The sequence below is a fragment of the Sphingomonas sp. TZW2008 genome, from assembly GCF_002117915.1.
GTDB lineage: Bacteria > Pseudomonadota > Alphaproteobacteria > Sphingomonadales > Sphingomonadaceae > Sphingomonas.
The window spans coordinates 57,039-114,709 of the sequence record NZ_BDJB01000003.1 but is presented as its reverse complement, the minus strand read 5'-3'; the positions used below and the strand labels follow the sequence as shown (position 1 = coordinate 114,709).

The 57,671-nt window shown below is 67.0% G+C and carries 43 protein-coding genes (2 of these 43 cut by a window edge); 20 read left to right on the top strand and 23 right to left on the bottom strand.

What is annotated here, in order from left to right:
• Both B7L05_RS02210 and B7L05_RS02205 read left to right on the top strand, forming a co-directional pair.
• On the top strand, positions 1 to 131 hold the final stretch of the coding sequence (locus B7L05_RS02210) for a GNAT family N-acetyltransferase (protein WP_256926569.1). It extends 403 nt beyond the left edge of the window; only the last 131 of its 534 coding nucleotides appear in the window; the start codon falls outside the window, past its left edge; the stop codon is at positions 129 to 131.
• Positions 132 to 154: 23 nt separating this feature from the next.
• Entirely contained in the window at positions 155 to 1,456 is a 1,302-nt protein-coding gene (locus tag B7L05_RS02205) for a chloride channel protein (protein WP_144037088.1), read from the top strand.
• A 76-nt stretch (positions 1,457 to 1,532) separates the two neighbouring features.
• Here B7L05_RS02205 and rpoC read toward each other — a convergent pair whose 3' ends face one another.
• The 3 genes from rpoC to B7L05_RS02190 all read right to left on the bottom strand — a co-directional run bounded on the left by rpoC (position 1,533) and on the right by B7L05_RS02190 (position 11,754).
• Positions 1,533 to 5,813, bottom strand: coding sequence for a DNA-directed RNA polymerase subunit beta' (gene rpoC / locus B7L05_RS02200; protein ID WP_085808592.1), 4,281 nt, complete (start codon positions 5,811 to 5,813; stop codon positions 1,533 to 1,535).
• Between the two features lie 71 nt (positions 5,814 to 5,884).
• Complete coding sequence (gene rpoB / locus B7L05_RS02195; RefSeq protein WP_085808591.1) at positions 5,885 to 10,036, bottom strand: DNA-directed RNA polymerase subunit beta; 4,152 nt, start codon at positions 10,034 to 10,036, stop codon at positions 5,885 to 5,887.
• Between the two features lie 203 nt (positions 10,037 to 10,239).
• Positions 10,240 to 11,754, bottom strand: coding sequence for a hypothetical protein (locus B7L05_RS02190; RefSeq protein WP_085808590.1), 1,515 nt, complete (start codon positions 11,752 to 11,754; stop codon positions 10,240 to 10,242).
• Positions 11,755 to 11,895: 141 nt separating this feature from the next.
• Between B7L05_RS02190 and B7L05_RS02185 the strand changes: the two genes are divergently transcribed.
• The 3 genes from B7L05_RS02185 (at position 11,896) to B7L05_RS02175 (ending at position 16,019) form a co-directional block, all read left to right on the top strand.
• On the top strand, positions 11,896 to 13,812 hold the full coding sequence (locus tag B7L05_RS02185; protein WP_375601242.1) for a CocE/NonD family hydrolase: 1,917 nt from the start codon (positions 11,896 to 11,898) through the stop codon (positions 13,810 to 13,812).
• Between the two features lie 73 nt (positions 13,813 to 13,885).
• Positions 13,886 to 15,100: a hypothetical protein gene (locus B7L05_RS02180; protein WP_085808589.1), complete on the top strand. Its 1,215-nt coding sequence runs from the start codon at positions 13,886 to 13,888 to the stop codon at positions 15,098 to 15,100.
• Between the two features lie 76 nt (positions 15,101 to 15,176).
• Positions 15,177 to 16,019: a sterol desaturase family protein gene (locus B7L05_RS02175; protein ID WP_085808588.1), complete on the top strand. Its 843-nt coding sequence runs from the start codon at positions 15,177 to 15,179 to the stop codon at positions 16,017 to 16,019.
• A 208-nt stretch (positions 16,020 to 16,227) separates the two neighbouring features.
• Here the strand turns inward: B7L05_RS02175 and rplL are convergent, their stop codons facing one another.
• Positions 16,228 to 16,605, bottom strand: coding sequence for a 50S ribosomal protein L7/L12 (gene rplL / locus B7L05_RS02170; protein ID WP_076743888.1), 378 nt, complete (start codon positions 16,603 to 16,605; stop codon positions 16,228 to 16,230).
• Between the two features lie 48 nt (positions 16,606 to 16,653).
• Complete coding sequence (rplJ, locus tag B7L05_RS02165; protein WP_085808587.1) at positions 16,654 to 17,169, bottom strand: 50S ribosomal protein L10; 516 nt, start codon at positions 17,167 to 17,169, stop codon at positions 16,654 to 16,656.
• Between the two features lie 388 nt (positions 17,170 to 17,557).
• Here rplJ and B7L05_RS02160 point away from each other — a divergent pair, with 388 nt between their 5' ends.
• Both B7L05_RS02160 and B7L05_RS17825 read left to right on the top strand, forming a co-directional pair.
• Complete coding sequence (locus tag B7L05_RS02160; protein ID WP_307718243.1) at positions 17,558 to 19,675, top strand: PhoX family phosphatase; 2,118 nt, start codon at positions 17,558 to 17,560, stop codon at positions 19,673 to 19,675.
• Positions 19,675 to 20,088, top strand: a complete 414-nt coding sequence (locus B7L05_RS17825; protein ID WP_307718247.1) for an alkaline phosphatase PhoX — start codon at positions 19,675 to 19,677, stop codon at positions 20,086 to 20,088. Before B7L05_RS02160 ends, B7L05_RS17825 begins: the two co-directional genes overlap by 1 nt.
• A gap of 172 nt (positions 20,089 to 20,260) precedes the next feature.
• Here B7L05_RS17825 and B7L05_RS02155 read toward each other — a convergent pair whose 3' ends face one another.
• From B7L05_RS02155 to putA, 6 genes are all read right to left on the bottom strand, one after another.
• On the bottom strand, positions 20,261 to 21,433 hold the full coding sequence (locus B7L05_RS02155; protein ID WP_085808586.1) for an alpha-hydroxy-acid oxidizing protein: 1,173 nt from the start codon (positions 21,431 to 21,433) through the stop codon (positions 20,261 to 20,263).
• A 237-nt stretch (positions 21,434 to 21,670) separates the two neighbouring features.
• Positions 21,671 to 22,678, bottom strand: a complete 1,008-nt coding sequence (locus B7L05_RS02150) for a glycosyltransferase family 4 protein (protein ID WP_085808585.1) — start codon at positions 22,676 to 22,678, stop codon at positions 21,671 to 21,673.
• On the bottom strand, positions 22,678 to 24,267 hold the full coding sequence (locus B7L05_RS02145; RefSeq protein ID WP_085808584.1) for an alpha-amylase family glycosyl hydrolase: 1,590 nt from the start codon (positions 24,265 to 24,267) through the stop codon (positions 22,678 to 22,680). The genes B7L05_RS02150 and B7L05_RS02145 overlap by 1 nt, the downstream gene beginning before the upstream one ends.
• A 121-nt stretch (positions 24,268 to 24,388) precedes the next feature.
• Positions 24,389 to 25,081, bottom strand: a complete 693-nt coding sequence (rplA, locus tag B7L05_RS02140) for a 50S ribosomal protein L1 (RefSeq protein ID WP_085808583.1) — start codon at positions 25,079 to 25,081, stop codon at positions 24,389 to 24,391.
• Between the two features lie 4 nt (positions 25,082 to 25,085).
• A complete protein-coding gene (rplK, locus tag B7L05_RS02135) occupies positions 25,086 to 25,517 on the bottom strand; it encodes a 50S ribosomal protein L11 (protein WP_085808582.1) in 432 nt (143 codons plus the stop codon).
• A 137-nt stretch (positions 25,518 to 25,654) separates the two neighbouring features.
• Positions 25,655 to 29,266, bottom strand: coding sequence for a trifunctional transcriptional regulator/proline dehydrogenase/L-glutamate gamma-semialdehyde dehydrogenase (gene putA / locus B7L05_RS02130; protein WP_085808581.1), 3,612 nt, complete (start codon positions 29,264 to 29,266; stop codon positions 25,655 to 25,657).
• 109 nt (positions 29,267 to 29,375) lie between these two features.
• On the opposite strand from putA, the gene B7L05_RS02125 reads away from it, so the two are divergent.
• A complete protein-coding gene (locus tag B7L05_RS02125) occupies positions 29,376 to 29,846 on the top strand; it encodes an Lrp/AsnC family transcriptional regulator (protein ID WP_085808580.1) in 471 nt (156 codons plus the stop codon).
• 34 nt (positions 29,847 to 29,880) lie between these two features.
• Here B7L05_RS02125 and B7L05_RS02120 read toward each other — a convergent pair whose 3' ends face one another.
• Entirely contained in the window at positions 29,881 to 30,093 is a 213-nt protein-coding gene (locus B7L05_RS02120; RefSeq protein ID WP_085808579.1) for a hypothetical protein, read from the bottom strand.
• Positions 30,094 to 30,249: 156 nt separating this feature from the next.
• Here B7L05_RS02120 and B7L05_RS02115 point away from each other — a divergent pair, with 156 nt between their 5' ends.
• Positions 30,250 to 30,441, top strand: coding sequence for a BrnA antitoxin family protein (locus B7L05_RS02115; RefSeq protein ID WP_179187096.1), 192 nt, complete (start codon positions 30,250 to 30,252; stop codon positions 30,439 to 30,441).
• Between the two features lie 48 nt (positions 30,442 to 30,489).
• Here B7L05_RS02115 and B7L05_RS02110 read toward each other — a convergent pair whose 3' ends face one another.
• A complete protein-coding gene (locus B7L05_RS02110) occupies positions 30,490 to 31,734 on the bottom strand; it encodes an AAA family ATPase (RefSeq protein WP_085808578.1) in 1,245 nt (414 codons plus the stop codon).
• Positions 31,735 to 31,773: 39 nt separating this feature from the next.
• Positions 31,774 to 34,689 (bottom strand): excinuclease ABC subunit UvrA, encoded by a 2,916-nt coding sequence (uvrA, locus tag B7L05_RS02105; RefSeq protein WP_085808577.1) that lies wholly within the window; start codon positions 34,687 to 34,689, stop codon positions 31,774 to 31,776.
• Positions 34,690 to 34,832: 143 nt separating this feature from the next.
• Between uvrA and B7L05_RS02100 the strand changes: the two genes are divergently transcribed.
• A complete protein-coding gene (locus tag B7L05_RS02100) occupies positions 34,833 to 35,234 on the top strand; it encodes a hypothetical protein (protein WP_085808576.1) in 402 nt (133 codons plus the stop codon).
• A gap of 182 nt (positions 35,235 to 35,416) precedes the next feature.
• Here B7L05_RS02100 and B7L05_RS02095 read toward each other — a convergent pair whose 3' ends face one another.
• The 7 genes from B7L05_RS02095 to B7L05_RS02065 form a co-directional block, all read right to left on the bottom strand.
• On the bottom strand, positions 35,417 to 35,863 hold the full coding sequence (locus B7L05_RS02095) for a PA2169 family four-helix-bundle protein (protein ID WP_085808575.1): 447 nt from the start codon (positions 35,861 to 35,863) through the stop codon (positions 35,417 to 35,419).
• Between the two features lie 152 nt (positions 35,864 to 36,015).
• Complete coding sequence (locus B7L05_RS02090) at positions 36,016 to 36,444, bottom strand: globin domain-containing protein (RefSeq protein WP_144037087.1); 429 nt, start codon at positions 36,442 to 36,444, stop codon at positions 36,016 to 36,018.
• A gap of 449 nt (positions 36,445 to 36,893) precedes the next feature.
• The gene (locus tag B7L05_RS02085) at positions 36,894 to 37,181 is read right to left on the bottom strand and encodes a hypothetical protein (RefSeq protein WP_085808573.1); all 288 of its coding nucleotides are present in this window, start codon (positions 37,179 to 37,181) and stop codon (positions 36,894 to 36,896) included.
• Positions 37,182 to 37,295: 114 nt separating this feature from the next.
• Positions 37,296 to 37,823: a molybdenum cofactor biosynthesis protein B gene (gene moaB / locus B7L05_RS02080; protein ID WP_085808572.1), complete on the bottom strand. Its 528-nt coding sequence runs from the start codon at positions 37,821 to 37,823 to the stop codon at positions 37,296 to 37,298.
• 31 nt (positions 37,824 to 37,854) lie between these two features.
• Positions 37,855 to 38,589, bottom strand: coding sequence for an enoyl-CoA hydratase/isomerase family protein (locus tag B7L05_RS02075; RefSeq protein WP_085808571.1), 735 nt, complete (start codon positions 38,587 to 38,589; stop codon positions 37,855 to 37,857).
• On the bottom strand, positions 38,586 to 39,455 hold the full coding sequence (locus B7L05_RS02070) for a 4-(cytidine 5'-diphospho)-2-C-methyl-D-erythritol kinase (protein ID WP_085809048.1): 870 nt from the start codon (positions 39,453 to 39,455) through the stop codon (positions 38,586 to 38,588). The genes B7L05_RS02075 and B7L05_RS02070 overlap by 4 nt, the downstream gene beginning before the upstream one ends.
• A gap of 310 nt (positions 39,456 to 39,765) precedes the next feature.
• Positions 39,766 to 41,427: an electron transfer flavoprotein-ubiquinone oxidoreductase gene (locus B7L05_RS02065; protein WP_085809047.1), complete on the bottom strand. Its 1,662-nt coding sequence runs from the start codon at positions 41,425 to 41,427 to the stop codon at positions 39,766 to 39,768.
• 128 nt (positions 41,428 to 41,555) lie between these two features.
• Here B7L05_RS02065 and B7L05_RS02060 point away from each other — a divergent pair, with 128 nt between their 5' ends.
• The 5 genes from B7L05_RS02060 to B7L05_RS02040 all read left to right on the top strand — a co-directional run bounded on the left by B7L05_RS02060 (position 41,556) and on the right by B7L05_RS02040 (position 48,506).
• Positions 41,556 to 42,299, top strand: coding sequence for a uracil-DNA glycosylase family protein (locus B7L05_RS02060; protein ID WP_085808570.1), 744 nt, complete (start codon positions 41,556 to 41,558; stop codon positions 42,297 to 42,299).
• Between the two features lie 5 nt (positions 42,300 to 42,304).
• The gene (locus tag B7L05_RS02055; RefSeq protein WP_085808569.1) at positions 42,305 to 44,095 is read left to right on the top strand and encodes a lytic transglycosylase domain-containing protein; all 1,791 of its coding nucleotides are present in this window, start codon (positions 42,305 to 42,307) and stop codon (positions 44,093 to 44,095) included.
• 605 nt (positions 44,096 to 44,700) lie between these two features.
• Positions 44,701 to 45,789 (top strand): recombinase RecA, encoded by a 1,089-nt coding sequence (recA, locus tag B7L05_RS02050; protein ID WP_085808568.1) that lies wholly within the window; start codon positions 44,701 to 44,703, stop codon positions 45,787 to 45,789.
• A gap of 928 nt (positions 45,790 to 46,717) precedes the next feature.
• Positions 46,718 to 47,548 (top strand): trans-aconitate 2-methyltransferase, encoded by an 831-nt coding sequence (locus tag B7L05_RS02045; RefSeq protein WP_085808567.1) that lies wholly within the window; start codon positions 46,718 to 46,720, stop codon positions 47,546 to 47,548.
• A gap of 313 nt (positions 47,549 to 47,861) precedes the next feature.
• Complete coding sequence (locus B7L05_RS02040; RefSeq protein ID WP_085808566.1) at positions 47,862 to 48,506, top strand: glutathione S-transferase family protein; 645 nt, start codon at positions 47,862 to 47,864, stop codon at positions 48,504 to 48,506.
• A gap of 534 nt (positions 48,507 to 49,040) precedes the next feature.
• Here the strand turns inward: B7L05_RS02040 and B7L05_RS02035 are convergent.
• Entirely contained in the window at positions 49,041 to 50,390 is a 1,350-nt protein-coding gene (locus tag B7L05_RS02035; RefSeq protein WP_085808565.1) for a dicarboxylate/amino acid:cation symporter, read from the bottom strand.
• A gap of 310 nt (positions 50,391 to 50,700) precedes the next feature.
• Here B7L05_RS02035 and B7L05_RS02030 point away from each other — a divergent pair, with 310 nt between their 5' ends.
• Both B7L05_RS02030 and B7L05_RS02025 read left to right on the top strand, forming a co-directional pair.
• Positions 50,701 to 51,957 (top strand): Xaa-Pro peptidase family protein, encoded by a 1,257-nt coding sequence (locus B7L05_RS02030; RefSeq protein ID WP_085808564.1) that lies wholly within the window; start codon positions 50,701 to 50,703, stop codon positions 51,955 to 51,957.
• Positions 51,958 to 52,182: 225 nt separating this feature from the next.
• Entirely contained in the window at positions 52,183 to 52,605 is a 423-nt protein-coding gene (locus B7L05_RS02025; RefSeq protein ID WP_144037085.1) for a hypothetical protein, read from the top strand.
• A 101-nt stretch (positions 52,606 to 52,706) separates the two neighbouring features.
• Here B7L05_RS02025 and B7L05_RS02020 read toward each other — a convergent pair whose 3' ends face one another.
• Positions 52,707 to 52,919 carry a hypothetical protein gene (locus B7L05_RS02020; RefSeq protein ID WP_144037084.1) on the bottom strand — a complete coding sequence of 71 codons (213 nt, stop codon included), beginning with the start codon at positions 52,917 to 52,919 and terminating at the stop codon, positions 52,707 to 52,709.
• Between the two features lie 38 nt (positions 52,920 to 52,957).
• Between B7L05_RS02020 and B7L05_RS02015 the strand changes: the two genes are divergently transcribed.
• The 3 genes from B7L05_RS02015 to alaS all read left to right on the top strand — a co-directional run.
• Positions 52,958 to 53,377 carry a hypothetical protein gene (locus B7L05_RS02015; RefSeq protein ID WP_085808561.1) on the top strand — a complete coding sequence of 140 codons (420 nt, stop codon included), beginning with the start codon at positions 52,958 to 52,960 and terminating at the stop codon, positions 53,375 to 53,377.
• A 475-nt stretch (positions 53,378 to 53,852) separates the two neighbouring features.
• On the top strand, positions 53,853 to 55,055 hold the full coding sequence (locus B7L05_RS02010) for a sulfotransferase (RefSeq protein ID WP_218775981.1): 1,203 nt from the start codon (positions 53,853 to 53,855) through the stop codon (positions 55,053 to 55,055).
• Between the two features lie 54 nt (positions 55,056 to 55,109).
• Positions 55,110 to 57,671: the 5' portion of an alanine--tRNA ligase gene (gene alaS, locus B7L05_RS02005; protein WP_085808559.1), read on the top strand. It continues 102 nt past the right edge of the window; 2,562 of the gene's 2,664 nt are visible here — the first part of the coding sequence; its start codon is at positions 55,110 to 55,112; its stop codon lies beyond the right edge, outside the window.

Below are 57,671 nucleotides of genomic sequence, written 5' to 3'. Positions count from 1 at the left end.
TGCTGCGCGCCGAGTGGGAGACGCACATCGGCGTGCGCGACAGCGTGATCTGGGGGCTGCTGCGCGATGAGTGGCCGGGCCCTAATAGCAATCGCACGACAGGGGTGATGCCGGCAGACGCATCGGCCTAGAAGGGCCTGTGCCAAACGAAACGATGCCATCGCGGTTGCCGCGCCGCTGGACCCCACGACGCGTGCGCGCGCTGCTACGATCACGCGGGCCGACCTCGATCCTGTTTCGGCGGCGGGTTGCGGTTATCACTGGCGCGATCGCAATCGGCATCGTGGCGGTGCTTTTCGCCAAAGCGTCTGACGCGGCGGGCGAAGCATTCGCGCGCTTCGCCCGTCAGTGGCGCTGGGCGCCGCTGGTTACGACGCCGCTCGGCTTCATGGCGCTGGTCTGGATCACGCGCCGCTGGGTGCCGCTGGCGCGAGGATCGGGGATACCGCAGGTGATGGCAGCGCGCGACGCGCCGATCGCGGCAACACGTGGGCTGATCGCGGTGCGCACGGTGGCAGGCAAGGCGCTGCTGACGATGGGGGCGGTATTGTGCGGCGCGAGTGTCGGACGCGAGGGGCCGACGGTGCAGCTTGCCGCAGCAGTGATGAACGTCAGCCACCGCGTGATGCGCGTGCGGTTGCGCAGCAGTGTCGTCATCGCTGGCGGCGCGGCTGGCGTCGCGGCGGCGTTCAATACGCCGCTTGCGGGGATCCTGTTCGCGATCGAGGAGCTGGCAGCGGCCTATGAGCAGCGCATGACGCTGATGGTGCTGTCGTCGATCGTCATCGCCGGCATGGTCGCGCAGAGCCTGGCGGGCGACTACGTCTATTTCGGCGCGATCGGCGCGCATCTGCCGCTGGCCAGTGCGCTGATCGTCGTTCCCGTCGCAGGGATCGGCGGCGGGCTGTCGGGCGGATTGTTCGCGAAGGGGATGCTCGCGCTGGCGACGGGCGGCGGCCGGCTCACGCGATGGAGCAAGGCGCGCCCGGTGCTGTTCGCAGGGCTGTGCGGCGCGATCGTCGCGGTGCTCGGCGTCACGACAGGGCTCACCTGGGGAACCGGCTATGGCGCGGCGCGGGCGATGATCACCGGGGCGGACGCGCCCTTGTGGTTCGGCCCCGCCAAGTTCGTCGCAACGCTCGCAACCGCCGTGGCGGGGCTGCCCGGCGGCATCTTCGCGCCGAGCCTCGCGGTCGGCGCGGGGGTCGGCAACCTGTTGCGCGCGGTTTTCCCCGGCGAGTCGGCGCGGGCGGTCGTGATTCTGGGGATGGTGGCCTATTTCACCGGCGTCGTGCGGGCACCGCTGACCGCCGTGATCATCCTCGCCGAGACGACGGCGAGCCGCGGACTGATGCTGCCGATGTTCGCCGCGGCGTTTCTCGCCGACGGCGCCAGTCGGGCTGTGTGTCGCGAGAAACTGTATCACGGCCTGTCGCGGACGTTCGCCGGCAACTGAGCCAGTTAAAGTAGACACGAAAAACCCCGCCGGATCGCTCCGGCGGGGTCGTTCGCGTTCGTCGTGATCGGCGCGATCAGTCGTTCAGATACTCGCCCGCGGCGGCATCGCTGCCGTCGCCCGAGGGAACGACCGATGCGAGCGGATCGTCGCCGGTGCCGGCGTCGTCGCGCACGCTGCGCTCGTTCTCCGCCTGGCGCAGCTCGGCCGCGCTGGTCGGCGCGACGATCATCGCATCTGCCAGCTTCTTCTGCTGCGCGCGCAGCGCGACGTCACGTGACGTCGCCGCGACCCGCAGGCGGTTCATGCCCGCGCCCGTACCAGCCGGGATGAGCCGGCCGACGATGACGTTCTCCTTCAGGCCCATCAGCGTGTCCTGCTTGCCCTGGACCGCCGCCTCGGTGAGGACGCGGGTGGTCTCCTGGAACGACGCGGCCGAGATGAACGACCGGGTCTGCAGCGACGCCTTGGTGATGCCGAGGAGGATCGGCTTGCCCTGCGCCGGCGTCTCGTTCTTGCCGAGCTTGGCGTTGACCTCGTCCATCTCGGCACGATCGACCTGCTCGCCTGGAAGCAGCGTGGTGTCACCCGCGACGGTGATCTCGACCTTCTGCAGCATCTGACGAACGATCGTCTCGATGTGCTTGTCGTTGATCTTCACGCCCTGGAGTCGATAGACTTCCTGGATTTCCGATACGAGATATTCCGCGAGCGGCTCGATGCCGAGCACCTCGAGAATGTCGTGCGGATCGGGCGAGCCGCCGATCAGGTTGTCGCCACGCTTGACGTAGTCGCCTTCCTGAACGTCGATCACCTTGGACTTCGGGATGAGGTATTCCACCACCTCGCCGCCGTCCTCGGGCTGAATGCCGATCTTCCGCTTCGCCTTATAGTCCTTGCCGAACACCACGCGGCCCGAGACCTTGGCGATGATCGCATTTTCCTTCGGCTTGCGCGCCTCGAACAGCTCGGCGACGCGCGGCAGACCGCCGGTGATGTCGCGCGTCTTGGCCGACTCGCGCGCCACGCGGGCGACGACGTCGCCGGCGTAGACGGTGGCGCCGTCCTCGACCGAGAGCACCGCACCCGGCGCCAGCATGTAGCGCGCGGCCTCACCCGAACCCTCGTCGAGCAGGGTGATGCGCGGACGCAGATCCTCCTTCGATCGGCCCGCGGCGCGATATTCGATCACGACGCGTTGGGCGATACCCGTCGCCTCGTCGACCTGCTCGGTGAGCGTCTTGCCCTCGATCAGGTCCTGGAACTTCGCGGTACCGCCCGTCTCGGTGATGAGCGGCATGGTGAACGGATCCCATTCCGCGAGGCGATCGCCGGCGCTGACGATGTGGCCATCGTCGCACAGCACGGTCGCGCCGTAGGGGATCTTGTGCACCGCGAGCTCACGGCCATCCATGTCGACGATCGCGATCTCGCCCGAGCGGCTGAGCACGATGCGCCGGCTGCGCTGATCGACGATGATACGCAGGTCGCGATACTCGACGGTGCCGTCAACCGGCGCCTCGAGGTTCGACTGCTCGTTGAGCTGCGCCGCGCCGCCGATGTGGAAGGTACGCATCGTCAGCTGCGTGCCCGGCTCACCGATCGACTGCGCCGCGATGACGCCGACCGCCTCGCCGATGTTGACCGGCGTACCGCGCGCGAGATCACGCCCGTAGCACTTGCCGCACACGCCGATCTTGCTCTCGCAGACCAGCGGCGAGCGGATCTTGACCGCCTGAACACCGGTCGCCTCGATCCGTGCCACCATCGGCTCGTCGAGCAGCGTGCCGATCGGGATCAGCACCTCGTTCGACTTGGCATCGACGATGTCCTCGGCCGTTGTGCGGCCCAAGATACGCTCGCCGAGCGACGCGATGGTCGAGCCGCCCTGCACGATCGCCTTCATCTCGAGCGCGCGCTCGGTACCGCAATCGTCCTCGACGATGACGCAATCCTGCGACACGTCGACGAGACGGCGGGTGAGATAGCCCGAGTTCGCGGTCTTCAACGCCGTGTCCGCGAGGCCCTTGCGCGCGCCGTGGGTGGAGTTGAAGTATTCAAGGACGGTCAGGCCCTCCTTGAAGTTCGAGATGATCGGCGTCTCGATGATCTCGCCCGACGGCTTGGCCATCAGGCCGCGCATGCCGGCGAGCTGCTTGATCTGCGCCTGCGAACCACGCGCACCGGAGTGGGCCATCATGTAGATCGAGTTGATCGGCTTCTCACGGCCGGTCTCTTCGTCGAGGCGAACGGCCTTGATCTCGTTCATCATCGAGTTCGCCACCTGATCGCCGCAGCGGCTCCAGGCGTCGATCACCTTGTTGTACTTCTCCTGCTGCGTGATCAGGCCGTCCTGATACTGCTGCTCGAAGTCCTTCACCTGATCGCGCGTCTCGTCGACAAGCTTGTCCTTGTCCGGCGCGACGAGCATGTCGTCCTTGCCGAACGAGATGCCGGCACGGAATGCGTGGCGGAAGCCCAGCGCCATGATCGCGTCGGCGAACAGCACGGTCTCCTTCTGGCCGGTGTGACGATAGACTTCGTCGATGACGTCGGTAACGTCCTTCTTGGTCAGCAGGCGATTGACCGTCTCGAACGGCACGCGGTGCGACTTGGGCAGCGTTTCGCCCAGCAGCATGCGGCCCGGCGTCGTCTCGTAGCGCTTGAGATACTGCTTGCCGTTCTCGTCGGTCTGCGGAACGCGGCTGACGATCTTGGTGTGCAGCGTCACCGCGCCGTTGAACAGCGCCTGGTGCACTTCCTCCATGTCGGCGAGCAGCATGCCTTCGCCCGGCTCGCTCTGCTTCTCCATCGAGAGATAGTAGAGCCCGAGAACCATGTCCTGCGACGGCACGATGATCGGCTTGCCGTTGGCGGGCGACAGGATGTTGTTGGTCGACATCATCAGGACGCGCGCTTCTAGCTGCGCCTCGAGGCTCAGCGGGACGTGCACGGCCATCTGGTCACCGTCGAAGTCGGCGTTGAACGCCGAGCAGACCAGCGGGTGAAGCTGGATCGCCTTACCCTCGATCAGAACGGGTTCGAACGCCTGGATGCCGAGACGGTGGAGCGTCGGCGCGCGGTTGAGCATCACCGGATGCTCGCGGATCACCTCGTCCAGGATATCCCAGACTTCCTTGCGCTCCTTCTCGACCCACTTCTTCGCCTGCTTGAGGGTCATGGACAGACCCTTAGCGTCGAGGCGGGCATAGATGAACGGCTTGAACAGCTCGAGCGCCATCTTCTTGGGCAGGCCGCACTGGTGCAGCTTGAGCTCCGGCCCGGTCACGATGACCGAACGGCCCGAATAGTCGACGCGCTTGCCGAGCAGGTTCTGACGGAAGCGGCCCTGCTTGCCCTTGAGCATGTCGGACAGCGACTTGAGCGGACGCTTGTTGGCGCCGGTGATCGTGCGGCCGCGACGGCCGTTGTCGAACAATGCGTCGACCGCTTCCTGCAGCATGCGCTTCTCGTTGCGGACGATGATGTCCGGCGCGCGCAGCTCCATCAGTCGCTTCAAGCGGTTGTTGCGGTTGATCACGCGGCGATACAGATCGTTGAGATCCGACGTCGCGAAGCGGCCACCGTCGAGCGGCACCAGCGGGCGGAGTTCCGGCGGGATGACCGGGACGACCTCGAGGATCATCCACTCGGGACGGTTGCCCGATTCGAGGAAGCTCTCGACGACCTTGAGCCGCTTAATGATCTTCTTGGGCTTCAGCTCCGACTTGGTCGTTGCCAGCTCTTCGAGCAGCGCGACCTTCTCGCCCTCGAGATCGAGGCTCTCGAGCATGATACGCACGGCCTCGGCGCCGATGCCGGCGGAGAAGGCGTCTTCACCGTACTCGTCCTGCGCCTCGAGGAGTTCATCCTCGGTCAGCAGCTGAAACTTCTCGAGCGGGGTGAGACCCGGCTCGATCACGATATACGCCTCGAAGTACAGCACGCGCTCCAGCTGCTTGAGCTGCATGTCGAGCAGCAGGCCGATGCGGCTCGGCAGCGACTTCAGGAACCAGATGTGCGCGACGGGCGCGGCAAGCTCGATATGGCCCATACGCTCGCGGCGAACCTTCGAGACGGTGACCTCGACGCCGCACTTCTCGCAAACGATGCCCTTGTACTTCATGCGCTTGTACTTGCCGCACAGGCACTCGTAGTCCTTGATCGGACCGAAGATGCGCGCGCAGAACAGGCCGTCACGCTCGGGCTTGAACGTGCGATAGTTGATCGTCTCGGGCTTCTTGATCTCGCCGAACGACCAGGAACGGATGCGGTCCGGGGACGCGATGCCGATCTGGATCTGGTCAAAGGTTTCCGGCTTGGCGACCGGGTTCGCGAAATTGGTAAGTTCGTTCATTTTTCTACCTCATCCCCCTCCCGCGAACGGGAGGGGCTAGGGGAGGGAAGGTCGGTCGAAACGAAGCGGCGTTACTCGGCCGCCTCGGCCAGGCCGTCCTCGCCTTCCTCGATGCTCTTGAGCTCGACGTTGAGCCCGAGCGAGCGCATTTCCTTGACGAGCACGTTGAAGCTCTCCGGAATGCCCGCCTCGAACGTGTCGTCGCCCTTGACGATCGCCTCGTAGACCTTGGTGCGCCCGACGACGTCGTCCGACTTCACCGTCAGCATTTCCTGGAGCGTGTACGCCGCGCCGTACGCCTGCAGCGCCCACACCTCCATCTCACCGAAGCGCTGGCCGCCGAACTGCGCCTTGCCGCCCAGCGGCTGCTGGGTGACGAGGCTGTACGGCCCGATCGAACGCGCGTGGATCTTGTCGTCCACCAGGTGGTGCAGCTTGAGCATGTAGATGATGCCCACCGTCACCTTGCGGTCGAACTGATCGCCGGTGCGCCCGTCGAACAGATCCGACTGGCCCGACGAGTCGAGCCCGGCGAGCTCGAGCATGTCGGCAACGTCCTGCTCCACCGCGCCGTCGAACACCGGGGTGCCCATCGGAATGCCGGGCTTCAGGTTGTTCGCCAGCTCGATGATCCCGGCCGCGTCACGCGCTTCGATCTCGTCGGCATAATGCTCGCCGTAGATCGTCTTGAGGCGATCCTTGACCGCTTCGGGCATCGCGCCCGCCGCGGCGTCAGGATTCGCTTCGCGCCAGTCCTCGAGCTGCTGCGCCACCTGCTGGCCGAGACCGCGCGCGGCCCAGCCAAGATGCGTCTCGAAGATCTGCCCGACGTTCATGCGCGACGGCACGCCCAGCGGGTTGAGCACGAGATCGACCGGCGTTCCGTCGGCGAGGAACGGCATGTCCTCGACCGGCAGGATGCGACTGATGACGCCCTTGTTGCCGTGACGGCCGGCCATCTTGTCGCCCGGCTGCAGCTTGCGCTTCACCGCGACGAACACCTTGACCATCTTGAGCACGCCCGGCGGCAGCTCGTCGCCACGCTCCAGCTTCTCGCGGCGATCCTCGAACTTCTCGCGGATCAGCTTGGCGGCGTCGTCATACTGGACCTTGACCGCTTCGAGATCGCTCTGCGTCTTGTCGTCGGCGACGGCGAACTTCCACCATTCGTGACGGTCGACGCTGTCAAGCATGTCCTGATCGATCACGGCACCCTTCTTGGGGCCGCCCTTCGGCACCGCCGTGGCGGTCTGGCCGATCAGCATCTCACGCAGCCGCGACCAGGTGGCGCGGTTGAGGATCGTGCGCTCGTCGTCCGAGTCCTTCTTCAGGCGTTCGATCTCCTCGCGCTCGATCGCCATCGCGCGCTCGTCCTTGTCGATGCCGTGACGATTGAAGACGCGCACGTCGACGATCGTGCCGGCAACGCCCGGCGGCAGGCGAAGCGACGTATCGCGCACGTCCGACGCCTTCTCGCCGAAGATCGCGCGAAGCAGCTTCTCCTCCGGCGTCATCGGGCTCTCGCCCTTCGGCGTGATCTTGCCGACGAGGATGTCGCCCGGCTCGACCTCGGCACCGACGTACACGATGCCCGCCTCGTCAAGGTTGCGCAGCGCTTCCTCGCCGACGTTCGGGATGTCGCGCGTGATGTCCTCCGGCCCGAGCTTCGTGTCGCGCGCCATGACTTCGAATTCCTCGATGTGGATCGAGGTGAAGACGTCGTCCTTGACGATACGCTCGCTGATGAGGATCGAATCCTCGTAGTTGTAGCCGTTCCACGGCATGAACGCGACGAGCGCATTGCGGCCGAGCGCGAGCTCACCGAATTCGGTCGACGGACCGTCGGCGATGATGTCGCCCGCGCGCACTACGTCGCCCACCTTCACCAGCGGACGCTGGTTGATGCAGGTCGACTGGTTCGAGCGCTGGAACTTCATCAGCGTGTAGATGTCGACGCCCGACTTGCCGGCGTCGATCTCACCCGTCGCGCGGATCACGATGCGGCTGGCGTCGACCTGGTCGATGATGCCCGCCCGCTTGGCCGAGATCGCCGCGCCCGAATCGCGCGCCACCGTCTCTTCCATGCCGGTGCCGACGAACGGCGCCTCGGCCTTGACCAGCGGCACCGCCTGGCGCTGCATGTTCGAGCCCATCAGCGCGCGGTTCGCGTCGTCGTTCTCGAGGAACGGGATCAGCGAGGCGGCGACCGAGACGAGCTGCTTCGGGCTGACGTCCATTAGCGTGATCGTCTCGGGGAGCGCCATGAGGAACTCGCCCGCCTGACGCGCCGAGATCAGCTCCTCGGTGAGGCGGCCATCGGCGTCGACTTCGGCGTTGGCCTGCGCGACGGTATGCTTTTGCTCCTCCATCGCGGAGAGGTACACGACCTCGCCCGTCACCTTGCCGTCGACGACGCGGCGGTACGGCGTCTCGATGAAGCCGTACTTGTTAACGCGCGCGAAGGTCGACAGCGAGTTGATCAGGCCGATGTTCGGGCCTTCCGGCGTCTCGATCGGGCAGATGCGGCCGTAGTGCGTCGGGTGGACGTCGCGGACTTCGAAGCCCGCGCGCTCACGCGTCAGACCGCCCGGCCCGAGCGCCGAAACGCGGCGCTTGTGCGTCACTTCCGACAGCGGGTTGGTCTGGTCCATGAACTGCGACAGCTGCGACGAGCCGAAGAATTCACGCACCGCGGCGACCGCCGGCTTCGCGTTGATCAGATCGTTCGGCATGACGGTCGACACGTCGACCGAGCTCATCCGCTCCTTCACCGCGCGCTCCATGCGCAGCAGGCCGACGCGATACTGGTTCTCGAGTAGTTCGCCGACCGACCGCACGCGGCGGTTGCCGAGGTTGTCGATGTCGTCGATCTCGCCCTTGCCGTCCTTGAGGTCGACCAGGGTCTTGACGACCGCGAGGATGTCCTCGGTGCGCAGCGTCGTCACCGTGTCCTCGGCGTCGAGGTCGAGGCGCATGTTGAGCTTCACGCGGCCGACCGCCGACAGATCGTAGCGATCGGGATCGAAGAACAGGCCGGCGAACAGCGACTCCGCCGTCTCGAGCGTCGGCGGCTCGCCAGGGCGCATCACGCGGTAGATGTCAGACAGCGCCTGCTCGCGCTCCTCGGCCTTGTCGGCCTTGAGCGTGTTGCGGATCCACGGACCCGTCGTGACGTGGTCGATATCGAGCAGCTCGATCCGGTCGATGCCCGCCTTGTCGAGCTTCTCAAGGTTGTCGGGGCCAATCTCGTCGCCGGCCTCGACGTAGATCTCGCCGGTCTGCTCGTTGATGAGATCATAGGCTGAGTAACGGCCGTAGATTTCCTCGGTCGGGATCAGAAGATCGGTGAGGCCGTCCTTCGCCGCCTTGTTGGCGGCGCGCGGGGTGACCTTGGTGCCGGTCGGGAAGACGACTTCGCCCGAGTTCGCGTCGACGAGATCGAACGTCGGCTTGACGCCGCGCCAGTTCTCCGCCGCGAACGGGATGCGCCAGCCGCCGGTGCCGCGCACATAGGTGACGCGGTTGTAGAACTGGTTGAGGATTTCCTCGCTGGTGAGGCCGAGCGCATAGAGCAGCGCCGTGACCGGCAGCTTGCGCTTGCGGTCGATCCGGACGTTGACGATGTCCTTGGCGTCGAATTCGAAATCGAGCCACGAGCCGCGATACGGGATCACGCGCGCGGCGAAGAGATACTTGCCCGATGCGTGCGTCTTGCCGCGATCATGATCAAACAGCACGCCCGGCGAGCGGTGCATCTGGCTGACGATCACGCGCTCGGTGCCGTTGATGAAGAACGTGCCGTTCCCCGTCATCAGCGGCATGTCGCCCATGTAGACGTCCTGCTCCTTGATATCGAGCACCGAGCGGGTCTCCGTCTCCGGATCCACCTCGAACACGATCAGGCGCAGCGTGACGCGCATCGGCGCGGCGTAGGTGATGCCGCGCTGGCGGCATTCCTCGACGTCGAACTTCGGCGGCTCGAGCTCGTAGTTGACGAAGTCGAGCTCCGCCGTGCCCGCGAAGTCGCGGATCGGGAACACGCTGCGCAGCGTCTTCTCGAGCCCCGAGACGTAACCGATCGAAGGATCGGACCGCAGGAACTGTTCGTAGCTTTCGCGCTGCACCTCGATGAGGTTCGGCATCTGCACCACTTCGTGGATGTTGCCGAACACCTTGCGGATGCGGCGCTTCGCGGTGCCGTATTCGATCGCCTTGGTCGCCATGTAGCTATACTGCCTTGGTCAAATTCGTCCGGGCGCAGGACAAGACGCGAAAAGGCCGCACGTCATGATCCTCAGCGGAACGACGGCAGCCTTGAAGCGTCTATGAAACCGGCAGCTCCTATCCGTTCGACACGGTGCGCGACGCCATGCCATTTCCCGAAGCTGTGGTAAGGATCGCGATATAGGCGCGAGGTGGGCGGGCGTCAACCGGCGGGTAGGCGGTACAGCGCGGAGTTGGCGTCGCGGAATACCGGCGTGTGCCCCGGCAATGGATCTATGCCGCGGGTGGCGAGTACCCATAGGAAATCCCATTCACCCGTTCGGAGCTGCGCCAGCCGGGCGGCCAGCGGTTGGCGAATTGGGCCGGTGCAGTCGAAGCCATCGACCATCTGCGAGGGATCGTGGGCGAGGGTGGGATCGCCGGTGGTGCGCACGGTGAGCAGCGCGGCGCCGGGCAGCAGCCACTGGCTATTTACCAGCGCGCCGCGCCGGCCGATCGCGAGGCTCGCGAAGTGCGTGTAGGCGGTCGATTGCCACGCGGTACGGCAGCGGTCTTGCAGGACGACGGCGTGGATGCGCGCGCCATGGGGCACGCGATCGAGCGCGCGCAGGTGCGACGCATAGGCCTGGTCAAGCCGGTGCCAGTCGCGCGCGATCATCGTGGTGCGTACGGCGAAAAGCGTGGCGGCGAGCGCGACGATGGCGACCGCACCGCGCCGGCTGCCGCGCCAGCGTAGCGACAATAGCGCGGCGGTCACCGCGGCGGGGGCAAGCCGCTCGTCCGCGCCCCAGCTGCCGAACAGCGTGGTGGGCATCGCGAGGCACGCGAGCGTGAGCAGCAGCGCGCCGATGCCCAGCCGCCAGTCGATCGCATGGCGGCGCCACGCGACGAGCATGGCCAACGCGAGCAGGGCGGGGGTCGCGAGATCGATCCACTTCGCCTCGCCGCGCAGCACGACAATCCAATTCATCGCCTTTCGCACGAGGAGATCGTCGCCCCAGGCGAAAAGTGCGCCGCCGTCGCCCTGCCACGCGAGCGTCAGGGCAATCGGCGGAACGAGGGCGAGGGTGCGCACCGCGGCTTCGATCAGCGCGGCGCGCGTCCGTTGTCGGACGAGGCGCTCCAGCTCGAACCCGCCGGCGAGCAGCGCGAGAACGCCCCAGCCCATCGCATGCGCGAGCCAGGTTCCGGTTGCGGCGAGCGTAAGCGGCGCGAGCGCAATCGTCGCGCGCACGTCGCGCAATCGTATCCACAGCGCAAACGACCACCAGGCGAGCGCCAGCGACAGGCAGTAATTGACGAAGCCGAACATCAGCGGGTTGGCCATCGCAAAACACGCCGCCGCGACCGCGCCGGGCTGAACGCGGCCGTGAAGCGCGCGACTGACGGCGGCGATGCCGCCGATCGTCAGCGGCGCAATCGCCGCGCTGACGAGCCAGGCGGCGCGCTCCGCACCCATCCAGCCGAACAGGAGCACGCCAAGATCGGCGCCGAGATTGCCCACGAGCCGCCAGTGAAAGTCGTAATACGTCTCGAGCGACGGCGTCGCGCCGCGATCGAGCATCACCGCGTAGCGCCCGATATGGCCGGGCAGATCGGTCATCGAGGGCAGGCGCGCGGCGCGGAACGGCAGTAGCGCGAGCAGCGCCATCGCCGCGAGCAGCCATTCGAGGCGCAGCGGCCGCAGCTGGCGGACAAGGTCGGGGACCGGGCGCATCGCACGACGATCGCACGCCAACGATCAAGGAAACGTGAAACAGTTGATCGCGGCGTGGCAGGGCGACTATCGCCCGGTGCCTGCGCATCACCCGACATGACGGGCGCGCCGCACCGCGTGGGAGATGGATACGTGAAGAGATTGCTGCTGCTCGCCGGCGCCGCGCTGGCCGTCACCCCGCTCGCCGCGCAGCAAACCCCGCCGCCCGCCGGCGACGTGCCATCGGGCTTCGCCTATCCGATCGCCGCGCGCGATTACGTGAAGCGTGAGGTGATGATCCCGATGCGCGATGGTGTGAAGCTGCACACCGTCATCGTCATTCCGAAGGGTGCGGCGAACGCGCCGATCCTGCTGACGCGTACGCCGTACAACGCGAGCGGCCGGGTCAATCGCGTCGCCGACAGCCCCAACATGGCCTCGATCCTGCCACAGGGCGACGAGCCGTTCGTACGCGCCGGCTATATCCGGGTGTTCCAGGACATTCGCGGCAAGTACGGATCGGAGGGCGACTATGTCGTGACGCGCCCCGTCGTCGGCCCGCTCAACCCAACTAAGGTCGATCACACCACCGATGCGTACGACACGATCGAGTGGCTGGTGAACAAGGCCAATCTGCCCGAGACGAATGGGCGGGTCGGCATGCTGGGATCGTCGTACGAAGGGCTGACGGTGGCGATGGCACTGCTCGCGCCGCACCCCGCGCTCAAGGTGACGGCGCCCGAGAGCCCAATGATCGACGGGTGGATGGGCGACGACTGGTTCCACTACGGCGCCTTCCGCCTCGCCAACATCGGCTGGCTCGGCAGCCAGACGGGGTTCAAGGGCGCGGGCAAGGATCCGCCGTCGGGCATCTACGACGATTACGAGCAGTTCCGCCGCGTCGGATCGGCGGGGGCGTGGGCGGAGAAATCGGGCTATGCCGGGCTGCCGTACTGGCAGCGGATGGTGGCGCACCCGGCCTATGACGCTTTCTGGCAGGGGCAGGCGCTCGACAAGCTGCTCGCCGCCAACCCGTCGAACGTGCCGACGATGTGGGAACAGGGGCTGTTCGACCAGGAGGACATGTACGGCGCGATCACCGCGTGGGAGGCGCTGAAGGCGAAGGGCAAGGCGGGGAACAACTTCCTCGTCATGGGGCCGTGGCGGCACAGCCAGGCGAATTACGACGGCTCGTCGCTGGGGGACTTCAAATGGAACGGCGACACCGCGACGCAGTGGCGCGAGGAATATCTGTTTCCCTTCTTTGACCAGTATCTGCGCGACGGGCGGCCCGCGTTCACGCCGCCGCAGGCGCTGATCTACAACACCGGCGCGAACCGCTGGGACAAGCTCGCGCAATGGCCGCTGGCGTGCGAGGCCGGGTGCGCCGCGCCGCTGAAGCCGATCTATCTCGCCGCGGACGGCGCACTCGGGTTCGACAAGGGCGCGACGGGCGGTGACAGCTACGTCGCCGACCCCGCCAAGCCGGTGCCGCACCTGCCGCGTCCGGTGAACTTCGACGACGGGCGCTGGGGTGCGTGGCTGGTATCGGACCAGCGATCGGTCGACGGGCGGACCGACGTGATGACGTATCAGACCGCGCCGCTGACGCGGCCGGTGCGCGTATCGGGCGCGCCGATCGCCGACATCTTCGCGAAGACGAGCGGCACCGATGGCGACTTCGTCGTCAAGGTGATCGACGTCTATCCCGACGAATATCCCAACGATCCCAAGAAGGGCGGCTACCAGCTGGCGATTAGCCTCGACATCTTTCGCGGACGGTATCGCGACAGCTTCGAGAAGCCGTCCGCGATCCCGGAGGGCAAGGTACAGCGCTATCGCTTCCGCCTGCCGACGGTGAATCACGTGTTCCAGCCGGGGCACCGGATGATGGTGCAGGTGCAATCGAGCCTGTTCCCGCTCTACGATCGCAATCCACAGACCTATGTACCCAACATCTTCTTGGCGAAGCCGGCGGACTATCAGAAGGCGACGGTGACGCTGGTGCGCGGCGGCGCGCAGGCGAGCGCGGTGTGGCTGCCGGTGGTGGCAATCGATCAGCCGCAGGCGCGGCCGTGAGCGGTTGTCTGCGGTTCATCTTGGGCGGACTAGCGGCTTGACGATGCAGAAGGGTGGGCGAAATGGGGCGACGATGCGGCGCTGGCTGACGGGGGCGGCGATGTCGCTGGCGCTCGGCGCCGCCGGGGCGGCGGGCGCGCAGGAGGCGGGGCAGGCGGTCCCCGACGTTGGCAATTTCAGCCTGACGCCGCAACCCACGTCGAGCCCGACGCCGACCGTCGTCGGGCCGCCATCGGCCCTACCGACGCCCGCCCCGGTCGCAGGCCCGACGCCCGCCCCGTCCCCAACACCGCGCGCGACGCCGACCCCGCGCACGACGCCGACGCCGACGCCGCGTGCCACACCGGGGGTGCAGTCGACCCCAACGCCGCGTGCGACGCCGACGCCGCGCGCTACACTCTCGCCGACGCCTGCCGCGACGCCCGCGGATGTGCCGGCGAGCGATCCCGCGGTCGATGAGGCCATCGCGCCACCTATCCCCGTGGCCAACCCGGCGCCGGTCGCCACGGACACGCCGACGACCGCGCTGCCGTCAGCGGAGGAGCCGGCACGGCCCGCATGGCTCTTGCCGGTGCTGATCCTCGTGTTGCTTGGGGGCGGGGCCGCGGTGTTGCTCCGCCGCCGTCGCGCGGCCGCGCTGGAGGAGGATGTCACGGCCGAGGCCGTGCTCGACGAGCCTATGCCGGCCTTGACTCTGTCCGCTGACGCACCGGTAGCGCCGCCGCCGCATGCCGCCGCCGCAGTCGCGCCTGTCGTCCCGCCCGTCGCAACCCCGGCTGCGCCGCGCTTTCTCGAACCCGCGCAGCCTGCGGCGCGGCTCGAGATCGAACCGCCGGTCGTCAGCCGCGCCGGACTCAATCTCGTCACCGCGACCGCGGACGCGACGATCACCGTGCGCAACATATCGGATGTCGTAGCGAGCGGGATCGCGCTCGAGGTGCGGCTGCTCAGTGCGCAGCCGGGGCAGGACGCGGTGATCGCCGCGCTGTTCGCCGGTGGTGTCGATCGCCCCGCCACCCCGCTGTTCGATCTTGCGCCGGGCGAGATGAAGCGCGTGCGGACGCTGGCGACGATGCCGCGCGACGCGATCATCGTGCTGACCGCGGGCGAGCGGCCGATGTTCGTGCCCGTGCTGGCGATCCGGGCAGTACATGCCGGCGGGCAGACCACATCGGTCCATGCGCTCGGCATCGAGCGGGCGGGGCAGGCGAAGCTCGGGCCGTTCTGGCTCGACCAGCCGTCACGCATGTTCGAGACGATCGGCGTTCGGCCGCATAGCGGGCGGTAGGTTGCGGGTATCGCCGCAGCGCGCGTTTTCGAGCGCGTTAACCGGCGGCGAACCATGATGTCGCTACGCTGCGGCGATGGAATGGATCAGCGAACTACCGGGCCAGCTATGGGCCAGTCTCGTTTTGTTCGCCTTCGCGATCTCGACGATGACGGCGATCGAGCTCATCACCGGGCGCGAGCGCCACAGTCTGCGCAGCCGCATCCCCGGGCTCGTCTTCTGGCTGCTGTGGTCGGTCGTGGCGGCGTTCGCCTACGGCGGCTTCCACGCGCTGTGGCGGCACATCGGCGTCGACCCGCTGATCGTCCTGCCGCTGACCTTCACCTGGGCGGGCGCGGCAGCAGTCGTCGCCGCGCCGCTGGCGAGCGCCTTCGTCGCCGACTTCTTTTTCTATTGGTGTCACCGCGCGCAGCATCGCTGGCTGTGGCGCTTTCATGCGGTGCACCACTCGGTTCGCGAGCTCAACAGCACCAATTCGTTCCACCACGTGACCGAGCCGTTCGTTCAGGCGGTGCTGATTACGCTGCCATCGAGCCTGATCGTGTCCGAGACGGGCGCGGTTGTGCCGATGATCGCGCTGCTGCTGCACATGCAATCGTCGTACATTCACTCGTCGAGCCGCTGGCATTTCGGGCCGCTGCGATCGGTGTTCGTCGACAATCGTTTCCACCGCATCCACCATTCCACCGAAGTGCGGCACTTCGACCGCAATTTCGGCGCGGTGACCCCGCTGTGGGATCGACTGTTCGGCACTGCCTATTTCCCCGCGGCCGACGAATGGCCGACGACTGGGATTGCGGAGGCCGATCAGCCGCGGACGCTGCGCCAATGGGTAAGCCTGCCGTGGCGACTGGCGCAGCCCGCGGGTGCGGACACGCGTGCGGACGGCGGGGAAGAGACCGGTTTGCAGACGGCGTGAGCTGCATCTCGATCTGACAAAGAAAAAGGCGGCCTCCTTGCGGGGGCCGCCTTTTCTTGTGGCTTGCCGTCACGGGAGCAAGTCCCGTGACGTCGGACGTGGGCCTTGCCCACGCCGGCCGGCCCTTCGACTGCCTGCCAAGGCAGGCGCTCAGGACAGGCTTTGCGGGTATCGCGGACAGCGAAGCTGCCCGCGTGCCCGCTTCAGCTCACTTGACCTCGACGGTCGCGCCAGCTTCCTCGAGCTGCTTCTTGACCTTCTCGGCCTCGTCCTTCGAGACGCCTTCCTTGATCGCCTTCGGAGCCGACTCAACGAGCGTCTTCGCTTCGGTCAGGCCGAGGCCCGTGATCGCGCGGACTTCCTTGATGACGTTGATCTTCTTGCCACCGTCGCCGGTGAGGATCACGTCGAACTCGGTCTTCTCTTCAGCGGCCGGAGCAGCAGCGCCGCCGCCAGCTGCCGGAGCCGCTGCAACCGCTGCTGCGGCCGAGACGCCCCACTTCTCTTCGAGGAGCTTCGAGAGCTCGGCCGCCTCGAGGACGGTCAGTTCGGACAGCTGGTCAACCAGCGCGTTCAGGTCTGCCATGATATACTTCCTTTGAAACGTTCAGATGAAACGATGCTGCCTGAAGGATCAGGCGGCTTCCTTTTCCGAGTAAGCTGCAAGCACGCGCGCGATCTGCGCGGCGGGCGCCTGGGTGATGGTCGCCAGCTTCGTGGCCGGGGCCACGATGAGACCGACGATCTTCGCCCGGAGCTCGTCGAGCGACGGCATCGTGGCGAGCGCCTTCACGCCCTCCACGTCGAGCTTGGTCGCGCCCATTCCGCCGCCGACGATCTCGAACTTGTCGGTCGTCTTGGCGAAATCCACGGCCACCTTGGCAGCCGCGACGGGATCGACCGAAGTCGCGAGACCGACCGGCCCGGTGAGATATTCACCCAGGCCGTCATAGTCGGTGCCGTCGAGCGCGATCTTGGCAAGCTTGTTCTTCGAGACCTTGTAGACGGCGCCGGCCTCGCGCATCTTCGTCCTCAGCTGCGTCGATTGCGCGACGGTGAGGCCGAGGTTGCGGGTGACGACCACCACGCCGACCTCGGAGAAGGTCTGCTTGAGTTCGGCGACGGCTGCGGCCTTTTCAGCACGATCCATGCCATTCTCCACACTTTGGCCGCATCCCGAAGGCTGCGGCCGGTTACGATCCGCACACGGCAGATGCCGCATACGGTTGTCCAGCGATGGGGAATGGGAAGCGTCGCAGGCTTGCGTTAAGCATGCGGCAGACCGGAACGCCCAGGCGTTCGCGGCATAAATCCTGTCCCCGTCTCGGCGGGGCATTAAGGGCGCGAACACCCACCCGCTGTCTCGGACGGCGCCGCCCCCGAAGGCACGGCAAGCGCGGCTCCATAGCGGATCGCGCGCCTGCGTCAATCGTCATCAAACGCTCATCGAACCGCCATCGATGTGCAACTGCCGCGCAATGCGGGCGTCATCCGCCCCCGCCACAGGCCGAAGGCGACACGCCAGCCCCGGGGGGACCATGACCGACACGACATTCCTGTACGACGACGGCGATATCGACACCAATCGCAGCGGCAACCAGCATCTCGGCGAACTGATCGCCAAGCGCTACTCGCGGCGCCAGACGCTGCGCGGCGGGCTGACCGCGATGACGACCGCGGTGTTCGGCGGCGTCCTGCTGGCAGGATGCGGCGACGACGACGATCTGCTGACGCGCGATAGCGTGACGGTGACGACGGGAAGTTCCGCCGCGACCACCGCGGGCAAGACGGTGACGCTGCAGGGCACCGCGAGCGGAACGGCGCAGACGGTGGCATGGACGCAGGTGAGCGGCCCGAGCGTGACGCTCGCCAACGCCAATAGCGCCACCGCGACCTTCACCGCGCCCGCGGTGTCGAGCGCGACGCCGCTCGTCTTCCGCTTCACCGGCACGACCGGCGTCGGCGACAGTGCGACCGCCGACACGACGGTAACGGTGTCGCCGGCGACGCTCGATTTCACCGCCGTGCCTAAGAACCTGAACGACCTCGTCACCGTGCCCGCCGGCTATCGCGTGACCGTGCTCTATCGCCTCGGCGATCCGATCAACGCTGCGACGTCGGCCTTTGCCAACAACGGCACCGACACGACGTTCAGTGCGCGCGCGGGCGACCATCACGACGGCATGAGCTTCTTCGGCCTCGCCGCGTCCGGCGCGACGCGCGACGCGTCGAACAGCTCGCGCGGGCTGCTGGTGCTGAACCACGAGAATATCACTCAAGCGTATCTGCACGCCAACGGCCCGACCAGCGCGGGCGGCGTGCGCCCCGAGTCCGAGGCGATCAAGGAGATCGAGGCGCACGGCGTATCGGTGATCGAGGTGACGCGCGGCGCGTCTGCGTGGAACTACGTCCAGGCATCGGCGCTCAACCGCCGCATCACCCCCAATACGCCGACGAGCTTCAGCGGCCCCGCACGCGGCAACGCGCAGCTGCGCACCGCGCTGTCCGCCGACGGCACGCAGGGCCGCGGCACGATCAACAATTGCGCCAACGGGCCGATGCCATGGGGCACGTACGCCACCGCGGAAGAGAATTGGGCGGGTTATTTCCGCCGTGACGCAGGCGACGCGGCGGTACGCAACGCCGCCGGTCAGGCGAAGGAGAACCGCAGCCTGCAGCGCTACGGCATCGCCGAGGGCCGCACCGGCAACTATGGCTGGGCGACGGTGACGCCGTCCGATGCGTCCAACACCGTGTTCCGCCGCTGGAATGCGACGGCGATCGCCGGATCGGCCGCCGACGGCAGCGCCGATTATCGCCACGAGCCGTTCCAGTTCGGCTGGATCGTCGAGATCGACCCGTACAATCCCTCTTCGACGCCGCGCAAGCGCACCGCGCTCGGCCGGATGAATCACGAGGGCGTCGAGCCCGGCCGGATGATCGCGGGCGTGCGCCCCGCCTTCTACATGGGCGACGATGCGCAGAACGAATATATCTACAAGTTCGTGTCGAACACCGCCTGGTCGGCGGCCGACGCCAATGCGGCGGACCGGCTGGCGGTAGGCGACAAGTATCTCGACGCGGGCACGCTGTACGTCGCCAAGTTCAACGCCGAGGGCAACGGTCAGTGGCTGCCGCTGACCTTCGGCACCGGCCCGTTAACGAGCGCCAACGTCGATTATCCCTTTGCGGATCAGGCGGACGTGCTGATCAACTGCCGCCTGGCAGCGGACTTCGTCGGCGCGACGCGCATGGATCGCCCGGAGTGGACCGCGGTGAACCCGGCGAACGGCGAAATGTATTGCACGCTGACCAACAATTCGTCGCGCACGCCGGCGACCACCGATGCGGCGAACCCGCGCGCCTATACCGATCCCAAGCTGCCGCAGGGCGACGTCGTCAACGCCGATCCGCCAACGTCGGCGCAGGCGACGCGCGGCAACGCCAACGGCCATGTCATCCGGCTGCGCGAGGCGGGCGACACGACCGAGGCGACGACGTTCCAGTGGGACGTCTTCCTGTTCGGTTCGGGGCGTGACCTCGATCCCGCCAACATCAACCTGTCGGGGCTGGACGACACCAACGACTTCTCGTCGCCCGACGGCATGTGTTCAGCCTGCCCTCGAATGTCGCCGGCCAGGGCGCGAACCCGGTGATGTGGCTGCAGACCGACGACGGCGCCTATACCGACGTGACCAACTGCATGATGCTGGCCGCGATCCCCGGCCGCGTTGGCGACGGAGGTGCCAAGACGGTCAACAACCGCCTGACGACCGCCGCCAACGTCACCACCACCAGCACCACCAACACGTTCGTCGGCAAGGCGCCCGGCGCGACGCTGAAACGCTTCCTGGTGGGGCCGAAGGAGTGCGAGATCACGGGCATCACTTCGACGCCCGACGGCCGCGCGCTGTTCGTCAACATCCAGCACCCCGGCGAGAACGGCGGGCCGACCAACATCACGTCGAGCTGGCCGGCATCGCAGACGGGCACGCCCGCGACGCCGAGCCGCCCGCGTTCGTCGACGATCGTGATCACGCGCGAGGACGGCGGTCTGGTCGGCATCTGACGACCGCGCCTGCCGCCCTCCTCAAGAGGGCGGGGCGGCAGGCGATCCATCGATCATGATCCCCGCTGGGGCGGCGATCCACGCTGGCGGACGTCCGGATTTCGACCGCGGACCACCGCGGTGGTTCCCGCCTCTGCGGGGATGATGCGTTTACCGCCTGGCCATGGCAGGCTTACCGATCGGTCCGCGTAGCGCCGGCTTCGCGTACCGCGGCGAGCGTCGGCCAGCCGTTGACCGCCATCAGCAGGTCCGCCTCCGCGAGGATGCAGTTGAGCACGTGCGCGCAGCCGTGCGCGCCGCCGAGCGCGAGGCCGTAGCTGTAGGGCCGGCCGATGCCGACGAGATCGGCACCGAGCGCGATCGCCTTGACCACGTCGGTGCCCGAGCGGATGCCGCTGTCGAACAGCACCGGCACGCGGCGGTCCACCGCCTCGGCAACCGCTGGCAGCATGTCGATCGCGGCGATGCCGCCGTTCGCCTGCCGGCCGCCGTGGTTGGAAACGTAGATGCCGTCGGCGCCGCTATCGATCGCATGGCGCGCATCGTCGGGGTGGCAGATGCCCTTCAGGACGATTGGCAGCTTGGTGATCGATTTCAGCCAGGGCAGGTCGTCCCACGTCAGTACCTTGCCGAAGGTCGCACCCCAGGTGCCGATGGCCGTGCGCAGATCCTCTTCGGGCGCCTTGCCGCCGAGCATTGCGCGGAAGCGCGGATCGCTGAAATAGTTCTGCAGCACATGCCCGCGCAGCTGCGGGAAGTTCGATACGTTGAGATCGCGCGGGCGCCAGCCGGTGACCCAGGTATCGAGCGTGACGACGATCGCCTTGTAGCCCGCCGTCTCGGCGCGGCGGACGAGGCTTTCGGCGAGATCCTTGTCGCGCGGGGTGTAGAGCTGGAAGAACGCCGGCGTGTCGCCGCAGGCGGCGTGGACCTCCTCGAGCGAATCGTTGGAGAGCGTGGAGGCGGTGAGCGGGACGCCGGTGATCGCCGAGGCTTGCGCCGCGGCGAGGTCGCCGTGCTGGTCCTGCGTCATCATGCCCGTGACGCCGATCGGGGCCATGAACACGGGGCTCGGCAGGTCGAGGCCAAAGATCGTCGTCGACAGATCGCGGTGCGTCGCGTCGACCATCATCCGCGGCACCATGCCCCAGTGGCGAAAGGCGCGCGCGTTCTCATCCTGGGTGTATTCGTCACCACAGCCGCCCTGGACGTAGGTGAGGACGTGCGGGGGAAGCGCAGCCTGCGCGCGTTTTTCGAGCGTGGCGAAATCGACCGGATAGGTCGGGACGACGCCGGACAGGCCGGCACCGTAGATGCGGGTCTGCAGATCGCCGTAATGCGGCATGGATCACTCTCCTCTTTCCGCGCAGTGTCGCGGGGTGGGGAGGCGTTGTCCACCGCGCCTGTGGAGCGTGACCATGGCTCACTGCCCCGTTCGCCCTGACCCCGTCGAAGGGCGTGCAACGAGCGCGGCGCTGCGTGGCACGTGCTTCGACAAGCTCAGCACGAACGGGAAAAGGGAGTTCGTCCTGTCAGGCTTGGGGGCGGGGCGCCGTTCGCGAATGCGGGCGCCCAAGTGGGCTTACCCGATCAGCCGCTCGTACACCTTGATGTAATCGTCTGCCATGCGCTCGACGCTGAACCGCTCGGCGACGCGGCTGCGGCAGGTCGCGCGGTCGATCTCCCGGATGCGGCCGATCGCGTCCACTGCTTCGTCGACCGTGTCCACCAGGAAGCCCGTGACCCCGTGTTCGATCAGTTCGGGCATCGAGCCGCGGTTGAAGGCGATCACCGGGGTGCCGCACGCCATTGCCTCGACCACCGAGAGGCCGAAAGGTTCGTCGAAGCCGATGAGGTGGAGGAGGGCCTGGGCGCCGCCGAGCGCACGGGTGCGCGCCTCGCCGCCGACGACGCCGCGGAAGATGACGCGATCGTCGTCGATATGCGGCGCGACCCGCCGTTCGTGATAACCTTCGTCCTGAACGAGCCCGGCCATGACGAGGCGCTTGCCGGCTTTTTGCGCGGCGGCGATTGCATCGTGCGGGCCCTTGTCGGGGTGAATGCGGCCGAAGAACAGCAGGTCTTCGCTGCCCTCCGCATCGAACGGGAAGTCGTCGAGCGGGATGCCGTGGTGGATCGTCGCCGCGTAGCTGAGTGACGCGTGTCGATCGGCGTCGCTGATCGACACGTAGTGCGTGTTGTCGTCGTAGCGCTGGTAGACCGGCACGATCCGCTCGGACGAGAAGCCGTGGATCGTCGTCAGCATCGGTGTGTCGATCAGCCGCGACCAGGCGAGCGGCATGAAATCGGCCTGATTGTGGATGAGGTCGAACTCACCGGCGCGCTCGATGCAATGCGCGATGTGCAGCGCCTCCCATACCTTGGCGTCGAGGTGCGGCGGTTCGGAATAGCCGCGTGGGGCGACGCCATCGAGCTTGGCGGCGGTCTGCGAGTTCTGCGTGGCGAAGAGCGTGACCTCGACGCCGCGCGCGACCAAGGCCTCAGTGAGGAGGCTCGTCACCAGCTCCCAAGGGCCGTAGCCGGTAGGCGGCGTCGGCCACGAGATCGACGAGAGCATGGCGATGCGCATCAGGGTTCCAGTTCCACGATGAAGCCCTCATCGCCGTCGATCCGACCGTCGAAGGTGGTGCGGGTGCCGGTGGCGGCGACGATCCGGCCGGGGCGGGCGGGCGGCGTTATGTCCTGCGCGTCCGGGCCGAGGTTGAGCGCGACGAACAGGCGTTGTTCGTCGTGAATACGCTCAAGGGCGAGGACGTCGCTAGGCGCGTCGTGCACTGTCATGCGGCCGAGTGCCAGCGCAGGATTGGCACGGCGCGCGGCGAGCAGACGGCGGTAGAGCGCGAGAATCGACTGCGGGTCGGCCTCCTGCGCGGCGACGTTGCGGGTGCGCCAGTCGGGATGGAGCGGCAGCCACGGCTCGGCGGTCGAGAAGCCGGCATTGGGCGATGCGTCCCAAGCCATCGGGGTGCGCGAGCGATCGCGGCCGAGGCCCATGCCGGGCTGGCGCAGATCCTGCGGGTCGCGGATTCGGTCGGGCGGGATGTCTACGGTGCCGATGCCGATTTCATCGCCCTGATAGAGCGTGGGCGTGCCGCGCAGCGTCAGCAGCAGCATCGCGGCGACGCGCGCCTGCGCTTCGCCGATGCGCGCGGCGATGCGGGGTGCGTCGTGGCTGCCGATCACCCAATTCGGCCAGCCATGGTCGGGGATGGCCGCATCGTAATCCGCGATAAGCCGCGCGAGCGTGTCGCGATTCCACGGATTTTCGATCAGCTCGAAGTTGAAGGGCAGGTGGACGCCGGGTTCCGCCTCGCTGCCGTACCAGCGCATCAGGCGATCGCGCGGCAGAAAGATCTCGCCGACGAGCAGCGTCTCGCCGTAGCTGTCGGCGAGCTGCCGCATGCCCCGGGTGAAGGCGTGCGCCTCGGGCTGATCGGTTGAATGGTGCTGAAGGACGCGAAGCTTCTCGGCCATGCCCTCGCACCAGTCGGGGTTCGCCGGGTTATCGGGCAGGCCTTGCGCCTTCACGATGTGCCACAGGACGTCGATACGGAAGCCGTCGACGCCACGGCCGAGCCAGAAACGCATCACGTCGGTCATCGCCTGCGCGACGTCCGGGTTACGCCAGTTGAGGTCGGCCTGTTCCTCAAGAAAGGTGTGAAGGTAATACTGGCCGGTCGTTTCGTCCCACGCCCATGCGGGGCCGCCCATGTCGCTGATCCAATTGTTGGGCGGGCCGCCGTCGCGGGCGGGATCGCGCCAGATGTACCAGTCGCGCTTCGGGCTGTCGCGTGACGAGCGGCTCTCGACGAACCACGGGTGCTGCGTCGACGAGTGGTTGGGGACGAAATCGAGCAGCAGCCTTAGCCCGCGGGCGTGGACTGCGGCGAGCAGGCGGTCGAAGTCTTCGAGGGAACCAAATAGCGCCTCGACACCCGTATAATCGGCGACGTCATAGCCGAAGTCGGCCATCGGCGAGGGGAAGATCGGCGAGAGCCAGATCGCATCGACGCCGAGATCCGCGATATGGTCAAGACGCGCCTCGATGCCGGCAAGATCGCCGATACCGTCGCCGTTCGAATCGGCGAACGAGCGCGGGTAGATTTGATAGATAACGCCGCGCTGCCACCAGGGCGCGGCCAGGGGACCCTCGCTCATGCGCGTCGTAACGCGGCGGCAACGATTGGGTTCACGCGCCGGCTAGCCCCACCGGCCCGCGCAACCAACAAAAAAGGCCGGGGTTGCCCCCGGCCTCCTTCGTACGGCGATCGTCGTGCGATCAGGCCGAGGCGACTTCCGCCACGTCGACCTTGATGCCGGCACCCATCGTGCTCGAGATCGCGACCTTGCGGACGTACTTGCCCTTGGCGCCCGACGGCTTGGCCTTGACCACTGCGTCAACCAGCGCGTCGAAGTTCGCGCGCAGATCCTCGGCCGGGAAGCTCGCCTTGCCGATGCCGGAGTGGATGATGCCGGCCTTCTCGACGCGATATTCGACCTGACCGCCCTTGGCGGCCTTGACCGCTTCGGCGACGTTCATCGTCACGGTACCAAGCTTCGGGTTCGGCATCAGGCCCTTGGGGCCAAGCACCTTACCGAGACGACCGACGATGCCCATCATGTCTGGGGTCGCAATGCAGCGATCGAAATCGATCGTGCCGCCCTGGATGGTTTCCATCAGGTCTTCCGCACCGACCACGTCGGCGCCGGCCTCGCGGGCCTCGTCAGCCTTCGCGCCCTTGGCGAACACACCGACGCGCACCGTCTTGCCGGTGCCCTTGGGCAGCGTGACGACGCCGCGGACCATCTGGTCGGCGTGACGCGGATCGACGCCGAGGTTCAGCGCGACTTCGATCGTCTCGTCGAACTTCGAGGTGGCGCCGGCACGCGCGAGGCTGATCGCCTCGTCGACGCCGTGCAGCTTCTCGCGGTCGATCGTGATCGCCTTCTGCTTCTTCGTGAGCTTCGCCATGGGATTAGCCCTCCACAACCTGGAGGCCCATCGCGCGAGCGGAGCCTTCGATGATCTTCGTTGCTGCGTCGATGTCGTTGGCGTTCAGATCCGCCATCTTGACCTGCGCGATCTCGCTGAGCTGCGAGCGCTTGATCGTGCCCGCCGAGGTCTTGCCCGGCTCCTTCGAGCCCGACTTGAGGTTCAGCGCCTTCTTGATGAGGAAGGTCGCCGGGGGCGTCTTGGTCTCGAAGCTGAACGAACGGTCCGCATAGACGGTGATGACGGTGGGGAGGGGCGAGCCCTTCTCCATGTCGGCCGTCTTGGCGTTGAACGCCTTGCAGAATTCCATAATGTTGACGCCGCGCTGACCAAGCGCCGGGCCGATCGGCGGCGATGGGTTGGCGGCGCCGGCGGGCACCTGCAGCTTGATATAGCCTGTAATCTTCTTCGCCATGTCACTCTCTTTAAGTTTAGCGGTTCATGCGGACACGTGGCAGCGCCCTCCCGCAAGCGTTCCAGTTGTCTGGAAGCCGGCGCGCTTAGCGGAAGGGCAGCCGAAAAGCTAGAACGTTCGCACGCGTGTGTACCGGCTCACGTCATCGCCATCAGGCTGGCGTTTCCGCCGGCCGCGGTGGTGTTGATCGAGGTGGAGACTTCCTCGACGAGCCACTGCGTGCGGTAGTCGTTCGCCTGGGTGAGGACGATCGGGCCGTCGAGCGCCGCCACCTGCTGCTGTGCGGTGCGCACGCGCGATGCGTCGCCCTCGATCAGCGCGCCGGCATAGGGGCCCTGGCGGGTCCAGTCGGTGGTCCACTGCACGCGCGCGGCGATCGCGGCGGGGAGGTCAGTGCGCGCCGCAGCATCGACGACGAGGTCGTTGCCAGTCGCGAGCCCCGCCGCGAGCTGCGCCACCAGGCCCTGCGGCGTTTCGGGCAGCAGCAGGATGCGGCCACGCGGGTGGAGCGCGTAGAGGTTGCGCTCGCCGACCGGGCCGTCGAGCTCCGCCTCGGCGCCGAGCAGCGCGGTCGCCGCCACGTCGCGCACCAGCGCTGCGCCGACGGCGTCGCCCTGCGCGTCGAACCATACCGCGAGTTCGCGCGCTGCGGGGTCGGCGACGGTGGAGCTGATCGCGGGTGCCGTCACCGGATCGTGCACCAGCCGGCCGAGGTAGAGCGGGCCGCCCGCCTTGGGGCCGGTGCCCGACAGGCCGCGGCCGCCGAACGGCTGGACGCCCACCACGGCACCGATGACGTTGCGGTTGATGTAGAGGTTGCCCGCCTTCACCCGCGCGGTGACGTGCGCGATCGTCTCGTCGAGCCGGGTGTGGAGGCCGAAGGTGAGGCCGTAGCCGGTGGCGTTGATACGATCGATCAGTGCGTCGAGGTTGCTACGCTTGAAGCGGATGACGTGGAGGACGGGGCCGAACACCTCGCGCTCGAGGTCGGCGAGATCCTTCAGCTCGATGATGGTGGGGGCGACAAAGGTGCCGTGCGACGTTTCCTCGCCTGGCGGGAGCGATTCGACCTTCGCACCCCGACCGCGCATCGCGGCGACGTGATGCTCGATCCCGGCCTGCGCCTCGGCGGTGATGACCGGGCCGATGTCGACCGCCAGTCGATCGGTGCGCCCGACGCGCAGTTCGTGGAGCGCGCCGCGCAGCATCGTCAGGATGCGATCGGCGACTTCCTCCTGAAGGCAGAGGATGCGCAGCGCCGAGCAGCGCTGGCCGGCGCTGTCAAAGGCGGATGCGATGACGTCAGCCACCACCTGTTCGGCCAGCGCGGAGCTATCGACGATCATCGCGTTCTGGCCGCCGGTCTCGGCGATCAGTGGGATCGGCGTGCCTTGGGGGGAGAGGCGGGTGGCGAGCTCGCGCTGGATGAGGCGGGCGACTTCGGTGGAGCCGGTGAACATCACCGCCGCGGTCTCGGGTGCGGCGACAAGCGCGGCGCCCATCGCGCCGTCGCCGGGAAGCAGCTGGAGCGCGTCGGCGGGGATGCCGGATTCATGAAGGATCGCAACGGCTTGCGCGGCGACCAGCGGGGTTTCCTCGGCGGGCTTCGCCAGCACGGTGTTGCCGGCGACGAGGGCGGCGGCGATCTGGCCGGTGAAGATCGCGAGGGGGAAGTTCCAGGGGCTGATGCATGTGACGGCACCTAGCGGGCGGTGCGACGGGCCGAGGGTGCGGCGCGCTTGATCGGCATAATAACGCAGGAAATCAATCGCTTCGCGCACTTCGCCGATGGCGTTGGGGACTGATTTTCCGGCCTCGCGCACGATCAGGCCGATCAGTTCGGGCATGCGCGCCTGCATCGTTTCGGCGGCCAAATCGAGCATTTTTGCGCGATCCGAGGGGGCTTTTTGGGACCAAATGGGGGCAAAACGAGCGGCAGTGCGCGCCGCGGCGGCGGCCTGTGCGGGCGATGCCTCGACGACGGTGCCAACGATGTCGCGGTGGTCGGCGGGGTTGCGGACGGGGCGCGGGGTGCCCTGGCCGTCGGCGGGGGCGGCGTGCCATTGCGCGTGCGCGGCGGCCTGCATCGTTTCGGCCAGCGCCGCCAGCGTGCGCTCGTCGGCGAGATCGAGGCCGGCGGAGTTGCGGCGATCGGGGTAGAGATTGGCGGGGAGGGCGATCGCGGCGTGCTTGTGCCCCGGCGTATCGGCGGCGCGGACGATCGCGACGGGATCGGCGACGAGATCGGCAATCGACACCTCGGGATCGGCGATGCGGTTGACGAACGAGCTGTTGGCGCCGTTTTCGAGCAGGCGGCGGACGAGATAGGCGAGCAGCGTCTCGTGCGTGCCGACGGGGGCGTAGATTCGGCACGGGCGGTTCAGCTTATCGGCGCCGACGACCTCGTCATACAGCGGCTCGCCCATGCCGTGGAGGCACTGGAATTCGTAATCGCCGAGCGCGAAATCGGGGCCGGCGAGCGCGTAGATCGTCGCCAGCGTCTGCGCATTGTGCGTGGCGAATTGCGGGAACACCGCGTCGCGGTTCGCGAGCAGGCGGCGGGCGCAGGCGAGGTACGACACGTCGGTGTGGATCTTGCGCGTGTAGACGGGAAAATCGGCCTGGCCGTCGACCTGCGCGCGCTTGATCTCGGCATCCCAATAGGCGCCCTTGACCAGCCGGACCATGATGCGGCGGTTCGCACGGCGGGCGAGATCGACGATCCAGTCGATGACAAACGGGCAGCGCTTGCCATAGGCCTGGATGACGAAGCCGAGGCCGTTCCAGCCGGCGAGGTCGGGATCGGTGGCGAGGCTTTCGAGCAGATCGAGCGACAGTTCGAGCCGGTCGGCCTCCTCCGCATCGATGTTGAAGCCGATGTCATAGCCCTTGGCGATCAGTGCGAGCGCGCGGACCCGGGGCAGCAGCTCGTCCATCACGCGGGTCGCCTGCGCGCGGGCGTAGCGCGGGTGGAGCGCGGACAGCTTGATCGAGATGCCGGAGCCGGCATAGACGCCGCGGCCGGCGGACGCCTTGCCGATCGCGTGCACCGCGGTCTCGTAATCGCGATAATAGCGGTCGGCGTCGGCGGCGGTGGTCGCAGCCTCACCCAGCATGTCGTAGCTGTAGCCGAAGCCGCGCGCCTCGAGCGGGCGGGCGCGCTTCAGCGCCTCGCCGATCGTCTCGCCGGTGACGAACTGTTCGCCCATCATGCGCATCGCCATGTCGACGCCGCGGCGGATCACCGGCTCGCCGGCGCGCGCGATGAGCCGGGTGAGTGCGGCGGCGAGGCCGCGATCGTTGACGCTGTTGGTCAGCTTGCCCGTCACCACCAGCCCCCAGGTGGCAGCGTTGACGAACAGCGAGCGGCCGTCGCCCATGTGGCTGCGCCAGTCGCCGCCGGCGATCTTGTCCCGGATCAGCGCGTCGCGCGTCGCATCGTCGGGGATGCGCAGCAGCGCCTCGGCGAGGCACATCAGCGCGACGCCCTCCTGGCTGGACAGCGCATATTCCTGCACCAGCCCTTCGACGCCGGTGCCCTTATGCTTGGCGCGCAGCGCGGTGATGAGGCTGGTGGCGACCGACAGCGCCTTCGCCTTCACATCATCGGGGAGCGTCGCCTCGTCGAGCAGCGGGGCGAGCGCCTCGGGCTCCGGCCGACGCGCGGCAGCGGTGATCGCTGCGCGCAACGGGGTGGCGGGGCGGATCGGCGGGGCGAAATCGGCGAACAGCGGGGGGAGCGAGGCCATGAGCGGTTCCGGCAAGGAGGGGCCGCCGATATATAGGTGATGGCGCGCAGGCTTTCCGACTTATCTCGGAGCGTGAGCGCGGCCGTTTCGCCTTTAGGGAAGCAGATCGATGGACGAATTTCCTGCCGCATCGCAAGAGCTCGACGCGTTCGACCGGCGGATCATCGCGGTGCTGCAGGGTGAGGGGCGGCTGTCCGTCACCGACCTGGCGCAGCGCGTGGGACTATCCAAGACGCCGTGTCAGGTGCGGCTGAAGCGGCTGACCGAGCGCGGGGTGATCCGCGGGTTTCGCGCGATCGTCGATCCCGCGCGGCTGGGGCAGGGGCATGTCGCGTTCACCGAGGTGAAACTGTCCGACACGCGCGAGGCGGCGCTGGACGCGTTCCGCCGCGGCGTGCTGGCGATCCCCGAGGTGGAGGAATGCCACATGATCGCGAGCCATTTCGACTATCTGCTGAAGGTGCGCACGGCGGACATGCGCGCGTATCGCGCGGTGCTGGGCGAGCGGATCTCGACGCTGCCGCACGTGTCGAGCACGTCGACCTATGTGGTGATGGAGACGGTGCGCGAAATGGGGTGAGCGGCGCGGGGGCGGCCGGCGAGCGGCCGGCGCGCTACCAGCCGCGCTCGAGCCGCCGCCGGTCGCGCGCGATCTCGCGAAACAGCCGGTCGGTCGCATCGCGGTTCGCGGCGACATCGGGCGGGGTTTCGGTGCGCGTGCCGATCAGGCCGCGGTCGACCAGCGACTGCCAGTGGCGGACGGCATCGACGTGCGGATCGGTGATCGGGCCATCGGTGGCGATGGGGAGGGGGATCGGATGCGGCATCGGTTTCGTCCTCGCAGATGGTTGCTGGACGGGGGAGTTATACCGAAACGGGGGATGTAGGACAGCGCGCGCCGCAAGGCTGTAGCGCAGCTACAGCCAAGCGCATCCGGCGCGCGCCCGGCCAGCGGCGCCCAAGCGCCGACTGACGACGCGGCTTTGCCGCGGCGGGGCTTTCGATGCAGCGCAGTAGAGAAGGTCGGGCGGCCGGCCTCAGGCTATCTCGGACCGAACGGCGTGATGCGCGGCCGCCCGCCGCTGCGCGGTGCGGCGAAGCGGCAGGTGGGGCCGCGGCTCGATCCCAACGTGATCGAGACCTTTCGCGAGAGCGGGCAGGGGTGGCAGGCGTAGATGAACGAGGCCCTGCGCAAGGCTGTGGTGTTGTGAGGCGTCGATCAGCTAAGAGGCATCAACTGTCTTGATCACTCGGTTTTCGGTGTCCCGCTGTAAACCTGCTCGAATCACCATTTTCAATTTGGGGGATACAAAGCGATACGCATTATTTTTTGGGGTTTTTCTTATTAATGGATTTTCAGCTTTCGCAAAAGATGCAAGCATTTGAGGGAGATTAAGATTGATACCATCATCAACATCAAACTCTTCTCGAACGATTTTCTCGATGTCGGAATGCTTAAAGTCTTCTTTTTCGACCTTTCCAAGACTGTAGATAACCTGATTTTTTCTGCCGAGCTTGGTTTCGATCGAGTTCATTAAATTTTCAATTACGCCTAAGTCTGAGGAAAACGACTCCTCAAGCCACTTTTTTTCCGCTTTTAGAACAACGTCCGATGATATGAGCCCATTATTTCGTTCAGCTTCAAGCGCTATCTTTAAACAAAGCTCATGTATTTGTTGCGCTATTCGATCAGTTTTCCAGCAGACCTCTTTGTAAAGGTCCTCCTTTTTTAGATCGAAGCTATATCCGAGTTCTTTCTCAAAGCCCCTAGCCATCAACGACGTTGCCTCCGTCAAAGTCATTCGGGCAACCTCTGGAATTTCAATCAGACGATTTGCGATAGTCGCCGCATTTCCTACCTTTGCGACAAGCTGCTTCAAATCTCTAGGTACGCCGACGATAAGAAGCTTTACTCCGTGCTTCGCAATAGACTCTTCATCAGCAGATATTATGATACTTGCAACTGACTTCAAAAAATCATGATTATCAACAATCTGCTCAAAGTTATCTAAGACAAGAACAGATCTATTGCCTTTAGCTTGTTTGTTGAGATGAGATACGAGCAATCCGAACGAACTTTGTGTGGCAATCTGGATTTGAGTCTGCTGCTTTCCTCCCGCGCCAATGCCCCCGGGGCGGAAGCCAACGTCGACTTCTTCCATACGTGAAGATCGCCGCTCTCCGCCAAGTTCCGCGACCTTAGCATCGAAAGCGTTGATTAGGGAGCCATGAAGAACGGCATTGGCCAAATTTACGACCTGAAAAGGTATCTTCTTTCGCGCCAACACGCGCTTAAACAGCCAAGTCTTGCCGTTTCCGCTTTCACCATGAACAATTACATACTTATCACCTTTAAGAGCGTCTTCCAAACGCTCCTCAAGTTCCGGTCGATCAACGTACATGCGTTCATTGATCTCGCGCGAGCGCGGCGTGAATACGTTGTTAGGCTGGACCTTTCCAATGATCATGCATCTGCCCCCATCGTTACTGAGTGTGTAGCGCAGTAATCACTCCGCCGCCACAGCCTCCCGCTTCCCCAACAACGGCGCGAGATACTTCCCCGTAAAGCTCCGCGGTTCCGCCGCCACAACCTCCGGCGTGCCTTCGGCGACGATCTCACCGCCCTTGACGCCGCCTTCCGGCCCGAGGTCGAGCACCCAGTCGGCGGTCTTGATGACGTCGAGGTTGTGCTCGATCACCACCACGGTGTTGCCCTGCTCGACGAGTGCGTGGAGCACTTCGAGCAATTTGCGCACGTCCTCGAAGTGGAGGCCGGTGGTCGGCTCGTCGAGGATGTAGAGCGTGTTGCCGGTGGCTCTACGGGCGAGTTCCTTGGCGAGCTTGACGCGCTGCGCCTCGCCGCCCGAGAGGGTGGTCGCCTGCTGGCCGACCTTGACGTAGCCGAGGCCGACCTCGACCAGCATCGCCATCTTGTCGCGGATCGGGGGGACGGCCTTGAAGAACTCCGCGGCGTCCTCGACCGTCATGTCGAGCACGTCGGCGATGCTGTGGCCCTTGAACTTCACCTCGAGCGTCTCGCGGTTGTAGCGCGCGCCGTGGCACACGTCGCACGTGACGTAGACGTCGGGGAGGAAGTGCATCTCTATCTTGAGCAGGCCGTCGCCCTGGCACGCCTCGCAGCGGCCGCCCTTGACGTTGAACGAGAAGCGGCCGGGCTTGTAGCCGCGCGCCTGCGCCTCTGGCAGGCCGGCGAACCAGTCGCGGATCTGGGTGAAGGCGCCTGTATACGTCGCCGGGTTCGAGCGCGGGGTGCGGCCGATCGGCGACTGATCGATGTCGATCACCTTGTCGAGATGCTGGAGCCCGGAGACCTTGTCGTGCTTGCCGGCGAGGATGCGCGCGCCGTTCAGCGCGCGGGCGGCGGCGGCGTAGAGCGTGTCGATCGTGAAGCTCGACTTGCCCGAGCCCGAGACGCCGGTGATGCAGGTGAAGGTGCCGAGCGGGATCGACGCGGTGACGCCCGTCAGATTGTTGGCGGTGGCGTTGTGCACCGTCAGCTTCTTGCCCGAGCCCTTGCGGCGCTTGGCGGGCACGGGGACTTCGCGGGTGCCGTTCAAGTAATCGGCGGTGACGGAGCCCTTTGACTTGAGGAGTTGCTTGAGCGTGCCCTGCGCGACGATGCTGCCGCCGTGGACGCCGGCGCCGGGGCCCATGTCGATGACATAGTCGGCGGTGCGGATCGCGTCCTCGTCATGCTCGACGACGAGCACGGTGTTGCCGAGATCGCGCAAGCGGCGGAGCGTGGCGAGCAGCATGTCGTTGTCGCGCTGATGCAGGCCGATCGAGGGCTCGTCGAGGACGTAGAGGACGCCCGACAGGCCGCTGCCGATCTGGCTGGCGAGGCGGATGCGCTGGCTCTCGCCGCCCGACAGCGTGCCCGAGGTGCGGTTGAGGTTGAGATAGTCGAGGCCGACGTTGTTGAGGAAGCCGAGGCGCTCGACGATCTCCTTCAGGATACGCTCGGCGATGGCGCGCTGCTGGTCGTTGAGGTGGCTCGGCAGGTCGGTGAAGAAGGCGAGCGCGTCGACCACCGAGAGGTGCGTGGCGTGGCTGATGTCCTGCATCGCGACCTTCACCGCCAGCGCTTCGGGCTTGAGGCGGGCGCCGTGGCACACCTCGCACGGCTGCGAGGACTGGTACTTGCCGAGCTCCTCCTTCATCCACGCGCTCTCCGTTTGAAGCATACGGCGGTTGAGGTTGCCGATGACGCCTTCGAACGGCTTCTTGACGTCGTAGCTCTTCTTGCCGTCGATGAAGGTGAGCGTGATGGGCTTGCCGCGGGTGCCGTGGAGGATCGTCTGGTGGACTTCCTCGGGCAGGTCGGACCAGGGGGTGTCGAGGCTGAAGCCGAACTCGCGCGCGAGGCTGCCCAAGACCTGCATGTAATAAGGCGAGGGCGGGTTCGATTTCGCCCAGGGGACGACGGCGCCCTTCTTGATCGTGAGCGCGTGGTTGGGGACGACGAGATCCTCGTCGAAGATCAGCTTTTCGCCGAGGCCGTCGCACGCCGGGCAGGCGCCCTGCGGCGCGTTGAAGGAGAACAGGCGCGGCTCGATCTCGGCGATGGTGAAGCCGCTGACCGGGCAGGCGAACTTTTCGGAGAAGACGATGCGGTTGGCGGGGATGCCGGCATTCTTCATCGCGCCGCCCGACGCCGCCTCATCCTCGCGACCGGGGACGACGCCGTCGGCGAGGTCGACGTAGGCGAGGCCCTCGGCGAGTTTCAGCGCGGTCTCGAAACTGTCGGCGAGGCGCGTCGAAATGTCGGCGTTTACCGCGAGGCGATCGACGACGACCTCGATGTCGTGCTTGTACTTCTTGTCGAGCGCGGGGGCTTCGTCGATCTCGTGGATCTCGCCGTCGATGCGCACGCGGGTGAAGCCCGCCTTCTGCCACTCGGCGAGTTCCTTGCGATACTCGCCCTTGCGGCCGCGCACGACGGGGGCGAGCAGGTACAGCCGCGTCCCCTCGGGCAGCGCCATGACGCGGTCGACCATCTGGCTGACGGTCTGCGCCGCAATCGGCAGGCCGGTGACGGGGGAATAGGGGATGCCGACGCGCGCCCACAGGAGGCGCATGTAATCGTAGATCTCGGTTACTGTCGCGACGGTGGAGCGCGGGTTGCGGCTGGTGGTCTTCTGCTCAATCGAGATCGCCGGCGAGAGGCCCTCGATATGATCGACGTCGGGCTTCTGCATCAGCTCGAGGAACTGGCGCGCGTAGGCCGACAGCGATTCGACGTAGCGGCGCTGCCCCTCGGCATAGATGGTGTCGAAGGCGAGCGAGGACTTGCCCGAGCCCGACAGGCCGGTGATCACCGTCAGCGTATCGCGCGGGATGTCGACGCTCACGTCCTTGAGATTGTGCTCGCGCGCGCCGCGGACGGAGATGTGGGTCAGCATGGGGGGAGTTCTACTTCCGTTCCGGTCGGGAGGATAGGCCGGCAATGTAGGAAGCGAGGCGCGGGGTTGCCAGCGACGCACACGCCGGTGAACGACTTGGCAACGCTTCCGAGGGTAGCGTGATCACCGACTGAGGTGGACCCATGTACAAGATCGTCGTCGATCGTGCCCATGCGCTGGTGAAGATCGAGATGGAGGGGATGCTGAGTGTCGCGCAGGCGGACGCGCTGGTCGGCGAGCTTATCGCAAAGATAACGGCGGCACGACTGGACCGCTATGCCCTGATCCTCGACGTGTCGCGCTGCCCGGTGCAGGCGCAGGACATGATCGCCGCGATGGGGGGGCATCTGACGAAAATGCGGAACGCGCACGCGCTGGGGATCGTGACCGGCACGATGCTGGTGCGGATGCAGGTGCGGCGGATCTTCGACCAGCCGTTCACGCGCTTCACTGCGACTTACGACGAAGCGCGGGCGTGGGTTCTGTCCGGGATCGAACCCACCGCGCGTGCCGTGCCGCCGGGCGGTATCGCTGTGGCCAGCTAAACCTAAAGTCGCCGTGTACGACCGGCAGAACGGTACACCGCCGTTTCATGATAGATGAAGTGGTCGGGCCTAAGCCGGGATATTCGATCATGACCGCATAGCGGGAGCCGGTGATCCGGGAGCCTGTGTCGTCAGCAAGGCGCGCCCGGGCGGATCGACCGATCCGCCCAGACGCTGACCGTTCAGGCGATCGAGTGCTTGAGCGCGCTCATCTTGTCGTGGCCTTCCTTCACCGAGCGATAGGCATCGCCGATCGCGGTGGTGGTGGCGGGGGAGAGATCGGTGTCCTTCATCGCGGTCTCGAACTTCTCCTTTATGAAGTCCTCGCCGCGCTCGACCTCCTGAATGATCGCCTTGTCGTCCTTGCCGGTGAACGCCTGCTTCAGATCCATGAAGGTGCGGTGCGCCGCGGCGAGGACGCTCGAGTCGGTCTCGGGTTCGCCGCCGAGGCTGCGGACCTGTGCCTGAAGATCGCCGGCGACCTTGCTGCGATCGCGCGCGAAATCGGCGAACATCGTCGCGAACTGCGTATTCTCGGCGTCTTCGGCCGCGTCCTCATAGCCCTTCATGCTGTCGAGCGTGGTCTTGATCAGGCCGTTCAGCACGGAAACGTCGTGGTCGGTGGTCATCGGTTACTCCTTACTGGAGGCCGGTGAACGATCGTAACCTGCTTTAGTCGCAACACCGGGCAATCGGCCGGCGGCGGTGAGGCGTCGTACAAGCTCGACAAATCGCTTCGCGGCCCTAGCAGATGCTTCCCGCTTGCATCCCGGACCGTTCTTTACGCCTGCGGATAGGCTTCGCGGATCATGATCCTGGCGGTATCATCGTAGAGCATCTGCCACGCGGCGCGGGTCTCCGCCGTGAAGCCGCTGCCGGACATCTCCGCGAACGTTTCGATCAGCACGTCGCCTACTAGTGGGTAATGATGCGCTTGGTCACCATAAGCGACGTGCCGCCGGGCAAGATCGGCCAGCGTGGCGTGGAGCGCGGGGAACCGATCGAGCGCTTCGACGAGCGTGTCGATCGTCCGGCGGAAGGCCCGACTCTGGTTCGTCAGGTCGTCCGGGAAAAGCGCCCGGGCGAAAGGATGCTGATGCAATAGCTTAAAGTATAACCGCTCCGAATAATCTTCGGCCATTTGCGAAACGAGCCGGTAGTTCTCACGTATCAAGGCGCGTTGATCGAGAGACAACCACAAGGGCTTCACCTCGTTAGCTCAAGGGTTCATGGAAGAACTTAGAACACACTATGGCTGGCGGGACAATAGGACCGGCCGGCCAGTTTTCCCAGCGCATGGCGAGAACGCTTTTAGACTTGACGTTCCGGCTCAGCCAGTTGAAGCAGACGATACGGCTGACGTACGCGAACGGTCGAGGCGGGACACGCGCTGATCGCTTCTGCCCGGGATCCGGCATCGCGGCGGATACGGGATCCGCAATCGATGCGGTCCTGCTCGCAGGCAAGCCTATCCAAGGTTCAGATTTCAACGATCGTGGACCTGTTCAGCGTCGGGTCCCGAACAATTCATACGTCGATGCGGCCGCAGCGGCCGAGCGCGGGATGTGCGCGACAACGCCGGCACGGGTGCGGCTGTCGTGGGAAGCGGACGTGACCGACGGGCCGGCCGCGATACGCGCTGCCGGCCCGCGGTGCTGGTTACATCTGGTTGATGACGGCGCCGGCCTGGTTCTCGACGCGCGCATCGTCGTTGTCGTCGGCCTTATCGGCGGCGTCTTCGCCCACTTCGCGAACGTTGTCGGCGCGATCCTCGAGCGCGTCCTCGACCGCTTCGTTGCCGGTGCGGTCGGCCTGATCCTCGAGCGCGTCGGCCTTGTTCTCAGCCATCGATTCGATGTTGTCGGCGGCGCGATCGTCGGCGTTGCCGCCGCACGCGCCGAGCGCGAGCAACGTGGCCATGCCGGCGGCCTTGAGTGCGATACGCATAATCTGTCTCCCTGTGACTTTCCGTCTTTGCGATCGGTCGCCCTAAATGATCCGGCGGCGCAACGAGTTCCCGCGGGCAGGTGATGCCGGCGGTTCGGCGCTCGCGCAGGCGGTTCAGTGCTCGCGCAGGCGGGGCATCAGCTCGACAAAGTTGCAGGGGGTGTGGCGGCTGTCGAGCTGCGTCGCGAGGATGCCGTCCCACCCGTCCTTCACCGCGCCGGTCGAGCCGGGGAGCGCGAACAAATAGGTACCGCGCGCGACGCAGGCGCAGGCGCGCGACTGGACGGTGGACGTGCCGATCGACTGGAAGGAGAGCCAGCGAAACAGCTCGCCGAAGCCGGGGATCATCTTGTCGGCGACGCGCTCGATCGCCTCGGGCGTGACGTCGCGGCCGGTGACGCCGGTGCCGCCGGTGGTGACGATGCAGTCGATACCCTCGTCATCGATCCAGGCGTGGAGCTGTGCGACGATCGCGTCGACGTCGTCGCGCAGGATGCGGCGATCGGCGAGCGTGTGGCCGGCGTCGATCAGCCGCTGCACCAGCGTGTCGCCCGAGCGATCCTCGGCGAGGCTGCGCGTGTCAGAGACGGTGAGCACCGCGATGCGGACGGGAATGAAGCGGCGGGTCTGATCGATCGGCATCGCGCCGCTATCGCCCGGGCGGCGGCGCGGTTCAACCGGCCGATCGATCGGGACCCGTACGATAGCGCTGCGTTGCGGCGGCGAAGCGTGGGCTGGCAAAACTGTCCTCGAACGCCTGCGCGTGCGCGGGATCGGCGGGGTCGGCAAGCATCGCCTTGAGCGTGCGCAGCGCAGCGGCGTCGTTGGCGGCGATCTGGTCGACGGTCTGCGCGGCGGCCGCGGCATCGTCGGCGAGGATGTCGACGAGGTTGATGCGCTGCGCCTCGGCGGCGTCGATGCGCGCGCCGGTGAAGAGCAGGCGCGCGGCCTGCGCCGAGCCGATGCGCTGCGCGAGACGCGCAACGTCTTCGGCGGGATAGGCGATGCCGAGCGCGGCGGGGGGCACGCCGAAGACGGCGGCGGGGGTGGCGACGCGCATGTCGGCGGCGAGCGCGAGCGCGACGCCAGCGCCGAAGCAGCCGCCGTCGATCAGTGCGACGACGGGCATCGGCAGCGCGGCGAGTGTATCGATCGCGGCGCGCATCGCGATCCGGAAGGGCGCGCGCCGCTCGGGTGCGTCGGCGAGGTGCGCGAGATCGCCGAGATCGGCGCCTGCGCAGAAGATGCCGGGGGTGGAAGAGGCGAGGACGACGGCCGTGGTGTCGCGCGGGATGTCGGCGATCGTGTCGGCGAGCGTCTGCCAGTCGGCGGTCGCGAGCGCGTTGCGGCGATCGGGACGGTCGAGCGTGAGGCGCGCGATCGCGCCGTCCTGCGCGAGGCGGATCATACTAGCGTGGTGGCGAGCTGCCACCAGTCGGGATGGGCGGCGGTGATCGCGGCGGCGGCGGCGCTCGCCTGTGCGGGGGTCTCGAACAGCGCGAAGCACGTCGCGCCTGAGCCCGACATGCGCGCGAGCGTCGCACCCGGCTGTGCGGCGAGGCGGGCGATCACCGTGTCGATGACGGGCGCCAGCACGCGGGCGGGCGGCTCGAGATCGTTGCGGCCGGCGAGCGGATCGGCGGGGTCGAGCGGCCCGCGATCATGCCCGTCCCAGCCGGCGAACACTGCCGCGGTAGAAACGGCGACGCCGGGATTGACGAGCAGCACCGGCGTGCCGGCGAAAGCGTCGAGCGCGACCAGCGCGTCGCCCTTGCCGGTGCCGAATGCGGTGCGGCCAAGCAGGCAGGCGGGCACGTCGGCGCCGAGGCCGGCGGCGACGGCATGAAGGCGGGGATCGTCGAGGGCGACCGCGTGGCACCGGGCGAGCGCGCGCAGCGTCGCGGCGGCATCGGCCGAGCCGCCGCCGATCCCGGAGGCGACGGGCAAATTCTTCTCGAGCGTGATCGCGTAGCACGCGTCGATGCCGAACGCGCGGCGGAACGCATCTGCGGCGCGGGTGACGAGATTGTCGGCGGGCCAGGCGGCCGCGTCGGACGCGTCGAGCGCGGCAGCGAAGGGGCCGGTGACGACGAGGCGGTCGGTAGGGGCGTCGGCGAGCGTGATCGTATCGCCGTCGCGGCAGAAGACGAACAGCGTCTCGAGATCGTGGTAGCCGTCGTCGCGGCGGCGGCGGACGTGAAGCGCGAGGTTGAGCTTCGCCGGGGCGGGCTCGACGATCGCGGCGTTGGCGGCGGAGGGCCGGGGGGTGGTCATCCTATCGGCCAGCATTCGAAGACCGGCGCGATCCGGCGTGCGGAAGGCCTCTCCTTACGGACGCCCGACCTGACGCCTGTGGGATCGTTTCCACCGTCTGAGGTCCGGGCGAGCGTAAGGCTGCTCGGGGCGGCAGGATGATCGATTTCTTCATCGACTGTGTAACCGCTTGTTCCCATCGCGCTGCGATTGCACGTGGAGGCGACCGCACGACGAACGCGCCGATCGTCGATGAACGCCGCGTGCCCGCCGCCTCGTCGCCGCCGCATAACGACAGGCAGCGGCGATGGGCAACCCAGCGGGACTGCAATCACATATTGGGATAGTTCGGGCCGCCGCCGCCTTCCGGCACCACCCAGTTGATGTTCTGCGTCGGGTCCTTGATGTCGCACGTCTTGCAGTGGACGCAGTTCTGCGCGTTGATCACGAACTTGGGATCGCCGGTGTCCTCGCCGACGATCTCGTACACGCCGGCCGGGCAGTAGCGCTGCGCCGGTTCGTCGTACATCGGCAGATCGTATTCGACTGGGATCGACGGATCCTTGAGCGTCAGGTGGACCGGCTGATCCTCCTCGTGATTGGTGTTCGACAGGAACACCGAGGAGAGGCGATCGAAGGTCAGCACGCCATCGGGCTTGGGATAGTCGATCTTCGACACCAGATCCTTGCGCCACAGCGTCTCGTGATCGGGGTGATGCTTCATCGTGAAGGGCATCTTGAGGCCGAGATATTCCGCCCACATCGTGATGCCGGCGAGCCCCGAGCCGAGGAAGTCGCCGAACTTCTTGACCAGCGGCACGACGTTGCGGACGATCGACAGCTCCTTCTTCACCCAGCTAGTCTCGAACGCCGCGGGATAGGCGGTGAGCTCGTCGTGCTGGCGCTGCGAGATGACCGCCTCGACCGCGGCTTCTGCCGCCATCATGCCGCTCTTCATCGCGGTGTGCGTGCCCTTGATCCGCGGCACGTTGAGGAAGCCGGCGCTGTCGCCGATCAGCGCGCCGCCCGGGAAGACGAGCTTGGGGATCGACTGGAGCCCGCCGTCGCTGATCGCGCGCGCCCCGTAGCTGACGCGCTTTCCGCCCTTGAGAATCTTCGAGATCTCGGGATGCGTCTTCCAGCGCTGCATCTCGTGGAAGGGCGAGAGGTGCGGGTTGGAATAGTTGAGCCAGACGACGTAGCCGAGGCTGACCTGGCCGTTCGCCTGGTGATACAGCCAGCTGCCGCCGTTGGTGCCTTCGGTCTCGCTGGTGGGCCAGCCCTGCGTGTGGATCACGCGGCCGGGGTGGTGCTGCTCGGGATCGATGTCCCACAGCTCCTTGATGCCGATGCCGTAGACCTGCGGATCGCTGTCGCGCGCGAGATCGAACTGGCGGATGATCTGCTTCGACAGATGCCCGCGGCACCCTTCGGAGAAGAAGGTGTATTTGGCGTGGAGCTCGAGGCCCGGCTGGTAATCGGGCTTGTGCGTGCCGTCGCGCGCGACGCCCATGTCGCCGGTCGCGACGCCCTTCACGCTGCCGTCGTCGTTGTAGAGGATCTCTGCCGCGGCGAAGCCGGGGAAGATCTCGACGCCGAGCTCCTCCGCCTTGCCGGCGAGCCAGCGGCACATGTTGCCGAGGCTGCCGGTATAGGTGTTCTTGTTGTGGAGGAACGGCGGCGTCCACAGGTGCGGCAGGCTGAACTTGCCCTTCTTGGTCAGCACCCAGTGGAGGTTCTCCGTCACCGACACCTCGGCCATCGGGCAGCCGTCCTCGCGCCAGTTCGGCAGCAGCTCGTCGAGCGAACGCGGATCGACCACCGCGCCCGACAGGATGTGCGCACCGACTTCGCTGCCCTTCTCGAGCACGCAGACCGAGATCTCGGCCTCTTTCTCCGCCGCGAGCTGTTTCAGCCTGATCGCCGCCGACAGGCCGGCAGGGCCCGCGCCAACGATCACAACGTCATACGGCATCGACTCGCGTTCGCTCATCATTCTACTCCATCCGCCGGCGTCGATCTGGAAACGCGCGCGATCGAGCGCACGCCGGCAACGTCCCGTCCCCATCGGCTGTCGAGCGAATTGACCGCTTCGTCAACCATTGCGCTAATGGATATGGGATGGGGGCCGATCAAAACCATAACTGGCAGGCACTTGCCGACAGCGCGCTCGAGTGGTGGCGCGACGCCGGCGTCGACACGCTGGTGGGCGACACGCCGTTCGCATGGCTGAGCGAGGAGGCGGCGCGCGAGGAAGCCGTAGCGTCACCGGCGGCGCGCGCTGGCGCGGCGCCGGCCAGCGCGCCGCTTGCCGCCACCTTGCCCGCGACGGCGGAAGAATTTCTGCGCTGGCGCATCGGCGAGGCGGCGCCCGAAGCGGGGTGGGGCGGGGCGCTCGTCGCCGCGTCCGGCCCGGTCACGGCCGACCTGATGGTTCTCATCGACTGTCCCGAGCGCGACGCGGGCGATTCGCTGCTTGGCGGCGCAGCCGGGCGGTTGTTCGACCGGATGCTGGCGGCGATCGGCCGCAGCCGCGACGACGTGCACATCGCCAGCGTATGCGCGCGCCGCCCGACGGCGGGGCGGATGCCGCGCGATCTGGAGGCGCGACTGGGTGAGATCGCGCGTCATCATGCCGGGCTCGCCGCGCCGAAACGGCTGCTGGTGCTGGGCGATGCGGCGAGCCGTGCGATCCTGTCGGCGAACGTCATGGCAGCGCGCGGCGGTTTACACGTACTTAACCATGACGGCGGAAGAGTGACCGAGGTCGCCGCGAGCTTCCATCCGCGCATGCTGCTCGAGCGGCCGGCGCTGAAGGCAGAAGCGTGGAAGGACCTGCAGTTGCTGATCGGGGGTTTATCGTGATCCGAATGTTGCTTGCTGCCACCGCGCTGGGCGCGATGACGCCGGCGATTGCCGCGGCGCAGAGCGCGCGACCGGCCGAGGCCGCGACGCCCGCGGCGCCGGCGCAGCTCTCCGCCACGCAGCGCGAACAGTATCGCGCCGTCTTCGCCGCGATCCGCGACAGCCGCTGGCAGGACGCGCAGCTCGCGCTCGACGCGATGGCGCCGGGGCCGCTGCACAGCTACGCCCGCGCCGAACTGTACACGGCCAAGGGATCGCCGCGCGTCGAGCTCGAGCCGCTCGTCCGGCTGCTGACCGAGGCGCCCGAACTGCCGCAGGCGGAAGCGCTGGCGCGGCTCGCCAAGGCGCGCGGGGCGGCGGAGCTGCCGGTTCTGCCGACTGCGCAGCGGCTGATCTGGCAGGACGGCGCACCGACGCGCGTGCGCGCCAAGGCGACCAAGAGCGACGCGATTGCCGCCGATCTCGCCCAGCGCATGACGCCGTACGTCAAGGGCGACATGGGGCGCGAGGCGGAAGCGCTGCTCGAGGAGACCGGCGGACTGACGCCCGAGGCGGAGACCGAGTGGCAGTCGCGCATCGCGTGGATCTATTTCCTGCAGGGGCTCGACGGCGATGCGCGCCGGATGGGCGACAAGGCGGCGCGCGGCCAGGGCGACTGGGCGACGCACGCGCGCTGGACGTCTGCGCTGGCCGCGTGGCGGCAGAACGACTGCGCGGCGGCGGGCGCCGGTTTCGAGGCAGTGGCGGCGCGCGCGGGAGACACCGACATGCGCGCCGCCGGCCTTTATTGGGCGAGCCGTGCCGACATGACGTGCGGCCGGCCCGACCGGATCGAGGCGCGGCTGAAGAACGCGGCGCAATATGGCGAAACCTTCTACGGCCAGATCGCACGCCAGGCGCTCGGCATGGCGAGCACGGCGACCAAGCCGCAACGCGTGACCAGCGACTGGGCGACGCTCGAGCGGCGCCCCAACGTGCGCGTCGCCGCGGCGCTCGCCGAGATCGGTGAGAACGACGCCGCGGACCAGGTGATCCGCCAGCAGGCGAAGATCGGCCCGGCGGCGGAATTCGCCAGCCTGGTGCGCGTGACCGAGCAGCTCGACCTGCCGGCGAGCGTGGTGTGGCTGGCGCACAATTGCCCGCAGGGTTTCGTCGCAACCGCCGACACGCGCTATCCGACGCCCAACTGGACTCCGGACACCGGGTGGCGCGTCGACAAGGCGCTGGTCTACGCGCACACGCTGCAGGAATCGGGGTTCCGCAACAAGGTGGTGTCCCCGGCGGGCGCTTATGGCCTGATGCAGATCATGCCGGCGGCGGCGACCGATTACATGCGCGAGCGCGGCATATCGGTCGACAAGAGCGCGCTGACGCGGCCGTCGACCAACATCGACATCGGGCAGCGCCATCTGGAAAAGCTGCGCGACATGGGGCTGACGCAGGGGCTGCTGCCCAAGGTGATCGCGGCGTACAATGCGGGCCCCAAGCCCGTCGGCGAGTGGAATTCGCTGGTGCGCGACAATGGCGATCCGCTGCTCTACATCGAAAGCATCCCCTACTGGGAGACGCGCGGTTACGTGGTGACGGTGCTGCGCAACTATTGGATGTACGAAGGGCAAACGGGGCGCCGCGCCTCCGCCAGCCGATCGGCGCTGGCGCAGGGGATGTGGCCGCGCTTTCCGGGGATGAAGGGCGAGGCGGCGGTGCGCATCGCCGGCCACCCCGCCGCTAACACGGTGGCGGTGAACGCGGCGGTCGCGCCGGGCGCGGGCACGACGGTGGCGAGCGCGCAATAGCGGAGAGGCTGTCGGCGCGGTCAGTGGCCAGTAACGCCGATCGCGCGGAAGTCATCGCCGAGGACACGATATATCGGTGGGTCTGTCGGGGGCCGTTCCATTCGACCGTAACGATGTGGCGAGCGGCGCTCGTCGAGCCGGCGACGTCGCTTATCCGATGCTCGCCCCAGCCGCTGTAAACGACGCGGCAATCGTCGGCGAGGGTCGACGCGGCGACGCTCTGGGCGCCTTTCAGTCGCGCCTGCGCGACGTCGAAGATCGCGAGTGCGATCCATTCCTTTCGCTGCGCCCCGCTCGGTGGAAGGCGCAGGCTCGAACAAGAGTGTAAAGCCAGCCCCGAAACGACAATCAGGGGTATGCTCTAGAAGCGAGAACCGAGGCGACGCTCTCGGCGCGCGCCTGTTCGTCATGCAACATCCGGCGCCGCTAGCACCGGTCGGTGTCGATGCGATACCGCACTCGTTGCAATTTCCGGTGTGGCGAACGAGGCTGAGCGATCAAGCGAAAAAACGCATGTTCGCCACTTGTTCCATGAGAACAAACGTAATACATGCTGGTTGCCGCGTTGAATGGTTCGCGCGCATGCTCTAGCGAAAGGGCTCTTCATGGCCGCCAATCTCAAGGTGATACCAGCTAACATGGCTAGCCCGACCGCAGACCGTCAGAGCGCGGACCGTCAAAAGGCGCTCGACGCCGCCCTCGCGCAGATCGATCGCGCCTTCGGCAAGGGCTCGGCGATGAAGCTCGGGCAGAAGGAGGCGATGAAGGTCGAGGTCGTGTCGACCGGCAGCCTCGGGCTCGACATCGCGCTCGGTGTCGGCGGGCTGCCCAAGGGGCGGATCGTCGAGATCTTCGGCCCAGAATCGTCGGGCAAGACGACGCTGGCGCTGCACGCGATCGCCGAATCGCAGAAGGCCGGCGGCATGGCGGCGTTCGTCGATGCCGAGCACGCGCTCGACCCGGCTTATGCCAAGAAACTCGGCGTCAACATCGACGATCTGATCGTGTCGCAGCCCGACACCGGCGAGCAGGCGCTCGAGATCGTCGACACGCTGGTGCGATCGAACGCGATCGACGTGCTGGTGGTTGATTCGGTGGCCGCGCTGGTGCCGCGTGCCGAGATCGAGGGCGAGATGGGCGACAGCCACGTCGGCCTGCAGGCGCGACTGATGAGCCAGGCGCTGCGCAAGCTGACCGGCACGATCAGCCGTTCGAACTGCCTCGTCATCTTCATCAACCAGATCCGCATGAAGATCGGCGTGATGTACGGCAGCCCCGAGACGACGACGGGCGGCAATGCGCTCAAGTTCTACGCCTCGGTCCGTCTCGACGTGCGGCGCATCGGCTCGGTCAAGGATCGCGAGGAGGCGACCGGCAACCAGACGCGCGTCAAGGTGGTGAAGAACAAGGTTGCGCCGCCGTTCAAGCAGGTCGAGTTCGACATCATGTTCGGCGAGGGCATCTCCAAGCTGGGCGAGATCATCGATCTCGGCGTCAAGGCCGGCCTGGTCGAGAAATCGGGATCGTGGTTCAGCTACGATTCGATCCGTATCGGCCAGGGGCGCGAAAATTCGAAGAACTACCTGCGCGAGAACGTCGAGGTTGCCGAGCGGCTCGAGAAGCAGATCCGCGGGCGCCAGGAAGGGCTCGGCGAGGAGCTGATGGCTGGTCCTAGCGACGACGACGACGTCTGAGGCGGCGCTGCCCGGCGTTACATGAAATGGGGCCGGTCGCCGCGCGCGACCGGCCCTTTTCATTTGCTCGAAGCCTGCGCGACAGGTGAAGCCGCGACGGTGCGAAGCGGGCGCCTCGCTCCCTTATGTTTCCCCTGACAATTCAGTCTTGCCTTTCAGGCTCCGCTGGGGTCGCATCGGGCATCGGGCATCGGGCATCGGGCATCGGGCATCGGGCATCGGGCATCGGGCATCGGGCATCGGGCATCGGGCATCGGGCATCGGGCATCCGGCATCCGGCATCCGGCATGGTGAGCTGGGATCGGGTGGGTGTTCGGACACGGTTACCTAAGGTGAAGCTATTCGCGCTGACCTTCCCCGGCTGGCCGCCGGCTATGGCGGGCGCCTATCTAGTCTGTTCTGCCGATCCGCTCCGGGACCGTGACTAGGGCGCCCGGGCCGGGGCTCGTTCGCTTCCGATGATTGGTTTGTTCGATATCGTGCGGACGATTGACTGCGCAGGAGCAGGTCTGGTTCGCGCCCAGAAGGCAGGGAGTGCGCACTAATCATTGCGGCGAGGAATAGCTGGGCGTCGGAAAGTTGGGGCGGCGTTACGATGTCCGTAAGCCGTGCGAAATCCCTCGACTACTTGTCGCGGCTATCCTGGCAGTGGCGTGTTCGCTCCGCGATCTTTGTGCGTGGGGCGGGGCAGGACCTCAAACATTTCGTCCGCGACCGCGCGCAAATCCGGCGTCGTAGGACTGTGTCGAGGACCCGCCTGACGCTTTCGGGATCGCGCGATGCGCGCCGGCTTCCGGATTGTCGATCTAGGCGACTGGCGGGTTGCGTCCGGTCCGAGTGATGGAGTCGTGCGGCATTGTCCGGCTGATCCTATCGCCACGGTACGCGATCGCTTATCGTGCCTGCATCAGCCTAAAGGAGTCGACGCATGACCACCGCACCCGAATGGCAGACGCGCGTGGGTGATGTGTGGGCGGCGGAGTGGCGGCGGACCGATCGAAGCTTCGCCGACCTGTCGCGGCTGCTCGACGCAGCTATCCTGAAGGTGGCGCCGGCGAGCGGCCGCGCGGTTGACTTGGGATGCGGGGCGGGGGTGACGAGCCTGTCGTTGGCATCAGCGCGTCCGCACCTCGCGATCGACGGGTACGATCTGTCGCCGGCGTTGATCGACGTCGCGCGCGAGCGCGCGGCCGAGCAGGAGGCGAGTAACGTCACGTTCGACGTTGGAGCGGTGCCGGCGGCGTTGGGGGACACGCCGCGCTACGACCTCGCCGTCTCGCGCCACGGGGTGATGTTCTTTGACGATCCGCGCTCGGCCTTTGCCGGCATCCGCGCGGCGATGACGCCGGGCGCCGCGCTCGTCTTCTCGTGCTTCCGCGCCGCTGCGGAGAACCCGTGGGCGGCGGAGACGATTGCGGCGCTGGGCGGCAGGCTCGATCCGCCGCGCGGCTATGCGCCGGGGCCGTTCGCATTTGCCGAGCGCGCGACGATCGTCGACCTGCTTACCGGGGCGGGCTTCGGCGACGTCAGTATCGCGGCGGCGGACTATCGTTACCGGGCGGGCGAGGGGCTCGATGCGGCGAGCGACGGCGCGGACTTCTATCGCCGGATCGGACCGGTATCGAAGGTGTTCGCCGCGGCGAGCGAGGCTGACCGGCCGGCGCTGACGCAGCGGCTGCGCGCGCATCTGGCGACGCACGTGCAGGGCGAGGTGCTCGACTTCCCGGCGGCGGCGTGGATCGTCACAGCGCGGGCGTGAGGCGGGCGATCGGCGCGTCGTTTAGGCGTTGGCGGGCGATAGGGTAAGTTGACCCGGCCGATTGCTAGCGGGGGGTAAGGCTTGGGCAGGCGATTGGCTTGTTGTCCCCGTCTTGGCCGGCCGCAGTGTAACTCGACTTTTGCGAGCCATAGCGGGGGTAAGCCTGTCGGTTTGCGCTGGGCAAGCAGCGACGCGGTGGCTGATCGTTCTGGCCGCTGGCGGGCTGCTTAGTGCTTCATGCTGGCGTTCGGCGACGCCGCGCGGCTAGGGCGGGGCGTACGCCCGGCACCACGCGGGCGAGGAGACGTTCGCGATGATCATCGTTCACCATCTCGAGAATAGCCGGTCGCAGCGCGTCCTGTGGATGCTCGAGGAGCTGGGGCTGCCGTATGAGATCAAGCGCTACGAGCGGAACAAGAAGACGATGCTGGCGCCGCCCGAGCTGAAGCGCGTGCACCCGTTGGGCAAGTCGCCGGTGATCGAGGACAGTGACGATCAGGTCGACGGGCGCGGGCGGGTGGTCGCGGAGACGGGCGCGATCGTCGAATATCTGGTCGACAAGGCGGATGGGCGGCTCGGCGCGCCGGCGAAGCGCGCCGGCGCGCTCGATTACCGCTATTGGCTGCATTACGCGGAAGGATCGATGATGCCCCCGCTGCTGCTGAAGCTGGTTCTCGGCCGGGTGCCGCTGTTCGGCAAGAGCGCGATCAAGCGCGTGCAGCCGATGATCGACACGCACCTTGACTTCGTCGAAGCGCATCTGGCGACGCGGCCGTGGTTCACCGGCGAGAACATGACGGCGGCAGACATCATGATGAGCTTCCCGCTGGAGGCGGCGCGCAGTCGGGGCGGGCTCGACGCGTCGCGCCCGGCGACGATTGCATGGCTTGACAAGGTGCATGCGCGGCCGGCGTATCAGACGGCGCTGCGCAAGGGCGGGCCTTACGCCTACGCGTGATGCCCCGTCGTGGTTTTGGCAGGCGATGCCATACGGTCGGACTTGCGGCGCCGCTGTTGCGCGGTGCGGTCCGGCGGCCTCATGAATAGTTAGACGTAAGTGCCGCGCTTGCCTCATCAGGGCGCGGCGACGCGTCTTCGTCGGAAGCGTTTGGCGCGATCGAGCGCGATTGCAGATGGCCTAACGCTATCGCGGCGCTCGCTCGTCGGACGCAGGTTAGCGATAGGATTATGCGAGCAAGCGCCCGTTGTCCGGCGCGATCGCCCGGCGCATCGTGATTGCGAGGGAACGCTGAATCTCACGAGCGGGTGTCATGATCCGATCGTGCGCGTTGAGCGAGCTATGGTCGGGTGCGATCCTGCGCGGTCTTGCGTAGTCGTACGTCGATGGGCGCGATGACTGTGCCAGCTTCCCACATACCGCGCTCTGACCATGCTTTGTGAAGCGCGCTATTTGGCGGGATCGCATGTTCACCATTGTGAGAAGCGCGGCGCGCGATCGTCGGGATGACGGGCGCGCGCCAACACTGTCGGATCAGGCGGGCCGATCGCCGCCAAGCGCCGGCGTCTCGGCGAAGCTTTGGGTGGGGTGCGCAGGACCGTGGCCGGCGGGGGCGCGGGGATCGGGGATGGCATCGGGCTCGAGCGGATCGAGCTGGCCTTCCCACTTGGCGATGACCGCGCTCGCCACCGCATTGCCGACGACGTTGGTGGCGCTGCGTCCCATGTCGAGGAAATGGTCGATGCCGATGATCAGCAGCAGCCCGGCTTCGGGGATGTTGAAGAACCCGAGCGTCGCGGCGATCACCACGAGGCTGGCGCGGGGCACGCCGGCTATCCCCTTGCTGGTGATCATCAGTACCAGCAGCATCGTGATTTCCTGCCCGAGGCTGAGATCGATGCCATAGGCCTGCGCGATGAAGATCGTCGCGAAGGTCATGTAGATCATCGAGCCGTCGAGATTGAAGCTGTAGCCCAACGGCAGCACGAAGCTGGCAATGCGCGGCGGCACGCCGAACTTGTCGAGCGCCTCGAGCGTACGCGGGTAAGCGGCTTCCGAAGAGGCGGTGGAGAAGGCGAGCAACAAGGGTTCGCGGATATAGCGCACGAGCAGCGTCGTGCGGCGGCCGACGATCGCGTAGCAGACGGCGATCAGCAGCAGCCACAACAGGATGATGCCGACGTAGAAGGTGCCCATGAAATAGGCGAGGTTGCCGATGATCGACGGTCCGCGCTCCGCCAGCGTGCCCGTCACCGCGGCGAACACCGCGATCGGTGCCATGCGCATGACGTAGTTGGTGACGACGAGCATCACCTGCACCAAAGCCTCGATCCCGCGCACCAGCGGGGCGGCCTTTTCGCCCACCGCGGTGATCGCGACGCCGATGAAGATCGAGAAGATGACGATCTGCAGGATCTCGTTCTTCGCCATCGCCTCGATCCCCGAGGCGGGGAAGACGTGGGTGACGAAATCCTTGAGGTTGAACGCGGCCTGTTCGACGCCGCTGCCCGCGGTGACGGGGGGGATCGGGAAATCGAGCCCGACGCCGGGCTGGAACAGGTTCACCAACACGAGGCCGAGCGAGAGGCTGACGAGGCTGGCGCCGACGAACCAGCCGAGCGCCCGCCCGCCGATGCGGCCGAGCGCGGTGGTATCGCCCATGTGCGCGATGCCGGCGACCAGCGTGGCGAAGACGAGCGGGGCGATGATCATCTTGATCAGCCGCAGGAACACCGCGGTGATGATCGAGAAATAGCCGGCGATTTCGGACAGGCGTGCGGCGGCGGCCGGCGATCCGTCATCGATCGAGGCGTTGAGCGACAGGCCGAGCACGATGCCCGCGGCAAGCCCGATGAGGATGAATAACGTCAGCCGCTTGGCCATGGATGCTCCCGGATTGCTGCCCCGGCTTTCCGTTCAGGCTCGGGAGCGAACGGGTGCGGGATGGTCGACGCAAGGTGAACGGGATTGAGGCGCGAAGGTCAAGCCCGGCGGACGATCCGAGCCGCCGGCGTGGGGTGCGACGGGTTGCCGGGGCACCGATGGCGGGGGGGCTGCGGCCGCGTCTCAAAACCTCTTCGCGATGCGTGGCTGCCGATGCGATAGGTGAAGCGACGCCAGTCCCTGGCGTGCGATCTGCGGCGGGCCGGCGGCGCGGTTTGTGGCCGCCCGCTTCCCGTGCCAGAACGTCCTTATGCGCTTTACCCCTACTCGTCGCGGCGTACTGACCGCTGCCGCCGCCGTTCCGATGCTCGCCGTTACGGGCGTGCTCCGCGCCGCCGAGCCGGATCTGGCCGGGTTGACGGACATCACGACGGGCGCGGTGCCGATCGGCGCCGCCGAGCGCGCCGCACGGGTGGCACGGGCGCAGGCGCTGATGCGTGCGAACGGGATAGGCGCGGTGCTGATCGAGCCGGGATCGAGCCAGACCTATTTCACCGGTGTGCGCTGGAGCCGCAGCGAGCGGCTGACCGCGGCGCTGATCCCGATCGAGGGCGAGGCGCTGATCGTGACGCCGTTCTTCGAGGAACCGTCGGTCCGCGAGACGCTGGCGATCCCCGCGGCGGTGCGCGTGTGGCAGGAGGACGAGGATCCGCTGCGGTTGATCGCGGGGTTCCTGAAAGAGCGCGGACTCGACCGGCAGCCGGTGGGGATCGAGGAGACGGTGCGCTTCTTCGCAAGTGATGGCCTGCGCCGCGCGCTGCCCGAGGTGCGGCTGGTATCCGCCAACCCGGTGGTGCGCGGCTGCCGGATGATCAAGACACCGGCCGAGATCGCGCTGATGCAGCAGGCGACCGACGTGACGATCGCGGCGTATCGCTGGCTGCACCCGCGCGTCGAGAAGGGGATGACGGGGCCGCAGGTGGGCGCGCTGATGACCGCGGCGACGCGTAGGCTGGGCGGCGAGCCCGAATTCTCGATGGCGCTGATCGGCAAGGCATCGGCCTATCCGCACGGCAGCCGCGAGGTGCACCGGGTGGGCGAGGGGCAGGTGGTGCTGATGGACTGCGGCTGCACCGTCCAAGGATATCAGTCCGACGTGTCGCGGACCTGGGTGCACGGAACTGCCACCGCCGAGCAGCGGCGGGTGTGGGACCAGGTGGCGCAGGGGCAGCGGATCGCGCTGGCGGCGGCGACGATCGGCGCGCCGGCGGGATCGATCGACGATGCCGTACGGCGGCGGTACGAGAGCTGGGGCTATGGCCCGCGCTACAAGCTGCCGGGGACGTCGCACCGTACCGGCCACGGCATCGGCATGGACGGGCACGAACCGATCAACCTCGTGCACGGCGAAACGACGCCGTTGGCGGCGGGGATGTGCTTCTCGAACGAGCCGGGGATCTACCTGCCGGGCAAGTTCGGCGTGCGGCTGGAGGATTGCTTCTGGATGAGCGACGCCGGGCCGCGCTGGTTCAGCACGCCGCCGACTAGCATCGAGCGGCCAGTGTGATGAAAGCACGTGACAATAACGTTCCGCCTGCGTCATGACTTTGGCGTCATTGTGCAGTACGGGCGATGATGTTTGAAGCAGCTGTTCTTGCTTTCGCAGTCTTGTCTGATTGCAAAATGAACATTCGTTAATAAAATTTTCTTCATCATCTGGTGAACCTTCGCTGCGCTCGTTCGCTTCTCCGCCTGTCCTCCTCGTGAGAGGGCCAAAATATCGGAGAGTACAATGCGTATCACTTCCATGTTCGCGACGGTTGCCGCCGCTGGTCTGCTGAGCGCGACCGCAGGGGCGCAGACGACCGCCGGTGGTGGCGTGGCCGCGTCGACGCCGCAGGGTTCGGTTGCCGGTGGCGCCTCGGGCGGCACGATGAGTTCGGGTCAGCAGAAGCGGATGGACCGCGCACAGAAGCGTGAGCAGCGCCAGTCGGGCAGCTCGTCGTCAACGTACGGCGCGGGTTCGATCTACACTGACCGCACCAAGGCGACCGGCGGCGTAGCAGCCGGCGGCACCGCGACCGGCAGCGGCGCGACGTCGAGCGGCACGTCGGTGGATGCCTATGGCTCGACCGACCGCAACGGTTCGACCGGCGAAGTCTTCGGCGACAGCTCGGCAAACGCCCAGACGCCGCAGACCACTCCGCAGAACTGAGGATGAGGGGCGGGCCCAGTGGGCCCGCCCCCGTTTCTCATGTCAGCGATGCTGATCCTCGCCTTTGCCGCGGCTGCCCCCGAGCAGTGCCGGCAAACGCATTATTTCGCCGACGGGCGCGTGGAGACCAGCATGGTCGATGACGACGCGGCCGGTACGGCACAGGCAAGCTCGCGATCGTCGGGCAGCCATTCCTCGAGCAGTTCCGTCTCCGCCTCGTCGTCGAGTAGCGGCGCATCGTCGGCCAGCAGCACCAGCAGCGCCGACGGCAAGACGCGCTCGATCAGCGTGAAGCGCGACGCGGACGGCTGCACGATTACGATCGATGAGCGACCCACACGGGAGTAACATCATGCGTACCCTTCTTCTTTTAGCGCCGGCGCTGATGCTGGCGGGCACCGCAGGCGCCCAGTCGAACACCAGTAGCGCCGGCACGTCCTCACCGACGACCGGTGACGTTTCGGCAGGCACGACGAGCAGCGGCACGAGCGGCGACGGCACCGTCGGCGTGTCGGGCACAGCGGACGCCGCGGCGGCGAACGGCGGCACCGCCACGACTGACGCCAACGCGCGCTTCAACACCGCCAACAACACCGCACGCCAGCGCTCGACCGCGACGGCACGCGACGACGACGAGCGCGCCCGCTCGCGATCGATGACCAACGTCAACCCGAACGGTGACGTGCGGTCGAATTCGATGACGATCTACAAGCAGCGTGGCGAGAAGCCCGTCATCACGCGCGAGCGCACGGTGAACGGCGAACCTAAGTAACGCTGGTGCGGCATCACGCTGCGCGGCGGGCCTTAGGCCTGCCGCGGGAGGCGTGACAGACAGGCTCTGGAGAGTCTAGGCGGCGGAAGTTCGCAGGAACGAGAACGTCGCGGTCGCACGGACCACTATTAATATCGGCGCCAGTGCGACGATCGCGCTGCCGCTACTCGTAATCGGCGTGCCCAAGCTCACAAGCGTATCGCTGATCTGACGCGTGACATATGACTTGTAACGGCCGTTCCGATCAGGTGATCGGGGCGGCCGTCTCGTTGGCGCAGCGGCCCCGCTTAATCCACGTCTGTTATATTCTCGCAGGCGATGACGCCGTGGTGCGGAGCGAATTGCCATCGTCGGCGGTTCACCGATGATGACAGCTACCGCCGTGTCCCCGGCCTCTTTTCTTTCCGATGCCTCGCGTTCTTCCCCTGGCGTTGGTGACGATGCCGCCGCGCGACGGAGGGCGCGCGCCAACGAGTTGCTCGAGACGGCGTGGGCACGCGGTTGGGCGACGCGGCCGATCCTGGAGAGCGACGCGCTGATCGCGGCGGCGCGGCGTGAGAAGGGAGCAGGGGGCCTAGGCGCGGACGGCGCGTGGCGCGCAAGGCTCGACGTATTGACCGATGCGCTGCGCGAGGAAGCGGCGCTAACGTCGCTCGGCACCGTCATCGCGCACGGCCAGATCGTCGCTGCGCTCGCCAACCGGGCGCGCATGGCGGACTGGTGCCGCCGCTATCCCGACATCCTCGCCCAGCCGATCCGCCGCCCAATCATCATCGTCGGGCAGATGCGATCGGGCAGTACGCGCATGCAGCGGCTGCTCGCGTGCGACCCCCGGTTCGGTCACACGCGTTTCTTCGAGAGCTGGAACCCGCTGCCGAGCGGGCGGCTGGGACCGATCGACGACCGGCGGCTGCGTGGCTGGTTCGGGCTGCGCTGCGCGCAGTGGCTCAATCCCGAATTCGCGACGATCCACCCCACCGGCACCACGCAGGCCGACGAGGAGATAGGTTTCCACAACGTGTCGATCTTCGGCTCGGCGTTCGAGGCGCAGTGGCGCGTGCCGCGCTTCGCCGCGCTGAACGAGGCAATCGACGCGCGGCCGATCTACGCCGAGTTCCGCCGCCTGCTGCAGATCACCGCGTGGCTGCGGCGCGACCACGGCGATCGCCCGATGGTGTTGAAGCTGCCGCAGTTCACGCAGGATCTAGCGGCGGTGATCGACGTCTTCCCCGACGCGCGGCTGATCTGCCTCGACCGGCCGGTGAGCGAGACGGTCGCGTCGTCAGCGTCGCTGGTATACAGCCAGATGCGCACGCAGAGCGACACCGTCGATCCGCACTGGATCGGGCGCGAGTGGCTGCGCAAGATCGTGCTGCGGCAGGAACGAACTGCGAGGGCGCGCCGCGCAGCGGACGTGGCGCAGATCGACGTCGGGTTCGAGGCGGTCGGCGGCGACTGGCGCGGCGAGATCCGCCGCGTCTATCGCCTGCTCGGCGTGCCGCTGACCGTTACCGTCGAGGAACGCATGGCGCGCTATCTCGAGCGGCCGCAGCATAACAGGCTGGCGCGCCACCGCTATGCGCTGGGCGACTTCGGACTGACCGAGGCGGGTGTCGCCGCGGCGCTGGAGGGTTCGGCCGCGAACGGAGCCGCGAGCGTCCCGTTGCAGGCCGCCTGACGCACGCAGGAGGGCGCTAGTCAGCGTGCGATCGGGCGATTAAGTCGCACAGCCATGACCTCGACGAACGACATCCGCCGCAGCTTCCTCGATTACTTCGGATCGAACGGCCACACGATCGTGCCATCGGCGCCGCTGGTGCCGCAGAACGATCCGACGCTGATGTTCGTCAATGCGGGCATGGTGCCGTTCAAGAACGTATTCACCGGACTGGAAAGCCGGCCGTACTCGACCGCGACCTCGTCGCAGAAGTGCGTGCGCGCGGGCGGCAAGCACAACGATCTCGACAATGTCGGCTATACCGCGCGGCATCACACCTTCTTCGAGATGCTCGGCAATTTTTCGTTCGGCGATTATTTCAAGGAACAGGCGATCACACACGCGTGGACGCTGCTGACCAAGGAATGGGGGCTGCCGGCCGACAAGCTGACCGCGACCGTCTATCACACCGACGATCAGGCATTCGAGCTGTGGCAGAAGATCGCCGGGCTGCCCGACCATCGCATCATCCGTATCCCGACCAAGGACAATTTCTGGGCGATGGGCAGCGACGGCCCATGCGGGCCGTGCAGCGAGATCTTCTACGATCATGGCGAGCATATCGCAGGTGGACCGCCGGGCAGCCCGGACGAGGACGGCGACCGCTTCGTCGAGATCTGGAACCTCGTCTTCATGCAGTTCGTGCAGGAGGCGGACAGCATCGTCGGCGATCTGCCGCGCCCGTCGATCGACACCGGCATGGGGCTGGAGCGGATCGCGGCGGTGATGCAGGGCGTCCACGACAATTATGATACCGACACGTTCAAGGCACTGATCGCCGCGTCGGGCGCGCTGACGCATACCGCGACGACGGGCGACAATCAGGCGAGCCACCGCGTGATCGCCGATCACCTGCGCACTTCGGGCTTCCTGGTGGCGGATGGTGTGCTGCCCGCGAACGACGGACGCGGTTACGTGCTGCGGCGGATCATGCGGCGCGCGATGCGCCACGCGCACCTCTTGGGCGCGAAGGAGCCGCTGATGCACCGGCTGGTCCCGGCGCTGGTCGCCGAAATGGGCGCAGCCTATCCCGAACTGCTGCGCGCGCAGCCGCTGATCGAGGCGACGCTGCAACAGGAAGAAACGCGCTTCCGCCAGACGCTCGACAAGGGGCTGAAGCTGCTCGATGAGGCGACCGGCGGGATGCGGCCGGGCGACGTGCTGCCCGGCGAGACGGCGTTCAAGCTCTACGACACGTTCGGTTTCCCCTATGACCTGACCGAGGACGCGCTGCGCGCGCAATCGTTCGGCGTCGATCGCGCTGGCTTCGACGCGGCGATGGCGGAGCAGAAGCGCGCCGCGCGTGCCGCGTGGAAGGGATCGGGCGCGAAGGCGTCCGACGATCTGTGGTTCGATCTGGTCGAGGAGATCGGGACGACCGAGTTCACCGGCTACGCCAACGATACCGGCGAGGGCGTGGTACTGGCGCTGGTGAAGGACGGAGCGCGGGTGCAGAAGGCGGTCGCTGGCGATCAGGTCGACGTGATCGTCAACCAGACGCCGTTCTACGGAGAGAGCGGCGGCCAGGTGGGCGATGCCGGGACAATCGGCAGCGACGCCGGGCTCGCCGCGACGGTCGCCGAGACGTCGAAGCAGCTTGGCAAGCTATGGGTGCACCACGCGACGATCGACGCCGGCGAGGTGAAGGTCGGCGATACAGTGAAGCTAGTGATCGACGTCGCGCGGCGCGCGGCGATCCGCGCCAACCATTCGGCCACCCACCTGCTGCACGAGGCGCTGCGCCAGCGGCTGGGCACGCATGTCGCGCAGAAGGGCTCGCTGGTGGCGCCCGACCGGCTGCGCTTCGACGTGAGCCATTCGAGCGCGATGAGCGCGGCCGAGCTTGCCGATGCCGAAGCGGCGGTGAACGCGAAGATCCGACAGAACGGCGCGGTGACGACGCTGCTGATGACCCCGGACGACGCGATCGCGATGGGCGCGATGGCGCTGTTCGGCGAGAAATACGGTGACGAGGTGCGCGTCGTGTCGATGGGCGCGGACGAAGATGGCAAGACCTATTCGGTCGAGCTGTGCGGCGGCACCCACGTCAACGCGCTCGGCGATATCGGGCTGTTCAAGGTGGTCGGCGAGAGCGCGGTCTCGTCCGGCGTGCGGCGCGTTGAGGCGCTGACCGGCGAGGCGGCGCGGGCGTACCTGTCAGCGCGCGACGAGAAGCTGCGCGAGGCGGCGGCGACACTGAAGACGACGCCTGACGAGGTGCCAGGGCGTGTCGCTGCGCTGCTCGACGAGCGGCGGCGGCTGGAGCGCGAACTGGCGGAGGCGAAGAAGGCGCTGGCGCTTGGCGGGGGCGGCGGCGCGGCGCCGACCGGGCCGGAGACGGTGGGCGGCGTGGCGTTCGTCGCACAGGTGCTCGACGGCTTCGAGGCCAAGGGGCTGCGCGGCGCCGTGGACGAGGCGAAGACGCGGATCGGATCGGGTGTCGCCACGCTGGTGGCCGTGAACGACGGTCGCGCGACCGTCGCCGTTGGCGTGACCGACGATCTGGTTGCAACGTGGAGCGCGGTGGAGCTCGTCAAGCGCGCGGTGGCGGCGGTCGGCGGTCAGGGCGGCGGCGGC

Coding starts and splice junctions, on each gene's coding strand:
- B7L05_RS02205 (WP_144037088.1), top strand. CDS start 155: ATGCCATCGCGGTTGCCGCGCCGCTGGACCCCACGACGCGTGCGCGCG.
- rpoC (WP_085808592.1), bottom strand. CDS start 5,813: ATGAACGAACTTACCAATTTCGCGAACCCGGTCGCCAAGCCGGAAACC.
- rpoB (WP_085808591.1), bottom strand. CDS start 10,036: ATGGCGACCAAGGCGATCGAATACGGCACCGCGAAGCGCCGCATCCGC.
- B7L05_RS02190 (WP_085808590.1), bottom strand. CDS start 11,754: ATGCGCCCGGTCCCCGACCTTGTCCGCCAGCTGCGGCCGCTGCGCCTC.
- B7L05_RS02180 (WP_085808589.1), top strand. CDS start 13,886: ATGCGGCGCTGGCTGACGGGGGCGGCGATGTCGCTGGCGCTCGGCGCC.
- B7L05_RS02175 (WP_085808588.1), top strand. CDS start 15,177: ATGGAATGGATCAGCGAACTACCGGGCCAGCTATGGGCCAGTCTCGTT.
- rplL (WP_076743888.1), bottom strand. CDS start 16,605: ATGGCAGACCTGAACGCGCTGGTTGACCAGCTGTCCGAACTGACCGTC.
- rplJ (WP_085808587.1), bottom strand. CDS start 17,169: ATGGATCGTGCTGAAAAGGCCGCAGCCGTCGCCGAACTCAAGCAGACC.
- B7L05_RS02160 (WP_307718243.1), top strand. CDS start 17,558: ATGACCGACACGACATTCCTGTACGACGACGGCGATATCGACACCAAT.
- B7L05_RS17825 (WP_307718247.1), top strand. CDS start 19,675: ATGTGGCTGCAGACCGACGACGGCGCCTATACCGACGTGACCAACTGC.
- B7L05_RS02155 (WP_085808586.1), bottom strand. CDS start 21,433: ATGCCGCATTACGGCGATCTGCAGACCCGCATCTACGGTGCCGGCCTG.
- B7L05_RS02150 (WP_085808585.1), bottom strand. CDS start 22,678: ATGCGCATCGCCATGCTCTCGTCGATCTCGTGGCCGACGCCGCCTACC.
- B7L05_RS02145 (WP_085808584.1), bottom strand. CDS start 24,267: ATGAGCGAGGGTCCCCTGGCCGCGCCCTGGTGGCAGCGCGGCGTTATC.
- rplA (WP_085808583.1), bottom strand. CDS start 25,081: ATGGCGAAGCTCACGAAGAAGCAGAAGGCGATCACGATCGACCGCGAG.
- rplK (WP_085808582.1), bottom strand. CDS start 25,517: ATGGCGAAGAAGATTACAGGCTATATCAAGCTGCAGGTGCCCGCCGGC.
- putA (WP_085808581.1), bottom strand. CDS start 29,266: ATGGCCTCGCTCCCCCCGCTGTTCGCCGATTTCGCCCCGCCGATCCGC.
- B7L05_RS02125 (WP_085808580.1), top strand. CDS start 29,376: ATGGACGAATTTCCTGCCGCATCGCAAGAGCTCGACGCGTTCGACCGG.
- B7L05_RS02120 (WP_085808579.1), bottom strand. CDS start 30,093: ATGCCGCATCCGATCCCCCTCCCCATCGCCACCGATGGCCCGATCACC.
- B7L05_RS02110 (WP_085808578.1), bottom strand. CDS start 31,734: ATGATCATTGGAAAGGTCCAGCCTAACAACGTATTCACGCCGCGCTCG.
- uvrA (WP_085808577.1), bottom strand. CDS start 34,689: ATGCTGACCCACATCTCCGTCCGCGGCGCGCGCGAGCACAATCTCAAG.
- B7L05_RS02100 (WP_085808576.1), top strand. CDS start 34,833: ATGTACAAGATCGTCGTCGATCGTGCCCATGCGCTGGTGAAGATCGAG.
- B7L05_RS02095 (WP_085808575.1), bottom strand. CDS start 35,863: ATGACCACCGACCACGACGTTTCCGTGCTGAACGGCCTGATCAAGACC.
- B7L05_RS02085 (WP_085808573.1), bottom strand. CDS start 37,181: ATGCGTATCGCACTCAAGGCCGCCGGCATGGCCACGTTGCTCGCGCTC.
- moaB (WP_085808572.1), bottom strand. CDS start 37,823: ATGCCGATCGATCAGACCCGCCGCTTCATTCCCGTCCGCATCGCGGTG.
- B7L05_RS02075 (WP_085808571.1), bottom strand. CDS start 38,589: ATGATCCGCCTCGCGCAGGACGGCGCGATCGCGCGCCTCACGCTCGAC.
- B7L05_RS02070 (WP_085809048.1), bottom strand. CDS start 39,455: ATGACCACCCCCCGGCCCTCCGCCGCCAACGCCGCGATCGTCGAGCCC.
- B7L05_RS02065 (WP_085809047.1), bottom strand. CDS start 41,427: ATGAGCGAACGCGAGTCGATGCCGTATGACGTTGTGATCGTTGGCGCG.
- B7L05_RS02060 (WP_085808570.1), top strand. CDS start 41,556: ATGGGGGCCGATCAAAACCATAACTGGCAGGCACTTGCCGACAGCGCG.
- B7L05_RS02055 (WP_085808569.1), top strand. CDS start 42,305: ATGTTGCTTGCTGCCACCGCGCTGGGCGCGATGACGCCGGCGATTGCC.
- recA (WP_085808568.1), top strand. CDS start 44,701: ATGGCCGCCAATCTCAAGGTGATACCAGCTAACATGGCTAGCCCGACC.
- B7L05_RS02045 (WP_085808567.1), top strand. CDS start 46,718: ATGACCACCGCACCCGAATGGCAGACGCGCGTGGGTGATGTGTGGGCG.
- B7L05_RS02040 (WP_085808566.1), top strand. CDS start 47,862: ATGATCATCGTTCACCATCTCGAGAATAGCCGGTCGCAGCGCGTCCTG.
- B7L05_RS02035 (WP_085808565.1), bottom strand. CDS start 50,390: ATGGCCAAGCGGCTGACGTTATTCATCCTCATCGGGCTTGCCGCGGGC.
- B7L05_RS02030 (WP_085808564.1), top strand. CDS start 50,701: ATGCGCTTTACCCCTACTCGTCGCGGCGTACTGACCGCTGCCGCCGCC.
- B7L05_RS02025 (WP_144037085.1), top strand. CDS start 52,183: ATGCGTATCACTTCCATGTTCGCGACGGTTGCCGCCGCTGGTCTGCTG.
- B7L05_RS02015 (WP_085808561.1), top strand. CDS start 52,958: ATGCGTACCCTTCTTCTTTTAGCGCCGGCGCTGATGCTGGCGGGCACC.